This is a genomic window from Azospirillum sp. UENF 211521, from assembly GCF_058780535.1.
Window position 1 is genome coordinate 2461564 of record NZ_JBSNCF010000001.1, and the last position, 55346, is coordinate 2516909.

General features: G+C 68.2%; 52 protein-coding genes, 2 tRNA genes and 2 pseudogenes (1 of these 56 running past the window's edge). 25 read left to right on the forward strand and 31 right to left on the reverse strand.

Annotated elements, in window-relative coordinates; all coding sequences use genetic code 11:
- Positions 1-43: 43 nt before the first annotated feature.
- Positions 44-457, forward strand: coding sequence for a hypothetical protein (locus ACWPN5_RS11605; protein WP_114856885.1), 414 nt, complete (start codon positions 44-46; stop codon positions 455-457).
- Here ACWPN5_RS11605 and ACWPN5_RS11610 read toward each other — a convergent pair.
- Both ACWPN5_RS11610 and ACWPN5_RS11615 read right to left on the reverse strand, forming a co-directional pair.
- Positions 429-968: an isoprenylcysteine carboxyl methyltransferase family protein gene (locus ACWPN5_RS11610; RefSeq protein ID WP_200477650.1), complete on the reverse strand. Its 540-nt coding sequence runs from the start codon at positions 966-968 to the stop codon at positions 429-431. The two genes, ACWPN5_RS11605 and ACWPN5_RS11610, sit on opposite strands and share 29 nt — an antisense overlap.
- An 11-nt stretch (positions 969-979) precedes the next feature.
- The gene (locus ACWPN5_RS11615) at positions 980-2029 is read right to left on the reverse strand and encodes a type III polyketide synthase (protein WP_200477651.1); all 1050 of its coding nucleotides are present in this window, start codon (positions 2027-2029) and stop codon (positions 980-982) included.
- 166 nt (positions 2030-2195) lie between these two features.
- Between ACWPN5_RS11615 and ACWPN5_RS11620 the strand changes: the two genes are divergently transcribed.
- Positions 2196-2921, forward strand: coding sequence for a DUF502 domain-containing protein (locus tag ACWPN5_RS11620; protein ID WP_145686651.1), 726 nt, complete (start codon positions 2196-2198; stop codon positions 2919-2921).
- A gap of 14 nt (positions 2922-2935) precedes the next feature.
- Here ACWPN5_RS11620 and ACWPN5_RS11625 read toward each other — a convergent pair whose 3' ends face one another.
- From ACWPN5_RS11625 to cobU, 6 genes and pseudogenes are all read right to left on the reverse strand, one after another.
- Entirely contained in the window at positions 2936-3595 is a 660-nt protein-coding gene (locus ACWPN5_RS11625; protein ID WP_492295449.1) for a hypothetical protein, read from the reverse strand.
- Complete coding sequence (locus tag ACWPN5_RS11630) at positions 3582-3926, reverse strand: hypothetical protein (protein WP_492295450.1); 345 nt, start codon at positions 3924-3926, stop codon at positions 3582-3584. The genes ACWPN5_RS11625 and ACWPN5_RS11630 overlap by 14 nt, the downstream gene beginning before the upstream one ends.
- A gap of 452 nt (positions 3927-4378) precedes the next feature.
- A pseudogene (recG, locus tag ACWPN5_RS11635) lies at positions 4379-6461 on the reverse strand (ATP-dependent DNA helicase RecG).
- 375 nt (positions 6462-6836) lie between these two features.
- A complete protein-coding gene (locus ACWPN5_RS11640) occupies positions 6837-8312 on the reverse strand; it encodes a cobyric acid synthase (RefSeq protein ID WP_492295451.1) in 1476 nt (491 codons plus the stop codon).
- A gap of 3 nt (positions 8313-8315) precedes the next feature.
- Complete coding sequence (gene cobO / locus ACWPN5_RS11645; RefSeq protein WP_145686661.1) at positions 8316-8942, reverse strand: cob(I)yrinic acid a,c-diamide adenosyltransferase; 627 nt, start codon at positions 8940-8942, stop codon at positions 8316-8318.
- Positions 8939-9463, reverse strand: coding sequence for a bifunctional adenosylcobinamide kinase/adenosylcobinamide-phosphate guanylyltransferase (gene cobU, locus ACWPN5_RS11650; protein WP_492295452.1), 525 nt, complete (start codon positions 9461-9463; stop codon positions 8939-8941). Before cobU ends, cobO begins: the two co-directional genes overlap by 4 nt.
- Positions 9464-9622: 159 nt before the next feature.
- Here cobU and ACWPN5_RS11655 point away from each other — a divergent pair, with 159 nt between their 5' ends.
- The 3 genes from ACWPN5_RS11655 to ACWPN5_RS11665 all read left to right on the forward strand — a co-directional run bounded on the left by ACWPN5_RS11655 (position 9623) and on the right by ACWPN5_RS11665 (position 11447).
- Complete coding sequence (locus tag ACWPN5_RS11655) at positions 9623-10618, forward strand: extracellular catalytic domain type 1 short-chain-length polyhydroxyalkanoate depolymerase (protein ID WP_492295453.1); 996 nt, start codon at positions 9623-9625, stop codon at positions 10616-10618.
- Between the two features lie 86 nt (positions 10619-10704).
- Complete coding sequence (locus tag ACWPN5_RS11660) at positions 10705-10989, forward strand: hypothetical protein (protein ID WP_492295454.1); 285 nt, start codon at positions 10705-10707, stop codon at positions 10987-10989.
- 65 nt (positions 10990-11054) lie between these two features.
- Positions 11055-11447 carry a hypothetical protein gene (locus tag ACWPN5_RS11665; RefSeq protein ID WP_145676687.1) on the forward strand — a complete coding sequence of 131 codons (393 nt, stop codon included), beginning with the start codon at positions 11055-11057 and terminating at the stop codon, positions 11445-11447.
- Between the two features lie 31 nt (positions 11448-11478).
- Here the strand turns inward: ACWPN5_RS11665 and ACWPN5_RS11670 are convergent, their stop codons facing one another.
- Positions 11479-11937 carry a hypothetical protein gene (locus ACWPN5_RS11670; RefSeq protein WP_145686668.1) on the reverse strand — a complete coding sequence of 153 codons (459 nt, stop codon included), beginning with the start codon at positions 11935-11937 and terminating at the stop codon, positions 11479-11481.
- A 163-nt stretch (positions 11938-12100) separates the two neighbouring features.
- Between ACWPN5_RS11670 and ACWPN5_RS11675 the strand changes: the two are divergent.
- Both ACWPN5_RS11675 and arfB read left to right on the forward strand, forming a co-directional pair.
- Positions 12101-12499, forward strand: a pseudogene (locus ACWPN5_RS11675) (DsbA family oxidoreductase); the annotation flags it as partial.
- Positions 12500-12754: 255 nt separating this feature from the next.
- Positions 12755-13174 (forward strand): alternative ribosome rescue aminoacyl-tRNA hydrolase ArfB, encoded by a 420-nt coding sequence (arfB, locus tag ACWPN5_RS11680; protein WP_014240675.1) that lies wholly within the window; start codon positions 12755-12757, stop codon positions 13172-13174.
- Between the two features lie 6 nt (positions 13175-13180).
- Here the strand turns inward: arfB and ACWPN5_RS11685 are convergent, their stop codons facing one another.
- Positions 13181-13624 (reverse strand): PRC-barrel domain-containing protein, encoded by a 444-nt coding sequence (locus ACWPN5_RS11685; protein ID WP_079285195.1) that lies wholly within the window; start codon positions 13622-13624, stop codon positions 13181-13183.
- A gap of 157 nt (positions 13625-13781) precedes the next feature.
- Here ACWPN5_RS11685 and ACWPN5_RS11690 point away from each other — a divergent pair, with 157 nt between their 5' ends.
- Complete coding sequence (locus tag ACWPN5_RS11690) at positions 13782-15650, forward strand: AI-2E family transporter (protein ID WP_492295455.1); 1869 nt, start codon at positions 13782-13784, stop codon at positions 15648-15650.
- Here ACWPN5_RS11690 and ACWPN5_RS11695 read toward each other — a convergent pair.
- The 4 genes from ACWPN5_RS11695 to ACWPN5_RS11710 form a co-directional block, all read right to left on the reverse strand.
- Complete coding sequence (locus ACWPN5_RS11695) at positions 15647-16579, reverse strand: ACT domain-containing protein (RefSeq protein WP_492295456.1); 933 nt, start codon at positions 16577-16579, stop codon at positions 15647-15649. The two genes, ACWPN5_RS11690 and ACWPN5_RS11695, sit on opposite strands and share 4 nt — an antisense overlap.
- 37 nt (positions 16580-16616) lie before the next feature.
- Positions 16617-20243 carry a transcription-repair coupling factor gene (gene mfd, locus ACWPN5_RS11700; protein ID WP_492295457.1) on the reverse strand — a complete coding sequence of 1209 codons (3627 nt, stop codon included), beginning with the start codon at positions 20241-20243 and terminating at the stop codon, positions 16617-16619.
- 10 nt (positions 20244-20253) lie between these two features.
- A complete protein-coding gene (locus ACWPN5_RS11705) occupies positions 20254-20556 on the reverse strand; it encodes an FAD assembly factor SdhE (RefSeq protein WP_038530795.1) in 303 nt (100 codons plus the stop codon).
- A gap of 132 nt (positions 20557-20688) precedes the next feature.
- A complete protein-coding gene (locus ACWPN5_RS11710) occupies positions 20689-21480 on the reverse strand; it encodes a crotonase/enoyl-CoA hydratase family protein (protein WP_145686706.1) in 792 nt (263 codons plus the stop codon).
- A 199-nt stretch (positions 21481-21679) separates the two neighbouring features.
- On the opposite strand from ACWPN5_RS11710, the gene ACWPN5_RS11715 reads away from it, so the two are divergent.
- The 3 genes from ACWPN5_RS11715 to ACWPN5_RS11725 all read left to right on the forward strand — a co-directional run bounded on the left by ACWPN5_RS11715 (position 21680) and on the right by ACWPN5_RS11725 (position 24182).
- Positions 21680-22276: a hypothetical protein gene (locus ACWPN5_RS11715; RefSeq protein WP_145686714.1), complete on the forward strand. Its 597-nt coding sequence runs from the start codon at positions 21680-21682 to the stop codon at positions 22274-22276.
- 175 nt (positions 22277-22451) lie between these two features.
- Positions 22452-23750, forward strand: coding sequence for an ergothioneine biosynthesis protein EgtB (egtB, locus tag ACWPN5_RS11720; RefSeq protein ID WP_492295458.1), 1299 nt, complete (start codon positions 22452-22454; stop codon positions 23748-23750).
- Between the two features lie 99 nt (positions 23751-23849).
- Positions 23850-24182: a (2Fe-2S) ferredoxin domain-containing protein gene (locus ACWPN5_RS11725; protein WP_145686719.1), complete on the forward strand. Its 333-nt coding sequence runs from the start codon at positions 23850-23852 to the stop codon at positions 24180-24182.
- 89 nt (positions 24183-24271) lie between these two features.
- Here the strand turns inward: ACWPN5_RS11725 and ACWPN5_RS11730 are convergent, their stop codons facing one another.
- Positions 24272-25435 (reverse strand): nicotinate phosphoribosyltransferase, encoded by a 1164-nt coding sequence (locus ACWPN5_RS11730; RefSeq protein ID WP_492295459.1) that lies wholly within the window; start codon positions 25433-25435, stop codon positions 24272-24274.
- A gap of 363 nt (positions 25436-25798) precedes the next feature.
- On the opposite strand from ACWPN5_RS11730, the gene ACWPN5_RS11735 reads away from it, so the two are divergent.
- The 3 genes from ACWPN5_RS11735 to ACWPN5_RS11745 all read left to right on the forward strand — a co-directional run bounded on the left by ACWPN5_RS11735 (position 25799) and on the right by ACWPN5_RS11745 (position 28844).
- On the forward strand, positions 25799-26296 hold the full coding sequence (locus ACWPN5_RS11735) for a flagellar basal body-associated FliL family protein (protein WP_145686721.1): 498 nt from the start codon (positions 25799-25801) through the stop codon (positions 26294-26296).
- Between the two features lie 129 nt (positions 26297-26425).
- A complete protein-coding gene (gene gor, locus ACWPN5_RS11740) occupies positions 26426-27778 on the forward strand; it encodes a glutathione-disulfide reductase (RefSeq protein WP_492295460.1) in 1353 nt (450 codons plus the stop codon).
- 169 nt (positions 27779-27947) lie between these two features.
- A complete protein-coding gene (locus tag ACWPN5_RS11745; protein WP_145699941.1) occupies positions 27948-28844 on the forward strand; it encodes a manganese catalase family protein in 897 nt (298 codons plus the stop codon).
- A 54-nt stretch (positions 28845-28898) separates the two neighbouring features.
- Here the strand turns inward: ACWPN5_RS11745 and ACWPN5_RS11750 are convergent, their stop codons facing one another.
- On the reverse strand, positions 28899-30248 hold the full coding sequence (locus ACWPN5_RS11750) for an AmpG family muropeptide MFS transporter (RefSeq protein WP_492295461.1): 1350 nt from the start codon (positions 30246-30248) through the stop codon (positions 28899-28901).
- 216 nt (positions 30249-30464) lie between these two features.
- On the opposite strand from ACWPN5_RS11750, the gene ACWPN5_RS11755 reads away from it, so the two are divergent.
- Complete coding sequence (locus ACWPN5_RS11755) at positions 30465-31850, forward strand: class II 3-deoxy-7-phosphoheptulonate synthase (RefSeq protein WP_014240660.1); 1386 nt, start codon at positions 30465-30467, stop codon at positions 31848-31850.
- Positions 31851-31974: 124 nt separating this feature from the next.
- On the opposite strand, the gene ACWPN5_RS11760 is transcribed toward ACWPN5_RS11755, so the two are convergent.
- The 6 genes from ACWPN5_RS11760 to ACWPN5_RS11785 form a co-directional block, all read right to left on the reverse strand.
- On the reverse strand, positions 31975-32382 hold the full coding sequence (locus ACWPN5_RS11760; RefSeq protein WP_247888354.1) for a flagellar basal body-associated FliL family protein: 408 nt from the start codon (positions 32380-32382) through the stop codon (positions 31975-31977).
- Between the two features lie 186 nt (positions 32383-32568).
- Positions 32569-34062 (reverse strand): NADP-dependent succinate-semialdehyde dehydrogenase, encoded by a 1494-nt coding sequence (gene gabD, locus ACWPN5_RS11765; protein ID WP_247889131.1) that lies wholly within the window; start codon positions 34060-34062, stop codon positions 32569-32571.
- 127 nt (positions 34063-34189) lie between these two features.
- Positions 34190-35080 (reverse strand): pantoate--beta-alanine ligase, encoded by an 891-nt coding sequence (gene panC / locus ACWPN5_RS11770; RefSeq protein ID WP_492295462.1) that lies wholly within the window; start codon positions 35078-35080, stop codon positions 34190-34192.
- Positions 35081-35231: 151 nt separating this feature from the next.
- On the reverse strand, positions 35232-35396 hold the full coding sequence (locus ACWPN5_RS11775) for a hypothetical protein (RefSeq protein WP_014240656.1): 165 nt from the start codon (positions 35394-35396) through the stop codon (positions 35232-35234).
- Between the two features lie 233 nt (positions 35397-35629).
- Positions 35630-35704 (reverse strand) — tRNA-Val (locus ACWPN5_RS11780).
- Positions 35705-35836: 132 nt separating this feature from the next.
- Positions 35837-35911, reverse strand: a tRNA-Val gene (locus ACWPN5_RS11785).
- A gap of 165 nt (positions 35912-36076) precedes the next feature.
- Here ACWPN5_RS11785 and ACWPN5_RS11790 point away from each other — a divergent pair.
- Positions 36077-36964, forward strand: a complete 888-nt coding sequence (locus tag ACWPN5_RS11790; RefSeq protein ID WP_145686732.1) for a DUF3108 domain-containing protein — start codon at positions 36077-36079, stop codon at positions 36962-36964.
- Positions 36965-36968: 4 nt separating this feature from the next.
- Here ACWPN5_RS11790 and ACWPN5_RS11795 read toward each other — a convergent pair whose 3' ends face one another.
- Positions 36969-37247: a hypothetical protein gene (locus tag ACWPN5_RS11795; RefSeq protein WP_145686734.1), complete on the reverse strand. Its 279-nt coding sequence runs from the start codon at positions 37245-37247 to the stop codon at positions 36969-36971.
- Positions 37248-37393: 146 nt separating this feature from the next.
- Complete coding sequence (gene gph / locus ACWPN5_RS11800) at positions 37394-38089, reverse strand: phosphoglycolate phosphatase (RefSeq protein WP_492295463.1); 696 nt, start codon at positions 38087-38089, stop codon at positions 37394-37396.
- 304 nt (positions 38090-38393) lie between these two features.
- Between gph and glmU the strand changes: the two genes are divergently transcribed.
- A complete protein-coding gene (gene glmU, locus ACWPN5_RS11805) occupies positions 38394-39749 on the forward strand; it encodes a bifunctional UDP-N-acetylglucosamine diphosphorylase/glucosamine-1-phosphate N-acetyltransferase GlmU (protein ID WP_145686736.1) in 1356 nt (451 codons plus the stop codon).
- 57 nt (positions 39750-39806) lie between these two features.
- Positions 39807-41633: a glutamine--fructose-6-phosphate transaminase (isomerizing) gene (gene glmS, locus ACWPN5_RS11810; protein ID WP_145686738.1), complete on the forward strand. Its 1827-nt coding sequence runs from the start codon at positions 39807-39809 to the stop codon at positions 41631-41633.
- Positions 41634-41720: 87 nt separating this feature from the next.
- Here the strand turns inward: glmS and mepK are convergent, their stop codons facing one another.
- Positions 41721-42248, reverse strand: coding sequence for a peptidoglycan L,D-endopeptidase MepK (gene mepK / locus ACWPN5_RS11815; RefSeq protein WP_247888730.1), 528 nt, complete (start codon positions 42246-42248; stop codon positions 41721-41723).
- Between the two features lie 467 nt (positions 42249-42715).
- Here mepK and ACWPN5_RS11820 point away from each other — a divergent pair, with 467 nt between their 5' ends.
- From ACWPN5_RS11820 to ACWPN5_RS11835, 4 genes are all read left to right on the forward strand, one after another.
- Complete coding sequence (locus ACWPN5_RS11820; RefSeq protein ID WP_145686740.1) at positions 42716-44023, forward strand: pentapeptide repeat-containing protein; 1308 nt, start codon at positions 42716-42718, stop codon at positions 44021-44023.
- An 87-nt stretch (positions 44024-44110) separates the two neighbouring features.
- A complete protein-coding gene (locus ACWPN5_RS11825) occupies positions 44111-44419 on the forward strand; it encodes a rubredoxin (protein ID WP_145686742.1) in 309 nt (102 codons plus the stop codon).
- A 50-nt stretch (positions 44420-44469) separates the two neighbouring features.
- Positions 44470-44925 (forward strand): Lrp/AsnC family transcriptional regulator, encoded by a 456-nt coding sequence (locus ACWPN5_RS11830; protein ID WP_145686743.1) that lies wholly within the window; start codon positions 44470-44472, stop codon positions 44923-44925.
- Between the two features lie 22 nt (positions 44926-44947).
- On the forward strand, positions 44948-45571 hold the full coding sequence (locus tag ACWPN5_RS11835; protein WP_492295467.1) for a LysE family translocator: 624 nt from the start codon (positions 44948-44950) through the stop codon (positions 45569-45571).
- 29 nt (positions 45572-45600) lie between these two features.
- On the opposite strand, the gene ACWPN5_RS11840 is transcribed toward ACWPN5_RS11835, so the two are convergent.
- Complete coding sequence (locus tag ACWPN5_RS11840) at positions 45601-45729, reverse strand: hypothetical protein (RefSeq protein WP_282184081.1); 129 nt, start codon at positions 45727-45729, stop codon at positions 45601-45603.
- Positions 45730-46052: 323 nt separating this feature from the next.
- Here ACWPN5_RS11840 and ACWPN5_RS11845 point away from each other — a divergent pair, with 323 nt between their 5' ends.
- The gene (locus ACWPN5_RS11845; RefSeq protein ID WP_307833608.1) at positions 46053-47084 is read left to right on the forward strand and encodes a patatin-like phospholipase family protein; all 1032 of its coding nucleotides are present in this window, start codon (positions 46053-46055) and stop codon (positions 47082-47084) included.
- A gap of 6 nt (positions 47085-47090) precedes the next feature.
- On the opposite strand, the gene ACWPN5_RS11850 is transcribed toward ACWPN5_RS11845, so the two are convergent.
- Positions 47091-48050, reverse strand: a complete 960-nt coding sequence (locus ACWPN5_RS11850) for an SAM-dependent methyltransferase (protein WP_145686749.1) — start codon at positions 48048-48050, stop codon at positions 47091-47093.
- Between the two features lie 9 nt (positions 48051-48059).
- Positions 48060-49022: an alpha/beta hydrolase family protein gene (locus tag ACWPN5_RS11855; protein WP_492295470.1), complete on the reverse strand. Its 963-nt coding sequence runs from the start codon at positions 49020-49022 to the stop codon at positions 48060-48062.
- Between the two features lie 216 nt (positions 49023-49238).
- Here ACWPN5_RS11855 and ACWPN5_RS11860 point away from each other — a divergent pair, with 216 nt between their 5' ends.
- Both ACWPN5_RS11860 and ACWPN5_RS11865 read left to right on the forward strand, forming a co-directional pair.
- Positions 49239-49487 (forward strand): (2Fe-2S)-binding protein, encoded by a 249-nt coding sequence (locus tag ACWPN5_RS11860; protein ID WP_145686754.1) that lies wholly within the window; start codon positions 49239-49241, stop codon positions 49485-49487.
- A 537-nt stretch (positions 49488-50024) separates the two neighbouring features.
- Positions 50025-50345 (forward strand): hypothetical protein, encoded by a 321-nt coding sequence (locus ACWPN5_RS11865; protein WP_492295472.1) that lies wholly within the window; start codon positions 50025-50027, stop codon positions 50343-50345.
- 417 nt (positions 50346-50762) lie between these two features.
- Here the strand turns inward: ACWPN5_RS11865 and ACWPN5_RS11870 are convergent, their stop codons facing one another.
- The 3 genes from ACWPN5_RS11870 to ACWPN5_RS11880 form a co-directional block, all read right to left on the reverse strand.
- Positions 50763-52034: a hypothetical protein gene (locus tag ACWPN5_RS11870; protein WP_492295474.1), complete on the reverse strand. Its 1272-nt coding sequence runs from the start codon at positions 52032-52034 to the stop codon at positions 50763-50765.
- A 1152-nt stretch (positions 52035-53186) separates the two neighbouring features.
- Positions 53187-54950, reverse strand: a complete 1764-nt coding sequence (locus ACWPN5_RS11875; RefSeq protein WP_492295476.1) for a sensor histidine kinase — start codon at positions 54948-54950, stop codon at positions 53187-53189.
- Positions 54951-55081: 131 nt separating this feature from the next.
- A protein-coding gene (locus tag ACWPN5_RS11880) for a response regulator transcription factor (RefSeq protein WP_492295478.1) crosses the window boundary here: on the reverse strand, positions 55082-55346 show its end. The gene runs 338 nt beyond the window's last position; 265 of the gene's 603 nt are visible here — the last part of the coding sequence; its start codon lies beyond the right edge, outside the window — the gene reads right to left on this strand; it ends in the stop codon at positions 55082-55084.

The window sequence follows — 55346 nt, forward strand, 5'->3', positions numbered from 1 at the left end:
GCGGCAGAACGGATGGGACGCGCCCACCGGAATTGAGAGAGCCATGTCGTTCCAACTGCCCTCCGGCCCCGTTCCCCGCAGCCTGATCCCCAACGCCGGCCGCGTGGATTCGCAGCGCCTGCTGTCGGTCGTCGCCATTCCTTTCGCCGCGGCCATCGCCATGGCGACCGCCGTGGCGGCCATGGGCGGCGTGACCGACCCCATCGCCGAGGCAGGCGGGCCGATGTACTTCGTCTTGAACTTCGTGAAGTTCTGCTATCTGGCCGTCTCGATGGCCCATCTCTCCGGCGCCCTGGCGGAGCGCGCCAACGGCGGCCTGCCCGCCGGCCTGTGGCTGGACGAGATGGACCGCGAGGAGCCGGAGCCCCGCGAATCCTTCTGGCACGCCTTCCCCAACCATCTCGACGGGGCGGCCATCGCCGGCTGCGTCACGATGCTGTGCTTCCTGCTGACCTGAGCGTGCGCCGTCCGGACAGCGCGCCATCCTCGACACGGATGCGGTGCAGGGTCAGAGGCACGTTCAGCAGCGTCGCCAGCACCGCGATCCACCACGCCCCGAAGACCAGGGGCAGAACGGCCAATTCCCCCGCCACCACCAAGTAGTTGGGGTGGCGGACCCAGCGGAACGGCCCGCGCCGCACCAGCGGCGCGCCGGGCAGGGTGATGATGCGGGTGGTCCAGAACCGCCCCAGCGTGGCGATCACCCAGACCCGCCCGGCCTGCAGCAGAACGAACAGGGCGAGCAGCCAGCCGTTGATCGGCGCGTCCGCCGGCACGACGGCGAACAGCAGCGCCAGCCAGCCGGCGTGCAGCCCGACGAACAGCGGGTAATGGGCGGCCCCGACCTCCTGCGCGCCTTCGGCCAGCAGCCGGCGCGTGTTGCGTTGGGCGACCACGAGTTCGCCCAGGCGCTGGGCCGCGACGAGCAGCAAAACGACGTGGGGCCAGCCCAGCGGCAGCGTCTCCATTCCCAAAGCTCCTAGAGGTCGATCTGGGCCAGCGCCGCGGTGAAGCCGGGGCCGAGCGCGCTCATCAGATGGGGGCCGCGGGCACCGGAGGCGATGCGCCGCTCCAGCACGAACATCACGCTGGCCGCCGACATGTTGCCGCAGCGGCGCAGCACCGCCCAGGCGTCGTCCAGCCCGGCGGACACCGGGGCGCAAACCTCCTCCAGGGCGTGCAGCACTTTGGCGCCGCCGGGATGGACGATCAGCCCGGCGAGGTCAGCGCGGGCCAGCCGCCGCCGCTCCAGAAATCCGTCGAGCACTGGCTCGAGCCGGCTGCGGATCAGCGCCGGGATGCTCTGGCTGAAGATCACGCCGAGGCCGTCATCCTCGACCCGCCAGCCCATCACGTCCTGCGTTCCCGGCCAGGTGTGCTCCGCCCCATCGACGAGGCGCGGCCCTTCCCCTTCCGCATCGGCGCGCAGCACCGCCGCGGCGGCACCGTCCGCGAACAGGGCGCTGGCGACCACGTTGGTCGGTGTCGCCTCGGCCGAGCGGAAGGCCAGCGTGCAGAGTTCCACCACCAGGAACAGCACCGTCCGCCCCACCATCGCCTGGGCGATCTGCCCGGCGCGGGTCAGCCCCAGCACGCCGCCGGCGCAACCCAACCCGAACAGCGGCAGCCGCACCGTGTCGGGTCGGAAGCCCATGCGCTCCAGCAGCAACGCCTCCAGGCTGGGCGTTGCGATGCCGGTGGTCGAGGCGCAGACGATGGCGTCCACGTCCTGCGGCTTCAGGCCGGCATGGGCCAGCGCCCGCCCCGCCGCCTCTTCCAGCAAGGCCAGGGCACCCTCCCGGAAAGCGGCGGTGCGCTCCGGCCAGCCGCGCGGCTCCATGTACCAGTCGATGGGCATGACAGCGTGGCGGGTTTCGATGCCGGTGTTGGCGAAGACCGGCACCAGCCGTTCGAAGTCGCGCATCCGCGGCCCGAAGACGGCGCGCGCGACGCCGAGCGCCTCGTCCTGGCCGAGACGATGGGGCGGCAGAGCCGTGGCGAGCGAAAGGATGCGGGGGGTATGGGTCATTCTCAGCGATGTGATGCGCGCGTGGGTGGCGGACCAGCCCCCCGGAGGGAGTTCCTTCGCATTCTCCCCGGCAACTCTTTCCCGCCGTCCGATACGTCGTTGTGGATTGAGCAGGAGCCATGTCCTGTATCACTATAGCGGGCGTCGGATTTTCGGGGGTGGGGCGGTGGATCGGAACGAGCAGGACAGCCAGAGCGCGGCGGACGAGAGCACGTCCCACCGGCCCGCCGGCATCGGGCTGACGGGGCGGCTGCGCGCCTATTTCCTGGCGGGCGTTCTGGTGACGGCGCCGATCGCGGTCACGGTCTATCTCGGCTGGTGGCTGCTGGCCTTTATCGACGGGCATGTGCGCCCGCTGATCCCCTCCGCCTACAACCCGGAGAACTACCTGCCCTTCTCGATCCCCGGCATCGGGGTGCTGACGCTGATCATCGTGCTGACCCTGATCGGCGCCTTCGCCGCCGGCTATGTCGGGCGCTTGGTCGTGCGCATCGGCGAGGGCGTGGTGGAGCGCATGCCGGTCGTCCGCTCCGTCTACGGGGCGGTGAAGCAGATCGTCGAGACGGTGCTCGCCAAGAAGTCCAAGGCCTTCCGCGAGGTGGTGCTGGTGGAGTTCCCGCGCCACGGCATGTGGTCGCTGGGCTTCATCACCGGCGGCGCCCATCCGGAGATCCAGAAGATCTCCGAAGAGGAGATGGTCCACGTCTTCATCCCCTGCGCCCCGCCGACCGCCGGCTATCTGGCGATCCTGCCGCGGCGCGAGGTCACCGTTCTCGACATGACGGTGGAAGACGGGCTGAAACTGGTGATGTCCGGCGGCATCGTCACCCCGCCCGACCGCAAGCCCCCGCCGCAGCTTCACAAGCTGGATCGGGAGCGCAAAAGCGCCTGACCGGTGCGTGTCCCTCAGTAGCTCACCCGGATGCCTTCGCGGTATTGGCGGCCGGCTTTCGCGTTTTCAAAGGGATCGCGCCCGCTCTTGACCTGCGCTTCCAACGCCGCCTTGACCTCTTCGCTGATTTGAATCCTCTGGCCCATGGCCGGAGCGTCCGTCCTTCCCTGCGGTGCGGGCAAGGAGATCGACGGAAAGACCGATTCATCGGCGGAGAATTCACGGTCCTGCGCAACCGTATGGGTGGAGGGCTGCCCCGTCCGCTCGGCAATCAGAGACGCCGCGTCCCGCTCTCCGAGGGAGCGAAGGGCCCTGTCGATGGACGACAGATCCACGCCGGCGTCCTTCAACTTGTAGGCCGCATCACCTTCCTTGCGTGTGTACGCCATCCGCGAATCGACGGGCTGCGTCAGGCTGAAGCTCTGGAATGGGTCCAGGACTATACGTTGACCATTGGATTGCGCTCGCAGCAGAACTGGGTTGGTGCTCTGCGCCATCAGCGAGGCTGAAATCTCGCCATACGATTCCGGCCCGCCCTGCCCACGCTGATCCAACAAGGACAGCTTTGCCATAAGCTCTTCCCGCTTCGCACTGGTGGCGCTCAAAGCCTTCCTGAAATCGTCCGGCGTGGTGCCGTCGTTGGAGAAAAGGGCGGCGTTCTCATTGTGAGCCATGCGGAACGTCGCCGAGTAGGCCGTGCGCCGGGAACTCCTTGAGCCGCTGCTTCAGCGCGTTGTGGACGTCCTCGCCGGTCAGCTTGCCGCTGTCGACCAGCGACGACAGCTGCGTCCGTGTTTCGGCGGACAGCGCATTGAACGCCATCAAGGATTCATCACGCAAGGAGGAGGCCAGAGGGCTCAACGACACAGTGTCGGTAAGTCCGGCAGCGCCCGTTGCCACCCCTGCCCCGGTTCCATGCGTCGACGAAACAGCGGGGGGCGGAACCGGAGACGTTGCGCGCTGGGTCGATCCGCTGACGGGAGAGGAGACATCGGAAATGATCATGGTCGCGTTCCTCGACTGCGGAGAACCAAATCACTGCGCCATCCCACACAGCCACGGCCCGAAGCCAATCGGTTCCAGGTTGACCATGCATTTCCAAGCCACCACACAAGGCAGTGGCGAACGAAGATTGGCAGTCAGCGCATTTCTCAATTGCAGAAAACGGAGAATGACGACCAAATCGTAGATCGAGGCAACGATAAAATCAATACAAATATTCAGCTACATTAGATGATTAGATTTCCAATCATTATCGATCTAACTATTTTTAATAACCGCAAAAAGCATAACACAAAAATAATAGAGCATTACTCACACAGAAAGACACACGATCACCATTTCTGTTTAGAAACATGAGCCGCAAATACAGTCGATCAATATGAAATAGTAAAAAAACTTCGTAACGCCAAAAAATTGGCTAATTCTGATTGAATATGTACTCCTTTAAGGATCGCTCACCCCGACCGCAACGTCTTGGCCGCCGCGTCCCGTTCGAACAGGTACAGCAACGTTCGCAGCGCCTGACCGCGCTCGCCGGCCAGATCGGGATCGCGATCCACGATCAGCTTCGCGTCGTCGCGGGCCGCCGCCAGCAGGTCGCCGTGCACCGCCAGATCGGCCATGCGGAACTCCGGCAGGCCTGACTGGCGGGTGCCCAGCACCTCGCCGGCGCCGCGCAGCCGCAAATCCTCCTCGGCGATGACGAAGCCGTCCTCGGTGTCGCGCATCGTCTTCAGCCGGGCGCGCGCCGTCTCGGTCAGTTGCGGGTCGAACATCAGCAGGCAGGAGGACGGCTTTTCGCCGCGCCCCACCCGGCCGCGGAGCTGGTGAAGCTGGGCGAGGCCGAAGCGCTCGGCGTGCTCGATCACCATGACGGTGGCCTCGGGCACGTTCACGCCGACCTCGATGACCGTGGTGGCAACCAGGACGTCCAGGTTTCCGGCCTGGAAGGCGGCCATCACCGCGTCCTTGTCCGGCCCGCGCATCTTGCCGTGGACCAGCCCCACCCGGTCGCCGAAGGTGGCGCGCAGGAAGGCGTGGCGCTCCGTCGCGGCGGCGAGGTCGGTCTGTTCCGATTCGTCGACCAGCGGGCAGACCCAATAGACCCGCGCGCCCTCCTGCACCTTGCGGTGGATGCCGTGCACCACCTCCTCCAGCCGATCGAGCGCGATGGTCACGGTCTGGATCGGTTTGCGCCCCGCCGGCTTCTCGGTCAGGCGCGACACGTCCATGTCGCCGTAGGCGGTCAGGGTCAGCGTGCGCGGGATCGGCGTCGCCGTCATCACCAGCACGTCCACCGCCCGCCCCTTGGCGGAAAGCTGGAGCCGCTGGTGGACGCCAAAGCGGTGCTGCTCGTCGATCACCGCCAGGGCGAGCTCCTTGAAGGCGACGTCCTCCTGGAACAGCGCGTGGGTGCCGACCAGCAGCGGCAGTTCGCCCGAGGCCAGCCGGTCCAGCACCGCCTGCCGCGCCTTGCCCTTGTCGCGCCCGGTCAGCAGGGCGAGGTCCACCCCCGCCGCCTTGCACAGCGGGGCGAGGCTTTCGGCGTGCTGGCGGGCCAGGATCTCGGTCGGCGCCATCAGGGCGGCCTGATGACCGGCCTCCACCGCGTTCAGCATCGCCATCAGCGCGACCACCGTCTTGCCGCTGCCGACGTCGCCCTGGAGCAGGCGCAGCATCCGCCGCTCCGCCGCCATGTCCTCGTAGATCTCCGCAAGCGATGTGGCCTGGGAGTTGGTCAGCGAGAAGGGCAGCGCTGCGGCCACCTTGGCGCGCAGCCGCCCGTCGCCCTGGATGACGCGGCCCGACAGGCGGCGTTGCTGGATGCGGACCAGCGTCAGGGCGAGTTGGTTCGACAGCAGCTCGTCATAGGCCAGCCTGCGGCGGATCGGGTTGGTCGGGGCGAGGTCCGCCTCGTCCTCCGGCGTGTGGGCGCGGCGGATCGAACTCGTGCCACGTCGGCCAGCCGTTGCGGGAACGCCACGCGGCGTCCTGCCATTCCGGCAGCTCCGGCACGTCGGTCAGCATGGCGCGCACGGCCTTGCGCAGCGTCTTGGCCGGAAGCCCGGCGGTCATCGGATAGACCGGCTCCACCGCCTCGATCTCGTCCTTCGATTCCAGCGGCACCACGGCGTCGGGGTGGGTGATCTGCGGCGTGTCGTGGAACCACTCCACCTTGCCGGACACCACCACCGTCTTGCCGACCGGCATCTGCCGTTCCAGCCAATCGCCCTTCACATGGAAGTAGATCAGCTCCAGCACGCCCGTCTCGTCGGTGCAGCGGACCTTGTAGGGGTGGCGGGAATTGTGCGGAGCGGCGTGCGAATCGATGCGCACCGTCATGGTGGCGATCCGCCCGTTCGGCGCCTCGGCGATCTTCGGGGCGTAGCGACGGTCGATGACGCCGCAAGGCAGGTGCCACAGCAGGTCCACGACCTGCGGACCGGCCAGCTTTTCGACGAGCTTGCCCAGCCGGGGACCGAGGCCGGGTAGCGCCGTCACCGGGCGGAACAGGGGGAAGAGAACGACGGGACGCACGGGAATGGAGTCTCGGCAGCGGGGACACGGGGGCCTGTGGCACCCATTCAAGCCCGCCGAGGGGGCTCCGCGTCAAGCGCGGCGGTTTGCCGAGGATGGCTGGGAGGGGAAAAGAAGACGGCGGTGTGCAAGGGGTTTGGGGGGAAGCCTGGGCGGGGGACGCCGATCCAAGGCAAAAACCCGATGCACACCGCCGCAAGAAACGATCCGAGGGTATGCGGGAACATTCCGGATCGTGTGTGGCCGGCGGCGGGAACCGCCGGTGGATGACTCGCCAGTAATCAAACGTCGTCAATGACTGTAGTTCTAGCGCCCTCCGCCTGACCCCAGCGTTGCGGGATCATGAAATCGGTTTCATGAAACGCCCGCCTTCCATCACCGCGCCGCGGCCAGCAGAGCATCGATGCCCACATGCTCCTCCAGCCGTACGGCGATGCGGTCGAGCGCCTGTTCGACCGTCGCGGCGTAGGATTGGCCGGACGTCTCGCCGCCCAGCCCCGCCAGGAAGGCGGCGCGGAAGCCGTCCGCTCCGAACAGGCCATGCAGGTAGCAGCCCATCACCCGCCGGTCGGCGGACACGGCCCCGTCCGTCCGCCCGTTTGCCAGGGTCAGCATCGGGCGGGAGCGGTCCGCCCCCTCCGTGCGGCCCATGTGCATCTCGTAGCCGGCGACCGCGGCCCCGGTGGCGGTCTCCACCCCGCTCGCCTCCTCCAGCACCTTCGGCCCCTTCAGCACGGTGTCGACCTCCAGCAGGCCCAGCCCCTCGGCCTCGCCTGGCGGTCCCTCGATGCCGTCCGGGTCGGCGATTCGCCGGCCGAGCATCTGGTAGCCGCCGCAAATGCCCAGCACCCGACCGCCGCGCCGGCGATGAGCGGCGAGATCGACGTCCCAACCCTGGGCGCGCAGCACCGCCAGATCGGCGATGGTCGCCTTGCTGCCCGGCAGGATGACCAGATCGGCATCACCCGGCAGCGGCTGGCCGCGCGGCACCATGGACAAGGCGACGTCCTGCTCCTGGGCCAGCGGGTCGAAATCGTCGAAGTTGGCGATGCGCGACAGCATCGGCACGGCGACGCGCAGCCGCCCCCCGGCGCGGGTCTTCCAGGTGTCCAGCGCCACCGCGTCCTCCGCCGGCAGCAGGGCGGCGTCGGCCAGCCAGGGCACCACGCCGAAGCTTGGCCAGCCCGTGCGCTCGGCGATGACCGACAGGCCGCCGTCGAACAGCCGCAAGTCGCCGCGGAACTTGTTGATGAGGAAGCCGGCGACCAGCGCCCGCTCCTCCGGCGGGATCAGGGCGTGGGTGCCGACGAGGCTGGCGATCACCCCGCCGCGGTCGATGTCACCGACCAGCACCACCGGCACGCCCGCCGCGGTGGCGAATCCCATGTTGGCGATGTCGCCGGCCCGCAGATTGACCTCGGCCGGGCTGCCCGCCCCCTCGACCACCACCACGTCGGCCTCGGCCTTCAGCCGCTCGAAGCTGTCGAGCACGGTGGGGAGGAGCTGCCCCTTGCGCGACTGGTAGTCGCCGGCCCGCGCCGTGCCCGCCACGACGCCGCGCACCACCACCTGGGAGCCGACGTCCGACTGCGGCTTCAGCAGCACCGGGTTCATGTGGACCGACGGCGCCACCCCGCAGGCCCGCGCCTGGAGCGCCTGGGCGCGCCCGATCTCGCCGCCGTCGGCGGTGACGGCGGCGTTGTTGGACATGTTCTGCGGCTTGAAGGGCCGCACGGTCAGGCCGCGGCGCACCAGCGCCCGGCACAGCCCGGCCACCAGCAGCGACTTGCCGACGTCGGACCCGGTGCCCTGAAGCATGATCGCGCGCGGGGGCGTCTTCGCTGCGGCCATGGCTCAGAACTCGATGCCCGGCTGGGCCTTGATGCCCGCCTGGAAGGGGTGCTTGACCAGCGTCATCTCGGTCACGAGATCGGCGGCCTCGATCAGCTCCGGCTTGGCGGTGCGGCCGGTGACCAGCACATGCAACCCCTCGCGCCGCCCGGTCAGCACCGGCAGCACCTCCTCGACCGGCAGGTAGCCCATGCGCAGGACGATGTTCAGCTCGTCGAGCACGACGAGGCTGTATTGGGGGTCGGCCATGAGTTCCTGCGCCTTGGCCCAGGCGGCCTTGGCGGCGGCGATGTCGCGCTCGCGGTCCTGGGTCTCCCAGGTGAAGCCCTCACCCATCGTGAAAAAGTCCACGAGGTCGTCGAATCGCTCCAACGCCACCGTCTCGCCGGTGGACCAGGCGCCCTTGACGAACTGCACCACCCCAACCCGCATGCCATGCCCGGCGGCGCGCAGGATCAGGCCGAAGGCGGCGGTGGACTTGCCCTTGCCGTTGCCGGTGTTGACCATCAGCAGGCCCTTCTCCTGGGTCTTGCTGGCCACCACCCGGTCGTGCAGCGCCTTGCGCCGCTTCATCTTTTCGGCGTGGCGCGCGTTCTGATCGTCAAGCTTCTGGTCGGCATCTTCGGTCATGGCGTCTCTCCCTTCAGCAGCAGCGGCAGCCCGGCGGCAACGAAGGCCACCCGATGGGCCACGGCGGCGATGTCCTGATGCAGCCGCCCCGCATGGTCGCGGAAGCGGCGGGCCAGCGCGTTGTCCGGCACGATGCCCAGCCCCACCTCGTTGGAAACCAATACCACCCGCCCCTCGACTGCGGCCAAAGCGGCCAACAGCTCGGCGGAGCGGGCGGGCACGTTGGCCTCGGCCATCATCAGGTTGGACAGCCACAGCGTCAGGCAATCGACCAGCACACCCGTTCCGACACCGGCGTGGCGGCGCAGCGCGCCGGGCAGGTCGAGCGGCTCTTCCACCGTCGTCCAGCCGGGGCCGCGGTCGTCCTGGTGACGGGCGACCCGGTCGGCCATCTCGGCGTCCCAGATCTGGGCGGTGGCAATGTAGACCCGCGGGCCGGGCGACGCGGTCACCAGTCCCTCGGCGTAGCGGCTCTTGCCGGAGCGGGCGCCGCCCAGGACCAGGGTGATGTCGGTGCTCATGACGGTCGGGCCACCTTGACGCCTGTGGGGGGCTTTGCGGAACCGGATGGTTAGCGCAGTTGGAGCCCCGGCGCAAACCGCCATGCCGGTTGTCCTCCGCCACCTCCGTCCCGTACCATCCGCCGCCGTCCTTCCCAAATCACCCCGGAGCCGCCGACCGTGACCGACACCAACCGGCCCCGCCCGGCCCTGGCCCGCGCCGCCGCGTTCCTCCGCCGCCTGACCGGAAAGCTGGTCCGCCGCGGCGCGCCCGTTCCCCCGCCCCCGCCGAAACCGGGGTCCCTGGCGGAACCGATGGACTCCGGGGTCTTCACCGGCGACTCCGGCTCGCTCGCCTACCGGCTGTTCGTGCCGAAGGGAGCCGCGACGGCACCGCGTCCGCTGCTGGTCATGCTGCACGGCTGCACCCAGTCGCCGGAGGACTTCGCCGTCGGGACCCGCATGAACCGGCTGGCCGCAGAGGCCGGCTGCCTCGTCCTCTATCCGGCGCAGACTCCCGCGGCGAACGACAAGAAGTGCTGGAACTGGTTCAACCCCGACCACCAGCGCCGCGAGCGCGGCGAACCGGCGCTGATCGCCGGAGCGACCCGGCAGGTCGTGGCGGAACAAGGGGCCGACCCGCAGCGCGTCTACGTCGCCGGAATTTCGGCGGGCGGCTCCGCCGCGATGGTCCTGGCGACCACCTATCCCGACCTGTTCGCCGCGGTGGGTGTCCATTCCGGCTTGCCCTACGGCTCGGCGACCGGCGTTCCGTCCGCCCTGTTGGCGATGAAGGCCGGCTCCTCGCCCGGCCAGCGCCCGGCGGCCGGGGCGCCGGTGGTTCCGGCCATCGTCTTCCATGGCGACGCGGACAAGGTCGTGCACCCGCGCAACGCCGATCATGTGATGGCCCAGGCCACCGCCAACGCGGAGGGGCTGACCGCGACGACCGCGGACGGACAGGTCCCCGGCGGGCGCGGCTTTACCCGCACCATCCACAAGGACCCCGACGGAGCGACGTTGTTCGAGCAGTGGACCGTCCACGGCAGCGGCCACGCCTGGTCCGGCGGCAGCCCGGACGGCAGCTACACCGACCCGCAGGGGCCGGACGCCGCGCGGGAGACGCTGCGCTTCCTCCTGTCCCACCGGCACGCGGACCCCGCAACAAGCGCGTGAGTCCGCGGTTACCACTTTTGCACAGCCGAATTCGCAGTGCCCGTGCCATAAGCTCTGTCAGCACCCACCAGCCCATCGATCCGGCCATGCGCGTCCCCGCTCTCCGCCCCGCTGCCCTCGGCGCCCTCGGCGCCCTCGCGCTGTGCCTGTCGGCGCCGCCGACGGTCCAGGCCGCCAACGTCTCCGCCGGGCAGGCCGAGGCGAAGGAGGCCGCGAAATCGCTGGGCAACTGCACGCCCGCCAAGGTGGAGGTGATGAGCTACGTCACCGGCCGCTCCGGTCAGACGGTGTTCAAGGTGGGCTGCACCGAGGACAAGGACACCTTCGTGCTGGTGCAGTGCCGGTCGCGAATCTGCACGCTGCTGCGTTGATTCACGGCTTTTTAATGAGGTTCGCCTGGAATCGGACTCGAACACGGGACGGGGTGCAAGGGGTGATGAGGCTCGCTCAGTCAATCGCGCTGCTGGCGCTGGCGGCCCTTCCGCTCGGCGCCTGCAGCGGCCCGATGATGGTCGCCAGCGCCGGCGCCGATCTCGTCTCCATCACCAGCACCAAGAAGACGCTCGGCGACCATCTGGTGTCCGCGGCGACCGGGCGCGACTGCTCCTCGGTGTCCTTCTCCGAGTCCGGGGTTTATTGTCCGGAGAAGGTCTACGTCGACCGCTCCCGCCTCTATTGCTATAAGACGCTGGCCGACGTGGATTGCCACCACATCCCCGACCCGCACCGCAACGGCCACACCGCCCTGGCGAGCCCGCCGCCGGACATCCGGCCGGAACCGCGCCAGCCGGGCTGGATCGAGCGGATGATGACCGCGGCGGAGCAGTAAGCCCGGCGGAGCCCCCCCCCCGCGTCGGTCCTCAGCGCATCTTCTTCGCCACGAAGGCCTTGGCGAGGGTCATCATCGCCTTTTCATGGGTGACGCCGCCCTGCCCGCCCTTGCCGGCGGGAACCACCATGGTGGCCGACTTGACCGGAGCGGGCGCGCCGGCGCGGCCACGCGGCGCCGGTGCGTCCTCTCCGGGATCGCGGCCAAGACGGCTCAGCACGTCGGCCAGCGCCTCCTTGCTCAGCGCCGAATCCGCGGAACCACGCGACCGGCCCGGCTGCGCGGGCGCGGACCGGCTGGGCGCCGACGGGCGGACGCCGCGCTCGATCGCCGCGGCGGCGATGGCCTTCAGAAAAGGCTGCGAAATGCCCAGCAGAAGCTGCGGGTCCTCGGCCGCCCAGGCCATCAGAAGCTTCTGCGCGGTCGCCCGGCTCCCCTTGGCCGCCACCAGCGCGTCGCGCACCTTGCCGTCCACATAGGAATTCGCCATTGCCACACGCCTCCGACCGCCGCGGACGCTCATCCGCGGAACCCCGCGACTCTCCGGCGGCAAGGGTTAACAAAGGGTTGCAAAGGCGGTTGCCCGAACGCGGCGGGATGCCCCATGGGCAGGGCGGTTGCGCGGCGGGGCGGGAATGGGGGATAGTGGTCCCATGCTGATCGAAACCTACGCCGACCTGATCTGCCCCTGGTGCTACATCGGCAAGCGGCGGCTTGCCCGCGCGCTGGCCGACCGGCCGCGCGTCCAGGTGGAGTTGCGCTGGCAGCCCTTCCAGCTCAACCCGGACATGGCGCCGGGCGGCATGGAGCGCAGCGCCTATCTGGCGGCCAAGTTCGGCGGCACCGAGCGGGCGCGGCAGATCCATCTGGTTGTCGAGGAAACGGCGGAACGCGACGGCCTGCCCTTGCGGCTGGACCGAATCCGGCGCACGCCCAACAGCTTCGACGGGCACCGGCTGATCCGCATCGCTGCCCGCCACGGGCTGGGCGACCGCATGGCCGACGCGCTGTTCCACGCCTATTTCGTGGACGGGCTGGACATCGGCGACCGCGACACGCTGGCCGCGACCGCCGCCGGCCTGGGCTTCGATTTCGACGAGATCAAGACTTCTGCTGACCGGCGATGCCGAGACCTCGGCGGTCTTCAACGCCGACGCCACGGCGCGGCAACTCGGCCTGCAGGCGGTGCCCTGCTACATCTTCAACCGGCGCTACGCGCTGTCCGGCGCGCAGGAGCCCGCCAGCTTCCTCCCGCTTCTCGACCTCGGCGTCGAGGAGCAGGAAGGCGTGACGGCGGCGGCCGACTGATGATCCGGGTCACCCCGCGCATCAGCCTGGACGAGAGCGAGCTTCAGGAAAGCTTCATCCGCGCCTCCGGCCCCGGCGGCCAGCACGTCAACAAAACCGACAGCGCGGTCCAGTTGCGCTTCGACGTGGCGGCTTCGCCGAACATCCCGGACGACGTGAAGGCCCGGCTGGTCCGGCTGGCCGGCTCGCGCATGACCGCGGCGGGCGTGCTGATCATCGTCGGCGACACCTACCGCAGCCAGCTGCGCAACCGCGAGGATGTGCGCGAGCGGCTGATCGACCTGATCCGCGACGCGACGGTGGTGCCCAAGAGCCGACGCCCGACCAAGCCGACCCTCGGCTCCAAGAAGCGTCGCCTGGAGGCCAAGGGTCAGCGGTCGGACATCAAGCGTCTGCGCTCCGGCAAGCCGGAGGATTGAGTCCGCTCAGTGAGCGGTCTTCTGCCGGTTCAGCGAGACCATGTTCCCGCCATACTGGAATTCCGGCAGGTTGGCGAACTGATCCTTGGTGAGCTGGGTCGCCACGAGGGCGTCCTGCTGCTGGTTGTAGCGGACGTTGTCGATGTCCAGCGCCACGTTCCGCCCGCCGATGCCCATGATTCCGCCGGTGGAGACCACGAGCTGGCTCGGCCGGTTGCTGCGGTTGAACAGGACATCCTCGACCTGCCCCACCTTCTGCCCGTCATAGGCGACGACGGACTTGCCCAGCATGGCCTGCGGCTCGATCCGCGAGGCGGTCTGGAGCGACTGTTCGGACATCGGACGGGATGCCTGTTCGCTTCCCCCACCGAACCAGCTCGACGTCTCGGCGCATCCCCCCAAGGCCAGAAGCGCGACCGCCGACAGGACCGGAACAGCAACCTTACGCATAGCCCCCTCCTTCTGACGAGATAACCACGCGGGTTTAAACAGGCCGTCGACCGCAATCGTCACGGTGTCTTGCGGCGATCGCACCCGACGCACCGGAACGCGCCGCGTCCGGCCGCGTTCTGCACTCTCTCAACTCTCCGCCGAGGCACCACCAATCATGGCCGAAGACACCGCCCGCCGGTTGCAGGCCCGCCCCATTCCGGTGCCGAAGGCCGCCCCGCCCGCCTCCACCCAGACGACGCTTCTGGTCATCGCGCTGGTGGTGGCGACGCTGTATCTGGGAAGCGACATCCTGGTCCCCATCGCGCTGGCGGTGCTGCTGACCTTCGTCCTGGCGCCCATCGTCAGCCGGCTGGAGCGGCTGCGTCTGGGCCGGGTGCCGTCGGTGCTGGCGGTGGTGGTTCTGGTCTTCGCAGGCATCGCCGGCTTCGGCATGGTGGTCGGCGGGCAGATCGCCGACCTCGCCAACAACCTGCCCAGCTATCAGAAGAATGTGCATGACAAGCTGGACTCGCTGCGCTCCCGCGCCGCGTCGGCGGGCAGCGGCGGGGTGGTGCAGCAGGCGACCGAAGCCTTCCGCGACCTGAAGCAGGGTCTGGAGCAGGTGACCGGCGAGACCGCGCCCGCCGCGCAGTCCAACGCCCTGCCCGCCCCCGGCGCCGCGCGGGAACCGGTGCCGGTGCGGATCGAGCAGGACGGCTCCGACGCGCTGACCATCATCAGCGACGTGCTGGGGCCGGCGATGGCCCCGGTCGCCACGGCGGGCATGGTGCTGGTCTTCACCATCTTCATGCTGCTGCAGCGCGAGGACCTGCGCGACCGGCTGATCCGGCTGGCCGGGTCCGGCGACCTCAGCCGCACGACGGAGGCGATGAACGACGCGGGCGAACGGGTCAGCCGCTATCTGCTGATGCAGTGCGTGGTCAATGTCACCTATGGCCTGCCCATCGGGGTCGGGCTGTGGCTGATCGGCGTGCCGAACCCGCTGCTCTGGGGCCTGCTGTCGACGGTGCTGCGCTTCATCCCCTTCCTGGGGCCGGCCATCGCCGCGGCCTTCCCGATCCTGCTGTCCTTCGCGGTCGATGGGGGATGGACCCTGCCGCTGCTCTGCATCGCCCTGTTCGTGGCGGTGGAGCTGTTCTCCAACAACGTGGTGGAACCCTGGCTCTACGGCTCGGCCACCGGCCTGTCGTCGCTGGCGATCATCGTGGCGGCGGTGTTCTGGACCACACTGTGGGGACCGGTCGGGCTGCTGCTGGCGACGCCGCTGACCGTCTGCCTCGTCGTGCTGGGGCGGCACGTTCCGCAGCTTCACTTCCTGGAGGTGATGCTGGGCGACCGCCCGGTGCTGCCCGAAGAGGCCAAGCTGTACCAGCGCCTGCTCGCCCGCGATCCCATCGAAGCCATGGAGATCGCCGAGGAGAAGATGAGCAAGGGCGGATTGGTGGAGGCCGGGCACGGGCTGCTCATCCCCACCCTGTCGCTGGCCGAGCAGGACCGCCAGCGCAACCGCCTGAACCCGGAAGGACGGCAGGCGGTGGCCGAGGGCATGGTGGCGCTGCTGGACGAGATGATGGAAGCCTCCCCGCCCGCCGCGGAAGACACGCCGCTGGTCCTGTGCATCGGCGCCCGCAACGACCTGGACGAGGCGGCGGCGGCTCTGCTCGGCCATATGCTGCGCCCGCGCGGTCTGCGCGCCGATGTGCTCCCCTGCGAGAAGGTCTCGGTCCGCTCCATCGCCGCGCTGGCCCCGACCGGCGTCTCGGCGGTGGCGCTGTCCTACCTGAACCCGTCGGCCCTGTCGCACGCCCGCCGGCTGGTGCGCCGCCTGCGGCTGCATTTCGGCCCCGACGTGCCGATCCTGCTCTGCCTGTGGAGCGCCCACCCCGAAGCCGACGCGCCGGAGCAAGCCACCACCCAGACCTCGGCCGACCGCGTCGCCACCAGCCTGACCGGCGCCGTCACCCAGTTGGAGGAATTGGGCGTGCTCGCCGCCGTCGAGGCGGAGAAAGCTCCCCAGGCTTAACCGGGCAGGACGGTGCAGACGCGTTTCAGCGCGTCGGCCGCGCGTTCCACGTCCTCGTCGCGCACCAGCACGTAGTCGGTTTCGTAGGTGGACATGGCGAAGATCGGCACGCGGGCCTGGGCCAGCGGCACGGCGATGCGCGCCAGCACCCCGAACAAGGAGAAGTCCAGCGGCCCCTCCACCTTGAAGGCGCGCCAGCCGCACTCCGCCGTCACGCCCTCCGGTACGCGGGACTCGCGGCAGAGGATGGACAGTTCCTCCCCCGTGCGGGTGGCGCTGACCAGCGGATCGGTCCAGTCGAGCCACGTCGGCATCCCGTCCCCCGGCGCCAGCCGCGCCACCGCCAGCCGGTCCGGCAGAACCGACAGGGCGAGCGGCTTGGTCTCCGGCAGCAGGGCGGCGTCCAGCGTGGCGCGGTCCACCTCGAAGGGCTTGAGGATGCGCTTCGCCCTGGCCGCCAGCGACGGGATGCGCGAGCGCATGGCGCGGCCTAGCATGTCCGCCGCGACCGGGCGAAGCTCCGGATCGTCCGCCGCCAGATCGACCATGGCCTGAAGCGCGGCGCTCTGCACGATCCGGCTGGCCCGGTTCTCGAACCAGCCCTCCAGAAGCGCGACCACCCGTTCCCGCTGCTCCACGCTCAGGCTCAGGCGCGGCAGGATCGCCGCCAGATGCCAGCGCACCTCGGCCTGCTCGATCGCCGCCGCCTCGGTCAGCAGACGTTCGGCGAAGGCGTCCAGCGGGCGGGCGTCGCCGCGCGACACCCGGTCCAAGGCGTCGGCGGCGCGCATCCGCACCCCGGCGTCGCCGTCGAACAGGCAGGCCACCAGTTCCGGCAGGCGGGCGGGGTCGGCGGCCACCGCCTCCGCCACCGTCGGAATGTTGCCGAAGGCCCGCCGGTCGCCGCCGAGCGCCAGGGCCTTCGCCAAGCCCCTGTCCTTGGGGCCCCCATCCTTTTTCATCGCCTCAGCGCCGCCCGAAGGGACGCGAGGGGATGTTCCGCCCGAACTTCGACCCGGCCTTCAGCGCGCTGGGGCGCGGCGGCGGCGGGGGTGGCGGCGGTGGAGGCGCCTCGCCCTTCGGCACGGCGCCGCCACCGGCCATCTGGGCGAGATCGCTCATCAGCCGGTTGACGCCGCGCACCCGCTGGGCCTCGTCGGCCCATTCGCGGGTGTAGACCAGCTTGTGGTCGGGCCGCAGCTTCATCAGGCTGATCTGCTGGCTGATGTAGGTCAGCAGCTTGGCCGGCTCGGCGTAGCTGTTGTTGCGGAAGGTCAGAACGGCGCCCTTCGGCCCGGCGTCCACCCGCTCCACCCCCGCCTGACGGCAGAGCTGCTTGATGGTCACCACGTCGAGCAGGTTCTCCACCTCGCCCGGCAGCTTGCCGAAGCGGTCGATCAGCTCCGCCGCGAAGCCGTCGATCTCCGCCCGGTCCACCAGATCGGCGATGCGGCGGTAGAGCGACAGGCGCACCGTCAGGTCGGGGACATACTCCTCCGGGATCAGCACCGGGGTGCCCAGGTTGATCTGCGGGGTCCAGGGCTGGTCCTCCGCCCCGCTCGGCACCTGCCCGTCCATGTTGGCGCGGGCGTTGGCGACGGCCTCCTCCAGCATGTGCTGGTACAGCTCGACGCCGACCTCCTTGACGTGGCCCGACTGCTCCTCGCCCAGCAGGTTGCCGGCGCCGCGGATGTCCATGTCGTGGCTGGCCAGCTGGAAGCCGGCGCCCAGGCTGTCCAGCGTCTCGATGACGTGCAGCCGCTGCTGCGCCGTGCCGGTCAGCGGCTTGTTCGGCGCGTAGGTGAGGTAGGCGTAGCCACGCACCTTCGACCGGCCGACGCGCCCGCGTATCTGGTAGAGCTGCGCCAGGCCGAACATGTCCGCGCGGTGCACGATCAGCGTGTTGGCGTTGGGGATGTCGATGCCGCTCTCGATGATGTTGGTGGCGAGCAGCACCTCGAACTTGCCCTCGTCGAAGGCGGTCATCACCTCTTCCAGCTCGCTGGCCGGCATCTGGCCGTGGGCGGTGACGATCTTGACCTCGGGCACCAGCTCGCGCACCCGCTCGGCGACCTTGGGCAGGTCCTCCACGCGCGGGCAGACGTAGAAGGTCTGGCCGCCCCGGTAATGCTCGCGCAGGATGGCCTCGCGCACCACCACCGGGTCGTAGGGCAGCACGAAGGTGCGCACCGCCAGACGGTCCACCGGCGGGGTGGCGATCAGCGACAGCTCGCGCACGCCGGACAGCGCCATCTGGAGCGTGCGCGGGATCGGCGTGGCGGTCAGCGTCAGGACATGCACGTCGGCGCGCAGCTCCTTCAGCCGCTCCTTCTGCTTCACGCCGAAATGCTGCTCCTCGTCGACGATGACCATGCCGAGCTGCTTGAACTGCACGCCCTTGCCGAGCAGCGCGTGGGTGCCGATGACGATGTCGGCGGTGCCCTCCGTCAGCTCCTGCTTGACCTTGGTCTGCTCCTTGGGCGTCACCATGCGGGAGAGCTGGACGATGCGCAGCGGCAGCCCCGCAAACCGCGTCGTGAAGGTCTTGAAATGCTGGCGCGCCAGCAGCGTGGTCGGCACCACCACGGCGACCTGCTGGCCGCTCATGGCGACGAGGAAGGCGGCGCGCAACGCCACCTCCGTCTTGCCGAAGCCGACGTCGCCGCAGACCAGCCTGTCCATCGGACGGCCCGAGCCGAGATCGGTGAAGACCTCCTCGATGGCCTTCAGCTGGTCGTCGGTCTCCGGGTAGGGGAAGCGGGCGGCGAACTCCTGATAGACGCCCTCCGGCGTGTAGACCGGGTCGGCTTTCTTCAGCATGCGCTCGGCGGCGATCTTCAGCAGCGCCTCGGCCATGTCCTTCAGGCGCTTCTTGACGCGGGCCTTGCGGCCCTGCCAGCCGGCCCCGCCCAGCTTGTCGAGCTGCGCGTGCGCGTCCTCCGACCCGTAGCGGGTCAGCACCTCGATGTTCTCGACGGGGACGTAGAGCTTGTCGCCGCCCTCGTAGATCAGCCGCAGGCAGTCGTGGGGGGCGCCGGACACCTCCAGCGTCTCCAGCCCGTCGTAGCGCCCGATGCCGTGGTCCATGTGCACCACGAGGTCGCCCGAGGCCAGCGCCGTGTATTCGGCGATGAAGTTGGCGGCCTTGCGCTTCTTCTTCGCCGCCGGGCGGACGAGGCGATCGCCGAGGATGTCCTGCTCGGTGATGACGGCCATGTCGGCGGAGGTGAAGCCGTGCTCCATCCCCAGCACGATCATGCCGATGATGTTGCGGTCGAAGCGGCGGACGTCCTCGATGCTCTCCGCCGGCTCCAGCCCCGGAATGCCGTGGTCGCCCAGCACCGTCATCAGGCGGTCGCGGGAGCCCGCGGAATAGCCGGCCACCAGCACGCGCCGCCCGTCGGCCCGCAGGGCGCGGATGTGGTCCTTCACCGCCTCGAAGACGTTGACGTCGGGCCGCGCCCGCTCCTCGGCGAAGTCGTGGCCGCGCCGCCCGCCGGCGTCCAGCGTGCCCTTGATGCCCGGCGGCGTGCCGAAAGGCTGGAGCTGCGCCACGGCGTGGGCGGCGAACAGGTCGTCCCAGGCCTGGGCGTCGAGGAACATCATGCCGACCGGCACCGGCTTGTAGACCGGCGAGCCCGTCCGCTTCTCGATGACGATCATGCTCTCGCGGGAGGCGTGGAAGTCCACCACCTGGGCGATGCGCGAATCGCGCGCCTCGGTCGCCTGATGGTCCAGCGACAGGATGGCCTTGGGCATGTAGGCCAGCAGCGATTCCATCGTCTCGTGGAACAGCGGCAGCCAGTGCTCCATGCCGCCGTACTTGCGCCCGGCGCTGATCGCCTCGTAGAGCGGGTCGTCGTCGGTGACGGCGCCGAACAGCTCCCGGTAGCCGGAGCGGAAGCGGGCGATGCCGGCCTCGTCCAGGAAGACCTCCGACATCGGCTTCAGGTCGACGCCGTCGCGCTTGTCGGTGGTGCGCTGCGACATGGGATCGAAGCTGCGCACCGCCTCCAGCTCGTCGCCGAACAGGTCCAGGCGCAGCGGCTCGTCGGTGCCCGGCGGGAACAGGTCGACGATGCCGCCGCGCACGGCGAACTCGCCCGGCTCGCGCACCGTCTGGGCGCGGGTGTAGCCGTTGCCGGCCAGATAGCGCTGCAGCTTCTCCAGATCGATCCGGTCGCGCAGCTTCGCCGAGAACACCGCGTCGCGGAAGGCGGCGCGGGGCGGCACCTTCTGCACCATGGCGTTGACCGTGGTCAGCACGACCAGCGGCGCCGCATCCGCCTTGCGCGCCAGCAGGCGGGTCAGCGTGTCGATGCGCTTCGCCACGATGCCGCCGTTGGGCGACACGCGGTCGTAGGGCAGGCAGTCCCAGGCCGGGAAGACCTGCACCTCCAGCGACGGCGCGAAGAAGGCCAGCGCCTCCGCCAGCTGGGCGGCGCGGGTGTCGTCGAGCGCGACGTGGAGGAGTCCGGCGCTCCCCGCCCGCTTGGCGAGGTCGGCGAGGACGCGGGCGTCATGGCCGGCGGGGGCGCCGCCGACCAGAAGGCGGCCGGAGCGTCCCGGCTGCAACTGTTCGAAGCTGGGCAAGGATCGGGCCTCAGGACCCCTGACGGGGCGTGTAGCGGAACTTGGTCAACAGCTGCATGACGTCGGTGTCGTGCTCGGCGGGCAGCGGCTCGCGCCCGGCGTACCAGTTGTAGAGGTCGGGGTCGCTGAGTTCGAGCAGCGCCTCGTAGCGGTCGAGCTGCGCGTGGTCGAAGTCCGGGACATGGGCGTCGGCGAAGCTGCCGATCAGCAGGTCCATCTCGCGCATGCCGCGGTGCCACGACCGGAAGCGCAGCCGCTTGCGCCGGTTTTCCAAGGATTCGCCGCTCTCGGACAGGGTGTTCTCGTCGCTCATGCCATCCACGCCAAAAAGCCCCGGCCCCGGAAGATAGGGGGCGGAGCGGTCCACATCCACCCCCGCATCCTGCACGGCGGCACGCCCCCGCGCAAACCGAAATGCCGGACGGTCCCCCGGAGCGAGCGTGATTCAGCGCGACAGCCACGCCTCCAGCCCGTCGCGCAGGTCGGCCCCCGGCGCCAGCCGGGCGAAGCGCTCCGTCTCCACCGCCAGCCCTTCGCCGATGGTCATGTTCAGGCCGCGGGTCACCGCCCCCAGGATGCCGGAAACCGCGGCCGGGGAATGCCGGACGATCCGCCCGGCCAGTTCGAAGGCCACCGGCAGCAGCGCGTCGTGGGGCACAACCTGATTGACCAGCCCCACCGCCAGCGCCGTCGCCGGCGGGAAGGCGTCGCCGGTCAGCAGCCATTCCAGCGCCCGCTTGCGCCCGGCGTTCCGGGGAAGCCGCTGCGTCCCGCCGAAGGTCGGCATCATGCCGAGCTTGATCTCCGCCTTGGAGAAGCTCGCCTTCTCGCTGGCGACGGCGAGGTGCGCCGCCTCCAGGATCTCGCAGCCGCCGCCGTAGCAGATGCCATTGACCGCGGCGATGACGGGCTTGGGGAAGGACTCAATCCGCGCGCACAGCGTCTGACCGGGCCGGAAGGCGCGCACCGCGGCTTCCGGTCCCCGTCGGACGGCCGGAGTGAACTCCGCGATGTCCGCCCCGGCGGAGAAGGCGCGCTCCCCGGCGCCGGTGACGATGATGGCCCGCACCGCCGGGTCGGCCTCCAGCGCGTCCAGCGTGTCGAGCATGGCGCCGGCCAGAGCCGTGCTGATGGCGTTCAGCTTGGCCGGGCGGTTCAGGGTGAGGGTGGCAATTCCTCCGGCGATGACGCACAGGATGGGAGTGGCGGGGTCGGCGTGTTTGGTCGTCAGGGGCATGACGCGGTCCTTTTATCCTGCGTTTGCGATGCCCCACTGTCGAGCCCGAGCCACTCCCCTGACAAACGAGTACGCCGCGCGTTCAGGTGAGCAACGCTCATCTGAAACGGAGCCTCCGCCGCAGGCCAAAGCGTCACCTTGACAGAATCGCGACAGTTGGTACACTGAACAGTCCCAGCCACTTTCGGTGGAGGTCGCCATGACCGACGGATCGATCGGACGCCCGGAACCCCTGGTCCGTTCGGCCGGCGTGGTGGATCGCACCGGCAGCGCGACCGACCGCCGGAAACGGCGGCAGAATCGGCAGGACCTGCAACAGCAGGAGCGCGAGCAGCAGGAACGCCGCGACCAGGACGAGGCCAACCACAAGCGGCGGCGCCTCTACGACCTGCTGTTCGACGAGATCGATGAACTGGACACGCTGAACGCCGGGCAGCGGGCGCGCATCAAGCAAAATCTGCGCGCGCAACTCGCCAACCGCCGCCCGCCGCCGCACCTCGCCCCCAACCTCGCCCAGCCGCCGCCGGCGGATCAGGACATCGAACGCATCGCGGCGGCGCTCCTTGAGAAAGCCCTCGCGGCCCAGTCGGTCGACCATGACCACATCGTCGACATGGCGGCGCCGACTCACCCGGCGCTTCCGCCCGGACAGACGGCGGAGAATGTGGCGCTCGCCAACCAGCTCCGCGATTGCCTGGAACAGCGGACGACGACATCGCGGCGCGTCGCCGTGTATCTGCGCCTGCTCCTGACGCTCGAAGGCGCCTTCCGTCCGCATCTGGTGGTGGACGCCTGACCCCAAGCCCACCGCGGGTGCGATGCGCGAATTCGGAGAAAGCCCCCCTCCGATGCGCCACCCAGGATGGTTGGACCATGCGGCACAATGGACCTGTTGTTTCTCCGGCGGAGTCCGGGCGCGTTCCCGCGCCGTTCCCGCCGCGGAAAACCCGCTCCCGCAGGGAGGTTCCCCCGTGCCCGACACCCATCTCGCCACGCACGCCCAGCCGTCCGGCGACGCCCTTCGCCAAGCGCTCTCCACCCGTTTCCAGAAGATCCGCGCCCGCACCGCCGAACTCGCCGCCCCTCTGTCGCCCGAGGACCTGATGGTCCAGTCGGTGGCCGACGGCGCCCCGGCCAAATGGCACCTCGCCCACACGACGTGGCTGTTCGAAACCACCGTCCTGGTGCCCTGCAATCCCGGTTATCGCCCCTTCGACCCGGCCTTCCTCACCCTGTTCGCCGCGCGCGACGACCGCTTCGGCAGCCACCAGCTTCCCTCCCCCACCCTGCGCCTGCTCTCCCGGCCCAACGCGGCGGAGGTGATGCGCTACCGCGACCATGTGAACGCCGCGGTGCTGCACCTTCTGAACCAAGCCGACGAAGCGGAGTTGCCGGAGATCGCCGACCGGGTGATCGTCGGCATCACGCACGAGCGGCGCCACCAGGAACGGCTGCTGACCCACATCAAGCACGCCTTCTGGAGCAACCCGCTGCGCCCTGCCTACGACCAGCCGCCGCAGAGCGTACCGGCCCCGCCACAGCCCGAACGCTGGATCGAGCATGAGGGCGGCCTCGTCGAGATCGGGAGGACGGAGGCCGGAGCCGGGTTCGACCATGAGGGGCCACGCCACCGCGTCCATCTGGAGCCCTTCCGCCTCGCCGCCCTGCCGGTGTCCTGCGGCGCCTTCCGCGACTTCATCGAGGACGGCGGCTACGCCAAGCGCTCGCTCTGGCTTGCCGATGGCTGGGAGGCGGTGCAGACCGAGGGTTGGCAGGCTCCGCTCTATTGGGAATGGCGCGACGGCGCGTGGCAGATCTTCACCCTCTACGGCATGCGCGCGCTCGATCCCGCCGAGCCGGTCTGCCATGTCAGCTGGTTCGAGGCGGACGCCTTCGCCCGCTGGGCCGGCAAGCGCCTGCCCGAGGAGGCCGAGTGGGAGGCCGTGGCATCGCGCTGCGACAGCATGGGCAACCTGCTGGGCACCGGCCACCGTCACCCGCGCCCCAGCACCTGCCACGGCGACGGCCCCTGGCAATTGTTCGGCGACGTGTGGGAATGGACGCGCAGCCCCTTCGCTCCCTACCCCGGCTACCGCCTGCCGGACGGGGTGGACGAGGCCGTCCATGGCCGTTTCATGATCAACCGCATGGTGTTGCGGGGCGGCAGCTGCGTCACCCCCTTTGACCACGCCAACCCGACGACCCGGCATTACCTGCGGCCGGAATCCCGCCTCTCCTTCACCGGCCTGCGGCTGTCAGAGGATGCCTGATGAATAGCACAGCCGAGACATTGGAATCGTTTTAAACGGTGGCGCTGCAGCGCAGCAAGCTCTATAACCATAATTAAATTATGGCCTATGGAGCCTTCGATGTCTCTCGACCTGCCTCAGGTGTTCCGCCACCACGTCTTTTGTTGCGCCCAGCAGCGCCCGCCCGGCCACCCGCGCGGGAGCTGCGCGGCGAAGAACGCCCACCCGCTGTGGGAGCAACTCGGCCAGCGCATCCAGGCCAAGGGGCTGCTGGACGTCGGCATGGCCTGGACCGGTTGTCTCGGCTTCTGCTCCGCCGGGCCGCTGATGGTGGTCTATCCGGAGGGGCTGTGGTACCGCCCGGAAACGCCCGCCGACATCGACGAGATCGTCGACTCGCACCTCGTCAACAACACGCCGGTCGAACGGCTGGTGATGGTGCTGTCCCGCTGAACACAGGCGCTGAACGCAAAAGCCCCTCCGCGGCGCGGCCAGCGGAGGGGCGTTCTTCTTGCGGACCGTCAGTGTGCGGAACGACGATGCTACTTGCGGAACAGGAACTCGCGGCCGACCTTCACGCGCTTCTCGCCGTCATATTCGATGATGTCGGCGGTGGCGTAGGTCTCGGTCCAGCGCTCGGGCAGATAGCTGCCGGTGCCGATGATGTCGACGGGGGCGTTGGCCTCCGCCATCAGGCGGCACTTCGCCGGGCCGAAGCCGGAGCTGGCGACGATCTTCACCGCCGGGAAACCGGCTTCGTCCAGCTTCTCGCGCATGAAATGGATCGCCGCCGCCGACACGCCGGTGCCGATCAGGTAGCGGAGCTGCGTCTCGTCGCGGTAGCCGCGGATGGAATGCGGCGCGTGCCGCTCCAGCACCGCGTAGGAGCCCGGCGGGTCCAGCCCCTCCAGGAAGCGCCCGCCCGGCGTGTCGAGCCGCACCGCCAGCTTGCCCTGCGCGGCGAGGCCGGGGAAGCGGCGGCAGACCTCCAGCGCGTCGGTCACTTCGCGCCCGAAGTAATCGACCAGGACGGTCAGCGGCAATTCGGGGAAGGTCTCGTGGAACATCTCCGCCGCCCGCACGGTCGATCCGGCGTAGCCGATCAGCGCGTGCGGCATCGTGCCCATACCCTTCTTCTGGCCGAAGAAATGGGCGGTGGCGTCGGTCGCGTTGCCGATGAAGCCCTTGGCGCCAACCTTGCGCTTCGCCCGGTCCGACCCGACCGAGGCGGCGTAGGCCATCATCTCCTCCATCTCCGTGCCGGCGCAGTGGCGCGCCTCCATGGCGAGGAAGGCGGTCTTCGGCAGGTCGGCACACATGGTGAAGGCGTTGTAGGCGCCGACGCAGGCGGGGCCGAGCTTCTGCAGGATGATCGTCTCGGTGTCGACCAGATGGTAGAAGGAGCCGGTGATGTAGAGGATCGGCTCGCCCGCACCGACCCACTTTCCTTCCGGATAGTTCAGGACGATGTCGAGCTCGAACCCGCGCTCCCGCGCCACCGCCTCCAGCCATTCGATGGCGAGTCGCGGCGCGCAGACCACCGGGCGGCGCATGAAGATGGCGTAGGTGACCTTCTTGTCACCGAATTTCCCAACCGCCTCCTTGGTCCGCTTGAAATAGGTATCGGTCCATTCGGTGATGGCCGACGCGGGCGGATGACTGGCGGGCGCGTGACTGGCCGGCGGCTGGTTCCTGGTCTCGTCCATGGCGATGTCCTTGTCTTCCCGCTCTTGCCCTTCGCGACGGTCACGTCCGGAGGCCGCCCCCACCGCGGGAACGGCGATCCGATAGAGAAACCAGCATTATACGCCCCGGCCCTCCGGTGGAAGAGGCTTCATCCGCGACAGCCCACCGCCGCAAGCAACAGTGATTTACCAAAAATACGCTACGAAATCCGACGCATTTCAAACACAAAGAAGATGAGAAGAGATATGCAGTTCCTGACTGTAATGCGCTCTCGCCAAAAAGTATAAAATACCTGCATTTGACGATTTCCTTTTACCCATCCACCATGCACCCAAGAACAGGCGCCGCTCCCCTTCGGTGCCCGAAAAAGCGACGAGGTCGGCATGAGCCGGACAATCCGCCAGAACGCGCCGAACATTAAGGCGGCTCCCTCGACGCTCGATCGTCTCGGCCGCCGGGTGGTGGTCGGGCTTCTCTGCACCATGGCCGGGCTGGCCGCCGCCGGCACCGGCGGCGCCTTCCTGCTGAAGCCCGGTACGGCGCAGGCCGGGCGCGTGGTGGGGGACACGCTGCGCACCGCCGCCAACTACGCACGGCTGCCGGCGATGATCTTCACGCTGAGCGACGGCGACCGCCTGCGCGAACTGCGGGTCCGTGTGGTGCTCGACATGGAGCCGACGGCCCCGGTCAAGACGGTTGAGAGCTACGGGCCGCGCATCGCCAGCGCCATGACCAACGTGATGCTGGAAACCGACCCCGGCGAACTGCGCGGGCGCAACGGCGCCTTCTACATCAAGGATGCGGTGATGCGCACCGCCGCGAAGGAACTCGGCGCGATGAAGATCCGGCAGGTGCTGGTCCAGGAACTCGTCATGCGCTGACGGAAATCCAGCCCGCCGCCCCGCTCCATCGCCTCGCCCAAGGCTCGACAGGCGTTCCGGAATGGGGAACACTCCTGTCCCGTTCGGATCGTGGGCCGCTATGGCTCTTGGGATTGCAAGGAGACGGCCGTGGCCGAGTTCGATTTCGACCTGTTCACCATCGGTGCCGGCTCCGGCGGCGTCGCGGCCAGCCGGCGGGCCGCGGCCATGGGGGCCAAGGTCGCCATCTGCGAAGGCAGCCGGGTCGGCGGCACCTGCGTCATCCGCGGCTGCGTGCCGAAGAAGCTGCTGGTCTACGCCGCCCAGTTCCGCGACGCCTTCGAGGATTCCGGCGCCTATGGCTGGTCCACCACCATGCCGGCCTTCGACTGGGCAACGCTGATCGGACGCAAGGACGCCGAGATCGACCGGCTGAACGGCATCTACATCAAGATGCTGGAGAACTCCGGGGTCACCCTGCACACCGGCTTCGGGCGGCTGGTCGACCGCCACACGGTGGAGGTGGCGAACAAGCGCTACACCGCGAAGAACATCCTGGTCGCCACCGGCGGCTGGCCGGCGTTGCCCAAGATTCCGGGGATCGAACACGCCGTCACCTCCAACGAAGCGTTGCAGCTCGGCACCCTGCCCCACTCCGTCATCATCCTGGGCGGCGGTTACATCGCCGTCGAGTTCGCCGGGATCTTCCGGGGCCTGGGCGCCGAGGTCACGATCATGATCCGCGGCGAGGAGCTGCTGAACGGCTTCGACGACGACATCCGCGTCGCGCTGGCCCAGGAGATGCGCAAGCGCGGCATCACCATCCTCACCCGCACCCAGCCGGTAAAGGTCGAGGAAGGCCCCGGCGGCTTCACCGTCACCGACCAGCTGGGGCGGGAGCATTCCGCCGGCCTCGTCATGGCGGCAACCGGGCGCCGTCCGAACACGCGCGACCTCGGGCTGGAGGCCGCCGGCGTGGCGCTGGACGAGGCCGGGGCGATCCGGGTGGACGAGTATTCGCGCACCAGCGTGGACAACATCTTTGCCGTCGGCGACGTCACCGACCGCATGGCCCTGACCCCCGTCGCCATCGCCGAGGGGCGGGCCTTCGTCGAGACGCTGTTCAACGACAACCCGACCAGCATCAGCTACGCCAACATCCCGACCGCCGTCTTCTCCATCCCGCCGCTCGGCACCGTCGGCCTGACCGAGGCGGAGGCGCGGGCGAAATTCGCGACGGTGGACATCTACAAGGCCGGCTTCCGCCCGATGAAGCACACCATGTCGGGCCGCGACGAGCGCGTCCTGATGAAGCTGGTCGTGGACGGGGAGAGCCAGCGCGTGCTCGGCTGCCACATGATGGGCATGGACGCGCCGGAGATCGTCCAGGGGCTGGGCATCGCCCTGAACTGCGGCGCCACAAAGAGAGATTTCGACCGCACCATCGCCCTGCATCCCTCTACTGCGGAGGAGTTCGTCCTGATGCGCGAGAAGGTGTCCTGACGATCGGACATAAAACCAAAGGTCAGGCGCCTGTTTTCCTGGAACGCTTCTAAGAAGCCTGTGTTGAGGGCACACGACGATGGCGGCGGCACTCACGGCGGCGGTCAAGCACCCCCGCCGAAGCCGCCGCCTCCGATCCTTCATCAAGGCTCCCGGAGGGCTCCTACGCATGTTCATGCACAACAAGAACCTGATGTACACCGTCCGCGTCGCTGAACCGGACCCGAAGCTGGCCAGCCTGATGCTGGAACAGTTCGGCGGACCCCAGGGTGAGTTGGCGGCGGCCTTGCGCTACTTCACGCAGGGCCTGTCCGACGAGGACCCGGGCCGCAAGGACATGCTGATCGACATCGCGACCGAGGAACTGAGCCATCTGGAGATCATCGGCAGCATCGTCGCCATGCTGACCAAGGGCGTGAAGGGCAAGCTGGCCGAAGGCGCCGAGGAGGTCACCGACCTCTACGCCGACATCGCCAAGGGCAACGGCAGCCACACGCTGGCCCTGCTCTACGGCGGCGGCCCGGCCCTGACCAACTCCGCGGGGCAGCTCTGGACCGGCGGCTACATCGACAGCATCGGCGAGCCGACCGCCGACCTGCGCTCCAACATCGCCGCGGAATCGCGGGCCAAGATCATCTATGAGCGCCTCATCAACATCACCCCGGACCCGGGCGTGAAGGACGCGCTGACCTTCCTGATGACCCGCGAGGTGGCGCACCAGAAGATGTTCGAGAAGGCGCTCTATTCCATCGAGAACAACTTCCCGCCGGGCAAGCTGCCGGGCAACCCCGAATACACCGACAAGTACTACAACATGAGCCAGGGCGACGGAGACATGCGCGGCCCGTGGAACCAGGGCGAGCAGTGGGAGTTCGTGAACATCACTCCCGACCAGGCCCCGGTCAGCGGCGGCGACGGCAACCCCTCGGTCCGGCTGGCGGCGGAAGAGATGAAGGCCGTCAACGAGGCCGCCAAGCGCACCATGTCGCGAACCGACGTGAACCCGGTGACGGGCGCCGACCTCGGCGCCGGCCCCGGCTCCGGCAAGATGACCCCGGTGAAGTAAGGTCCATATTCCCCTCCCCCGCCCAGCGGGGGAGGGTCAGGGTGGGGGCAAGTGTTACGTTCCTGCCTTCACCACCGCCTCGTCCGGCCTTGGCCGGGTCATCAGCCACAGCAGGACCAGCAGCCCCGGCACCGCCCCGCCGGTCGACAGCAGGAAGAAGCTGCTCCAGTCCATCCGCTCGGCCAGCCAGCCGGACGAGGCGCCGAACAGGTCGCCTCCCAGCTTGTAGAAGCTGCTGAGCAGCGCGTATTGCGTGGCCGTGTAGGCGGTGTTGCACAGGCTCGACAGATAGGCGACGAAGGCCGCCGTCGCGATGCCGCCGCAGACATTCTCCAGCGCCACCGTCACCGCCAGCGCCGACACGTCGTGCCCGACCTGCGCCAGCATGACATAGCCGAGGTTGGACAGCATCTGCATCAGCCCGCCGACCAGAAGCCCGCGCAGCACGCCGATGCGCCCGACCAGCACGCCGCCGATCAGCCCGCCGATGATCGTCGCCCACAGGCCGAACAGCTTGGTGACGTTGGCGATCTCCGTCTTCTCGAAGCCGAGATCGACGTAGAAGGGCGCCGACATCACCCCCGCCAGCACGTCCCCCAGCTTGTAGCAGGCGATGAACAGCAGGACCGCCGCCCAGGCCGGGCGGGCCATGAACTCCACGAAGGGCGCCACGACGGCGCCGTAAATCCAGGCCAGCAGGTCCGCCTTCCAGCCCGTCAGGTGCGGGCGGGCGGCCAGCCAATCGGCCACATGCTGCTCCCGCGCCTTGGACTCCGCGGTGTCCGCGACCTTCGGCTCGCGGTTCAGCAGGATCGTCACCATGCCGACCGCGACCAGCCCGGCCATGACGTAATAGGCGATGTGCCAGCCGAAGAACTCCGCGAGGTACAAGGCCCCAGCCCCCGCCGCCAGCATGCCGAAGCGGTAGCCGAGCACGAGGATGGCCGCACCGGCGGCCTGCTGGTGCTCCTCCAGAACCTCGACGCGGTAGGCGTCGACCACGATGTCCTGGCTGGCCGAGAAGAAGGCCACCACCACGGCCAGCATGGCGGTCCACCACAGGTCGGTGACCGGGTTGGTGCTGCCCAGCCCGATCAGGGCCGCCATCAGCCCGGCCTGGGCCACCAGGGCCCAGCCGCGCCGCCGCCCGAACAGCCGCGTCATCACCGGCAGGCGCAGCCGGTCGATCAGCGGCGCCCAGACGAACTTCAGCGCGTAGGGCATGGTGACCAGCGCGAACAGGCCGATGGCCGTCTTGCTGACGCCGCCCTCGCGCAGCCAGATCGACAGGGTGGACCCGGTCAGCGCCAGCGGCAGCCCTTCGGAAAAGCCGAGGAACAGAATGGCCAGAACGCGCCGGTCAAGATAGACGGAGGCCGCCTGACCCCAGGAGGATGGTTTCACCCGTTGACCCTTCCGCACACCTGCGTAACCGTCTGTATAGGCTCCCGCCGGACGCCCCGGCCAGCACGCTTTTTCGGGCGCGGCGCCGCATCATCCATTGCGGAAGTTGCGGTCGAAACTATGGAAAAATTTCCCGGCGACCGCTATACAGAGTACCCCTCTGGCCGTCATCCGGCCGTCGAGAGGAACCCTTAGCACAAGGAAAGAGCGGGCGTCATGGTTGAGCGTTGGTCCCCCGACAGCTGGAGGTCGAAGCCGGCGAAGCAGCTTCCGACCTATCCGGACCCGTCCAAGGTCGAAGCGGTCGAGCAGCGCCTGTCCTCCTATCCCCCGTTGGTCTTTGCGGGCGAGGCGCGCCGGCTGAAGGACAGCCTCGCCGCCGCCGCCGCCGGCAACGCCTTCCTGCTGCAGGGCGGCGACTGCGCGGAGAGCTTCGCGGAGTTCCACCCGAACAACATCCGCGACACCTTCCGCGTCCTGCTGCAGATGGCCGTCGTGCTGACCTTCGGCGCCGCCATCCCGGTGGTCAAGGTGGGCCGCATGGCCGGGCAGTTCGCCAAGCCGCGCTCCGCCGACACCGAAGTGCTGGAGGGGATCGAGCTTCCGTCCTACCGCGGCGACATCATCAACGGCTTCGACTTCACGCCGGACGCCCGCGTTCCCGACCCGGAGCGCATGATGCAGGCCTACACCCAGGCCGCCGCCACGCTGAACCTGCTGCGCGCCTTCTCCCAGGGCGGCTACGCCGACCTGCACAAGGTGCACCAGTGGACGCTGGGCTTCGTCGAGCGCTCCCCCGCCGGTGAGCAGTTCCGCGAGATCGCCAACCGGCTGGACGAGACGCTGGGCTTCATGGCGGCCTGCGGCATCACCGCCCAGACCACCCCGCAGATCCGCGAGACCGAGTTCTTCACCAGCCACGAGGCGCTGCTGCTGCCGTTCGAGCAGGCGATGACCCGCGTCGACAGCACCACCGGCGACTGGTACGACGTGTCGGCCCACATGCTGTGGATCGGAGACCGCACCCGCCAGCTGGACGGCGCGCATGTCGAGTTCCTGCGCGGCGTGAAGAACCCGATCGGCCTGAAGTGTGGCCCGACGACCGATCCGGACGAGCTGATCCGCCTGATCGACCTGCTGAACCCGACCAACGAGCCGGGCCGCCTGACCCTGATCGTCCGCATGGGCGCCGACAAGGTGGCGGAGAAATTCCCGCCCCTGCTGCGCAAGGTGCAGCGCGAGGGCCGCGTCGTCGTCTGGTCCAGCGACCCGATGCACGGCAACACCGTCAAGTCCTCCAGCGGCTACAAGACCCGCCCGGTGGAGAAGGTGCTGTCGGAGGCGCGCGACTTCTTCGCGGTGCACGAGGCCGAGGGCACCCACGCCGGCGGCGTCCATTTCGAGCTGACCGGCCAGGACGTGACGGAGTGCACGGGCGGCGCCCAGGCGATCACCGACCACAAGCTGGCGCTGCGCTACCACACCGCCTGCGACCCGCGGCTGAACGCCAGCCAGGCGCTGGAGCTGGCCTTCCTGCTGGCCGAGGAGCTGAAGCGCGCCCGTCTGAAGCGCGACGCCGACCGCCGGGCGGCGGCGGAGTAAGGCGTTCTCCTAGGGGCGTTTCGCCCCCTCCCCGACCCTCCCCCGCTTCGCGGGAGAGGGGGCAGTCTTCCCTCTCCCGCGAAGCGGGGGAGGGAGGGGGGGGCAAGCGGAGCCAGCGGCCCTCTTACCGCACCACCATCCGCTCCAGCAGCACCTCGCGCACCCGGATGGCCTGCGCCTCGCGCTTCATCACGCTCGCCACGGTGCTCTTGATCAGGTTGGCGCCCTCGGCCCCGTTCAACTGGCCGGGCTCGATCTGGCGCAGCCGGTCGGCCATCTGATCGGCGATGCGGGGGACGTAGGGCGTCGCCGGGTTTGGATCCGCGGTGGGTTCGATCTCCAGCAGCACGCGGATGTCCACTTGGCGCGCGTCGCCACCGCCCAGGGTGAAGGTCATCGTCGGAAGGGAGGCGTAGGTCTTCTGCGCCTTGCGGTCGCCACCGGCGCTGCGAGCGCCGGATTTGGCGGCGACCACCGTCCAGGTGCCCAGGGCGGCGAGCAGCACCAGGAACACCGCGATGAGGACGGGCATCAACGACACCGGGTCCCCATCGGAGCGCCGCAGCAGGAAGCGCACCGGGCCGCCTTTCCCCCATCATTCCCCTGGATGGGGCATGGGCATATTTAACGATGATTTATCCTAGATAAAAAAACGGGGCCGGTCAAAGCGACTTGCGCGACCGGCCCCGCTTTTTCACTTGAAATCAGCGCCCGATTTTCAGCCGCCGATGCCGCCCATGCACAAATACTTGATTTCCAAGTAATCCTCGATGCCGTACTTGGAACCCTCGCGGCCGATGCCGCTTTCCTTCATGCCGCCGAAGGGGGCGACCTCGGTGGAGATGATGCCCTCGTTGATGCCGACGATGCCGTATTCCAGCGCCTCCGCCACCCGCCAGACGCGCCCGATGTCGCGGCTGTAGAAGTAGGCGGCCAGCCCGAACTCGGTGGCGTTGGCCATGCGCACGGCCTCCTCCTCCGTCTCGAAGCGGAACAGCGGGGCGACCGGGCCGAAGGTCTCCTCGCGCGCCACCTTCATCGCCGGGGTCACGTCGGCGAGGATGGTCGGCTCGAAGAAGCTGCCGCCCAGCGCGTGCCGCTTGCCGCCCAGCACCACGCGGGCGCCCTTCTCCGTGGCGTCGCGGATGTGCTCCTCGACCTTCTCCACCGCCGCCATGTCGATCAGCGGCCCCTGCTGCGCCCCGTCCGTGGTCAGGCCGGGGCCGACCTTCAGCGCCTTCACCGCCTCGGCCAGCTTGGCCGCGAAGGCATCGTAGACCCCGGACTGCACCAGAAGCCGGTTCGCGCAGACGCAGGTCTGGCCGGTGTTGCGGTACTTGGACGCGATGGCGCCCTTCACCGCCTCGTCGAGGTCGGCGTCGTTGAAGACCAGGAAGGGCGCGTTGCCGCCCAGCTCCAGCGAGATCTTCTTCACCGTGCCGGCGCATTGGGCCATCAGCTCCTTGCCGATCTCGGTGGAGCCGGTGAAGGTCAACTTGCGCACCGTCGGGTTGCCGGTCATCTCGCCGCCGATGGCGCGGGCGGAGCCGGTGACGACGCTGAGGATGCCCGCCGGAATGCCCGCCCGCTCCGCCAGAACCGCCATGGCGAGCGCGGTCAGCGGGGTGGCGGTCGCCGGCTTGATAACCATCGGGCAGCCGGCGGCCAGCGCCGGACCGGCCTTGCGGGTGATCATCGCCGCCGGGAAGTTCCACGGCGTGATGGCGGCGGTGACGCCGATCGGCTCCTTGGTCACGACGATGCGGCGGCCCGGCAGATGCTGCGGGATGGTGTCGCCGTAGACGCGCTTGCCCTCCTCGGCGAACCATTCGATGAAGGACGCGGCGTAGGCCACCTCGCCCCGCGCCTCGGCGAGCGGCTTGCCCTGCTCCGCCGTCATGATGCGGGCCAGATCCTCCTGGTTCGCCATCATCAGGTCGAACCACGTCCGCAGGGTCTTCGCGCGCTCCTTGGCGGTCAGCGCCCGCCAGGCCGGCCAGGCGCGCTCGGCGGCGTCGATGGCCCGGCGCGTCTCGTCCGCGCCCATCATCGGCACGCTGCCCAGAACGCTGCCGTCGGCGGGGTTGGTCACCTCCACGGTCTTGCCGCTGTCGGCGTCGATCCACCGGCCATCGACGAAGCCCTGGAATCGCAGCAGCTCGGCGTCCTTCAACCCAAGACGGCGGGCGGTGTCCACGGAATCATACGGCATGGTGCCTTCCTTCCCTTGGTTCTTGCGCGCAACAGCGCGGTCGCCAGAGAGTATAGGACACCACACCCCCTCTGCGATCCTTCGCGTGGCGGGGCAGGCGTGCGGACCGGGGATGGAACGCCGGCGGCTACGCCGGAAGGACCGGGACGTTGTCGATCAGGCGGGCCTTGCCCATCCAGGCGGCGGCCAGCAGGCGCGCCGGACGCTCCACACGGGTCACCGGCGCCAGCGTGTCGGCGTCGCGCAGCTCGACATAGTCGATGGAGCCGAATCCGGCGGCGGTGATGCGCGCCCGCACCGCCTCCAGCACCGAGGCGGCCTCCGCGCCACCGGCCAACGCCGCGGCGGCCTCAAGGAGCGCACGGTTCAGCTCCGGTGCGCGGGCGCGCTCGTCGGCGGACAGGTAGGCGTTGCGCGAGGACATGGCGAGCCCGTCGGCCTCGCGCACCGTCGGCAGCCCCTCCACCCGCACCGGGATGTCGAGATCGCGGGCGAAGCGGCGGATGACCATGAGCTGTTGGTAGTCCTTCTCGCCGAACACCGCCACGTCGGGCTGGGCCTGCAGGAACAGCTTCGTCACCACCAGGGCGACGCCGCCGAACATCTGCGGCCGGAAGGTGCCGCACAGCCCCTCCGCCGGGCCGCCGACCGAGATGGCCGTGGCGAAGCCCTCCGGATACATGGCGCGCACCGTGGGGGCGTAGAGCAGATGGCAGCCCGCCGAGGCGAGCTTGCCCGAATCCCCGGCCTCGTCCCGCGGGTAGCGGTCGAAGTCCTCGTGCGGGGCGAACTGGGTGGGGTTGACGAAGACGCTGGCGACCACCTGGTCGGCCAGTTCCCGCGCGCGGCGCACCAGGGCGAGATGGCCGTCGTGCAGCGCGCCCATGGTCGGCACCAGGGCCACCGTCTTGCCGTCGCGGTGCCAGGCGGACACCTGGGCGCGGAGATCGTCGACGCTGCGGACGACCGGCAGGGGCTGTTCCGACTCCGGCAGGCGGGCGGCGGCGAGGGAGGTCATGGCGGGTGCTCCACAGGCGTCATAAACGGCGCTGGGATAAACCGCCGGATCGGCGCTGTCCAGTCATGGAATTAACCGGGCGAGCCCGAATTTGAAATTTTTCCATCCTGCGGGCGGGTCGGACCGCGCGGTCTCCCGCCCGCGGACTGGGTCAACGCATCAGCGTGACGACGACCAGATAGGTCAGGTTCACCCAGGCGCCGAGCGTGGCCAGGAGGACCAGGGTGGCCGGAGACAGCACCACCGAACCGAGGATCACGACAAGCGCCACGACCAGCAGGCCGAGGGCGAGAAGGGTCACGCGCGTATCTTCCATGTCACTGCTTCCAGATGATTGAGCAAATCGGATGTTGGAAGCGATAGACGAAAACCCCACGCGCTGTAGCTGATCTGAATCAACTGCGGCGGCGTTCGTCTCAAAAAGACACGCGCGGCTGCGCCGGGATTTTTGTGCAGTGAAACTCCGAGCACCGAATCGCGCCATTGGCGCGACGGTTCATTGCTGGAGCGTTTTCTGATGATGTTTTTGAGAGGAGGCGGCGTTTGGGATGGTGGGCGCAGTAGGGATTGAACCTACGACCCCACCCGTGTGAAGGGTGTGCTCTCCCGCTGAGCTATGCGCCCATCCCAAAGAAACAACCGCTGACGCACCACGGAGACGACAACGCGGAGCCCGACGGACCCCGATCTTGACCGGCCCATATGGTTGAGGGGATGGTACCATCCGCAAAGCCCAGGAACCACCGGACTTTGGGATGGTGGGCGCAGTAGGGATTGAACCTACGACCCCACCCGTGTGAAGGGTGTGCTCTCCCGCTGAGCTATGCGCCCATCCCAGTAAAACCGCGTCGGCATCAGGCTCGTTTCGCTGTCGCGTCGTTGCCACCGCTGCGGTGAGGCGGGTTTCTAAAGGCCCCGCCCCCTCCTGTCAAGCACCTGTTTCACACCAATATCAAAGAAGCCCTTCCGCCCGGAGCCCCCGATGAGCCAATGGACATGACGCACCGGACCGCGCTTCCCGTCAAGCTTCCCGCCAAGCGTCCCTCGGCCGCCCTCGTCGCCGGTCTCGTCGCCGGATTGGGCGCGGCGGTCACCGGGTTGCTCCCCCTGCCCGCCCTGGCGCAGCGCTGGCAGTTGGATTACCGCGTCCATGTCGGCGGCGTGGCCGTGCTCGACGCGCGGGCCGAACTGACCCTGACCGAGGGCCGCTACAGCGTTCAGGTCAACGCCGCGACGGACGGCTTTCTGGGGCGCCTGTTTCCCTGGGAAACGCAATCCTTGAGCGTCGGCACGGTGCGGTCCGACGGCGTCTCGCCGATCCGCCACACCCAATCCGGCGTCCTGCGCGGCTCCCCGCGGACGGTCACCCTCGATTACGGCCCGGATGGAAGCGTCCGCTCCCAGGTCTCCCCGCCGCCGGCGGAGGAGGACCGCGACCCTGTCCCCGAGAACCTCACGCGGCAGACCCGCGACCCGCTGAGTGGCGTCCTTGAGATGCTGATGGCGGGGCTGCACGGTGAGGGATGCCAGCGCACGGTGCCCATTTATGACGGGCGGAGGCGCTACGACATGATCTTCACGGACCGGGGAATGACCATGATCGGGGCGTCGCGCCATTCGGTGTTCACCGGCGCGGCACGGCAATGCCGGGTGTCGCACAATCCGATCGCCGGCTACGAGCGCACGCCACGCCAAGCCTTCTGGCAGCGCGGCGGAGGGCGGGAGGAACGCCCGCCCGTCGATTTGTGGATCGCTCCGGTGGAAGGGGCCGGCCCGCCCCTGCCCGTCCGGCTGGAGACCGACAGCGGATTCGGCGGGGTGGTCATCCACCTCACCGCCGCCCACAAGACCGACCAGACGGCGGAGCGCCCTGCCCCGCCTTAACGGATCAGGCGCGCCCGACGCCGCCGCTGCCGACGGTAGGGTGGTAGAGCAGGTCGGCCATCGGCCGCTCGGCCAGCGCCTGCTCGCACAGGCGGTTGAACTCGGCCATCTTGCGCTGGAGGTCGCTGTGGTGCGCCATCATCCGGTCGAAGTCGGCGGTGGCCGAGTCGATCTGGCTGTTGGCCGGGGTGCGGGCGGCGTTGTGGCCTTCGATGGACAGAGCGTCGGCGGAGAGGGTGTTGCCGGTCTGGGTCTTACCGGGGAAGGCAAGGATCTGGGCCATCGGGTGTCTCCTTCGCTCACCACCATTCGATGCACCCATCCAACTACATTTACCTTTCGTTAGCCACCGTTAATCCCTCGTTAACCATGACAAGAAGGAGACCTACGGCAAAGCCTTCGCTGCCCCCGCGAAGCCGGCCATCCCCTTCAGCGGCCCAGGCGCCGCAGGGCGTCCGGCAGGTCGGCGATGCGGTCGAGCAGCAGGTCGGCGCCCAGCTCCTGCACGGGCATGCGGGGATAACCGTAGGTCATCGCCACCACCGGCACCCCGGCGGCACGGGCGGCGGTCACGTCGTTGCGGTTGTCGCCCACCATCGCGGCGCGGCCCCCGCCCAGCGCCTCGACCACCCAGGACAGGTGGCGCCCGTCGGGCTTCTTCACCGGCAGCGTGTCGCCGCCGGCCAGCGCGCCGAACAGGGGCGACAAGCCCAGCGCGTCCAGCAGCTTCCGGGTGATCCGCTCCGGCTTGTTGGTGCACAGCCCCAGCTTCACGCCGCCCTCGGCCAGCGCCGCCAGGGTTTCCGGGACGCCGGGATAGAGCACCGGAGACTCGTCGTCCTGGAAGTAGTCGTCGAGGTAATCGGCCAGGGCCATCCGCAGCGTCTCCTCGGCCAGGGCGTCGCCCGTCGCCGCGAAGGCCTGCCGGACGAGCGCGGCCGAGCCGTCGCCCACCATGCCGCGCACCTGGGCCTCGCTGAGGGCCGGGCGGTCGAAGCGGGACAGGGTGCGGTTGAGGACTCGGGTCATGTCCCGCGCGCTGTCGATCAGCGTGCCGTCCAGGTCGAAGACGACCGCGGAAAAGGGAATGGCGACGGGCGCGGCAGCGGGCATGGCAGCGGGCATGGCGGATATCCCAGGGTGTTCGAAGACGGGCGAATACCTCCTTCGATAGCACGCCCCTCCCCCGGCGGCGACCCCCAGTTCCCGCGCCCCACCCCCGGCATAGGCCCTTCGGCGCCGACGGCGCGGGATGCGTACACCCTCGGGCCGCGATTTGTGTATGTCAGATTGACACAAAAGTTGACTTGGGGTCCCGGCGCCGGATGTGGCACTCAATGCTTGAGGACTGACTGTTTGCCCGGATTTTGATGCGCTCGCTTTTCCACCCGTCCGCCATAACCCGTTTCCAATACTGCAGGGATATCCGATGACTCCGCAACGCCCGCTCGCCTGCGTCATTCTCGCCGCCGGCAAAGGCACCCGCATGAAGTCGGACCTGCCGAAGGTCCTGCACCGCGTGGCCGGCCAGCCGATGGTCGGCCACGTCCTGTCCGCGGTGCGGGCGCTCGACCCCGACCATGTCGTCGTCGTGGTCGGCCCCGGCATGGACAATGTGGCCGACGCCGTCGCCCCCTACCCCACCGCCGTGCAGCACGAGCAGCGCGGCACCGCCGACGCCGTGCGCGCCGCCTTCGGCCTGCTGGAAGGCTTCGACGGCGACGTCGTGGTGCTCTACGGCGACACCCCGCTGGTCACGCCGGACACGCTGCGCGCCATGGTCGCCGCGCGGCGCCAGCCGAGCGACCCGGCGGTGGTCGTGCTGGGCATGCGCCCCGACGATCCCGGCGCCTACGGCCGCCTGATCCTGAACGCCCGCGGCGGGCTGGAGAAGATCGTCGAGTATCTCGACGCCTCGGAGGAGGAGCGGCAGGTCACCCTCTGCAACGCCGGCCTGATGGCCTTCGACGGCGCGCGGATGTTCGACCTGATCAGCCGCATCGGCAACAGCAATGCCAAGAGCGAATACTACCTCACCGACGTGGTCCAGATCGCCCGCAGCAACGGCATGGCCTGCGCGGTGGTAGAGGCCGCCCCGGCGGAGGTCGTCGGCGTCAATTCCCGCGCCGAACTGTCGGAGGTGGAGAAGCTGATCCAGCGCCGCCTGCGCAAGGCCGCCATGGACAACGGCGCCACCCTGACCGATCCGGACAGCGTCACCTTCTGCGTGGACACCCGCCTCGGCCGCGACGTGATCGTCGGCCCGCATGTGGTGTTCGGCCCCGGTGTGGTCGTCGCCGACCGGGTCGAGATCAAGGCCTTCAGCCATCTGGAGCAGGTGCGCGTGGACAGCGGCGCCCAGGTCGGCCCCTACGCCCGCCTGCGCCCGGGGGCGGAGATCGGCCCCGACGCCCACATCGGCAACTTCGTCGAGATCAAGAACGCGAAGATCGAGGCCGGCGCCAAGGTCAACCACCTGACCTACATCGGCGACGCGCGGGTGGGGGCGAAGGCCAACATCGGCGCCGGGACCATCACCTGCAATTACGACGGCTACGCCAAGAGCCACACCGACATCGGCGCCGGGGCCTTCATCGGCTCCAACACCGCGCTGGTGGCCCCGGTCACGGTGGGCGACGGCGCGATCGTCGGGGCGGGCAGCGTGGTCACCACCGACGTGGAGGGCGACGCGCTGGTCGTGGCGCGTGGGCGCCAGCAGGCTTACACCGGCTGGGCCAAGCGTTTCCGCGAACGGAAGCAAAACGAGAAAGCGAAAAAGGCGTAAGATTGCCCCGGTTGACCGTTCACCCGGCCCCGGCCATCATTCAGGAGTTGCAGGTTCATGTGTGGCATCATCGGCATCATCGGCACGCATGACGCGGCCCCCCGTCTCGTCGAGGGTCTCCGCCGCCTCGAATACCGCGGTTACGACAGCGCCGGCGTCGCCACGCTGGTCAAGGGCGGCATCGAGCGCCGCCGCGCCGAGGGCAAGCTGCTCAACCTCGACGCCAAGCTGCGCGAGGCGCCGCTGCCGGGCGTGATCGGCATCGGCCACACCCGCTGGGCCACCCACGGCGGCCCGACCGAGAACAACGCCCATCCGCACGCCACCCACCGTGTGGCCGTGGTGCACAACGGCATCATCGAGAATTACCAGGAGCTGAAGGCGGAGCTGATCGAGCACGGCTACGTCTTCGAAAGCGCCACCGACACCGAGGTGATCGCTCACCTCGTCACCTATTATATGGAGAAGGAGGGGCTGGGCCCGGTCGAGGCCGCCGCCGCCTCCTTCAAGCGCTTCACCGGCGCCTTCTCGCTGGTGCTGCTGTTCTCCGGCCAGGAGGACATGCTGATCGGCGCCCGCCACGGCACGCCGCTGGCCGTCGGCTACGGCGAGGGGGAGATGTATTTCGCCTCCGACGCCTTCGCCCTGGCGCCGCTGACCAACCGCATCTGCTATCTGGAGGACGGCGACTGGGTCGAGCTGACCCGCACCGCCGCCGTGATCCACGACGCCAACGACGCGGTGGTGGAGCGTCCGGTCAAGACCACCGCCCTGTCCGGCGCGCTGATCGGCAAGGACGGCTACCGGCACTACATGCTCAAGGAGATCTACGAGCAGCCGCAGGTCATCGGCGACACGCTGAACGCCTATATCAACCCGGAAACCGGCCGCGTCACCCTGCCGGAGACCAGCTTCGACATCGCCAAGGCGACGAAGCTGACCATCGTCGCCTGCGGCACCGCCTATTACGCCGGCGTGGTGGCGAAATACTGGTTCGAGACGCTGGCCCGTCTGCCGGTCGAGGTCGACATCGCCTCGGAGTTCCGCTACCGCGAGGCGCCGATGCCCGAGGGCGGCGTGGCGCTGTTCATCAGCCAGTCGGGCGAGACGCTGGATACGCTGGAGGCGCTGCGCTACTGCAAGCGCCAGGGCCAGAAGATCCTGTCCATCGTCAACGTGCCGGAAAGCACCATCGCGCGCGAGTCCGACGCGGTGCTCTACACCATGGCCGGCCCGGAGATCGGCGTCGCCTCGACCAAGGCCTTCACGACCCAGCTGACCACGCTGGCCTGTCTGGCGGTCACGGTCGGCCACGACCGCGGCGTCATCCCGGCCGAGCGGATGCAGCAGATCGCCCAGGCCCTGCGCGAGGTGCCGGCCCGCGCCGCCGACGTGCTGGCCCACGACGAACGCCTGCACGAGCTGGCGCAGGAGGTCGCGGAGGCCCGCGACGTTCTGTATCTGGGCCGTGGAGCGATGTACCCGCTGGCTCTGGAAGGTGCGCTGAAACTCAAGGAAATCAGCTACATCCACGCCGAAGGTTACGCGGCGGGTGAACTGAAGCACGGTCCCATCGCGTTGATAGACGAGAGCGTGCCGGTCATCGTCCTGGTGCCGTCGGACAACCTGTTCGAAAAGACCGTGTCCAACGTCCAGGAAGTCTGCGCGCGGTCCGGCAAGGTGCTGCTGATCGCCGACAAGAAGGGGATCGACAAGCTGTCCGACAAGGTCCGCTGGTCGCTGGAGCTTCCGGCCTGCGACCCGCTGGTCGCCCCGCTGCTCTACGCCATCCCGGTCCAGCTGCTGGCCTATCACGTCGCCGTGCTGAAGGGCACCGACGTCGACCAGCCGCGCAACCTCGCCAAGTCGGTCACCGTCGAGTAAGGCGGTCCCGTCGACCACGGTTCAGCGACAGAAAAAGCCCCCGTCCAAGCGGCGGGGGCTTTTTTTCGTCTCCTCACGGAAGGCCGGTCAGGAGGCCCACTGCCGCTTCGGGCCGACGTCGACATGGACGAAATTGCTGTCCGGGTAATAGCCCACCCCGCCGCCGCGCAGGCTGAGCGCCGCGCGTTGCAGGGTGCGCAGCGGCAGGCCGGGCACCCGCAGGTCGATGGCCTTGCCCTGCATGTGGAAGCTGTTCTGGGCGACGCCGCTGCCGTCCTGCTCGCGCAGCCAGGCGTTGGATTCTGGGGAACGGTAGCCGGAGATGATGTGCACCGGCGTCTTGCCCCCGACCTTGCGAGTCAGCGCGTGCAGCAAGTCGAGAAGCTTGGGGTCGATGGGATGCACCGCACCGGTGCGGTGATCGCGGAGCAGATGGTTGATCTCCCGCAGGCCGTCGCGCTGGTAGCGGCCCTTGGACCAGTATTCAGCCCGCACCCGCTCGCCGGTGTGGAGGTTGAGCAGGACCAATTGCCGCGGCGGGGCGCGCAAAGCCGCCTCCGACACCTCCGGTGCCATCACCATCCCGGCGGCGGCCGTCGCCAGACCGATGCGCAACAGTTCCCTCCGGCCGAGCTTGGCTGCTGGGGTCGGTTGGAATTTGGCCTCGGTCATCATGCCTCCATGGGGTCCCGAACGGAGCGGCGCATGGACCGCCCCCTTTTTGTCCGATGCCTTTTGGCGGCAGAGCCCCCGCTTCTGTCAAGAAACCAATGGTTAACGTCTTTAAAACGCCCAGATTTCCTGGACTTATGGGATGGCCGTGCGCGGGTTGGAACGGTGGCGCGTCGCGTTACAAGAGTGAAACACGATGGCCCGTCCTCCGATTCGCCTCCCCGATTCGCTTCCGGATCGCCGGTGCCGGAGCCATGCCCCCGACGGCTCACGGAACCGGTCGTGACAAGGGCAGGGTAAAAAACGGCAACCATAAGAGGTACTGCCGTGACCTTTACCGTTTAGTCTTCGGTAAGGAATCTACCCCCATAGTTTGGATAGCGAAAACAACCCCCGTTCGATTGCTGCCCGTGCCCCCCGTCGCCACAGCCCCCGCGCCGGCACCCTCCTATCTTCGGCCCGACCAGTTGGCCGAAGTGCTGGACCGGCACGCCCGCTGGATCAAGGGCCAGCCGGGCGGCGCGCGCGCCAACCTGGCGCTGGCCGATCTGGAGGGCGCGGATCTGTCGCAGCGCGACCTGCGCGGCGCCCGGCTGGTCGGGGCGAAGCTGGCGCGCAGCCGGCTCAGCGGCACCAACCTCGCCGGTGCCGACCTCTTCGGCGTGGACCTGCGCGACGCCGACATCACCCGCGCCAACCTGATGCAGACGGATTTGCGCGGCGCGCGGCTGCGCTCCGCCGACTTTTCCAACGCCAATCTGCGCGACGCCGACCTGCGCGCCGGCACGCTGGAACCGGGTGGCTGCGCCCGCCGCGGCACCGGTCCGGATGTCCAGGACGCCGAAGCCACCCGGCAGACCCACCGGACCGCCCTGGCCCGTCTTCAGGGCGGCGCCACGGCGGAGGGCGGCATTCCGACCGACCTGACCGGCGCCGTGCTGGCCGGGGCCAACCTGACCGAAGCCGATCTGTGCGGAGCGGTGCTGCAGAACGCCGACCTCTCCGGCGCGGTGCTGACCGACGCCAACCTGTCCGGGGCGCGGCTGAACGGGGCCAACCTGACCGGCGCCCTGCTGGACGGCTGCACCTTCGACAACGCCGATCTGGTCGGCACGCGGATGGTCGATTGCGATCTTTCGCAGGCCAAGCTTGGCGCCGCCTGCCTGACCCGCCCGATCGACAGCATGGGGTCGGAAATCCAGCGGGCGATTTTCGACCATGAGCGCTGGATCGACAGCGTCGGCCAGCGCGGCGAACGCGCCGACCTGGATGGCACGGACCTCAGCCGCGCCGATCTGCGCGGCGTCAATCTCAGCGCGGCCTCGTTGCGCGGCGCCAACCTGTCCGACGCGGCGCTGACCGGCGCCCGGCTGATGATGGCCGACCTGTCCGGCGCCAATCTGGAGCACGCGAACCTCATGGGCGCCGACCTGTCCGGCGCCAACCTCAGCTTCGCCCGGCTGACCGGGGCCGACCTGACGCGGGTCAACCTCGGGCCGGCGGAGATCAAGGACCCCAGCGGACGGCCCACCGGCCGCTCCTGGGCCGCCAACCTGATGGGCGCCGACCTGCGGCAGGCGATGCTCACCGATTCCCGCATGGTCCAGGCCAACCTGACCGACGCCGACCTGGAGAACGCCGACCTGGACGGGGCGGATCTGGCCGGCGCGAAGCTGCAGCGCGCCCATCTCAAGGGCAAGGCGCCGCGGCGGCGCTGACCCGCTTCCCTTCGCTCCACCACCGTCATCATCCCGCAAAGGATCGCGGGGCATAGTGCGGCACCTCGATCCGCCGGACGGTCCGCCATGCCCGCCACCCCTCCCCACCCCCCGCTCCTTCTCCTTCAGCGGCGTGGCGCCTTGCGCCTGATCGCCGCCGTCATTCCGGCCGTCATCCTGGCCCTGTTCGCCCGCCCCGCGCGGGCCGAGGACCCGCGCCTGTCCGACGTCTGGCGGTGCGGCGGCGGCGATTGCCCCGGCTACGAGTACCACCCCCGCGTCGGCGACCCGGAGCATGGCGCGCCGGCCGGCACCGCCTTCCAGGACCTGCCGGCCGACTGGTTTTGCCCGCGCTGCGGCGCCGGCAAGCCGGATTTCCGCCGGATGGGCGACTGACCCGCACATAGCTCTTGCCATACCGAGCATAATCAGAAAATATTGCGGCTATGGACGATACAGACCGCAAAATCATCGCGCACATCCAACGGGATGGACGCGCTTCCTACGCCGACATCGGGACGGCGGCCGGACTGTCGGTGTCCGCCGTGAACGAGCGGCTGAAGAAGCTGCAGGCCAACGGCGTGATCCAGGGCTGGGGGGCGCGGCTGTCGCCCAAGGCCGCCGGGTTGGACGTGCTGGCCTTCGTCGACGTGCTGCTCGACCGTCCCGAGCATGACGCGCCCTTCCGAGACGCCATGCGCGCCACGGCGGCGGTTCAGGAGTGCCACCACGTCACCGGGGACTGGTCCTATCTGCTCAAGGTGCGCGTGGCCGACACGGAGGCGCTGGAACGCTTCCTCTCCGACCGGCTGAAGGCGCTCCCCGGCGTCGTGCGCTCCCACACCGTGATCGCGCTCTCCTCGGTCAAGGAGACGCCGGTCCTTCCCATCGAATCAGATTGACGCCTTTGTTGGAGCATTCGCCATGGACGCGCTGCCCGCCCTGCTGAAGGGCCTGATCATCGGATTCAGCATCGCCGCCCCGGTCGGGCCGATCGGGCTTCTGTGCATCCGGCGCACCCTGGCCGACGGGCCGGCGCACGGCTTCGTCAGCGGGCTGGGCGCCGCCAGCGCGGACGCGGTCTATGGCGCCATCGCCGGCTTCGGGGTGGCCCTGGTCACCGACGCGCTGCTCGGCGCGCAGGTCGCGCTGAAGCTGGTCGGCGGGCTGATGCTGCTGTGGCTGGGCTGGAGCACCCTGCGCGCCCGTCCGGCGGAGCGCGCCGCGGACGCCCGCGGCGGCGGCGGTCTGGCCGGGGCCTACGCCTCCACCTTCGCGCTGACGCTCGCCAATCCGGCGACGATCCTCAGCTTCGCCGCGGTGTTCGGCGGGCTGGGGGTGTCGGCGGGGGATGGAAGCAGCACCGGTGTCGCCGCCCTGCTCGTCGCGGGCGTCTTCCTCGGTTCGGCGATGTGGTGGTTGGGGCTCAGCGCCTCGGTCGGGGCGTTCCGGCGCCGGGTCACGCCCGCCGCCATGCTATGGGTCAACCGCGTTTCGGGCGCGGTGCTGGGAGCGTTCGGGATCGCGGCCCTCGCCTCTCTGCTGTGAGGCGAAATGCGCCGGTCACCCGAGGCAATTCAGAACAGAATGGTCACAGGGCCACCCAGCGCGACCGCGGCGACGATCAGGATGGCCACCGCCGTCAGCTTCTCCGCCGCCGACCAGCGCTGCCAATCCTTCTTGAAACTCTTGAATTCCTGGGCCATGGCAACCTCCGCCATCCCTGACTGTCCGTGTTGAGAGCGACATTGGACGCTTCCAGTTGATGTTTGGTTAACGTCACCCGGAAACTCTTTCATCCATCGCAATGCCACAGGTAATCGGAAGAAAAACTGATGCAAGTCAAATAGAGGGCAAAAGCGGGTACAATTTTCGGCATCCCCCATGCGGAGGCCCCCGGGCGCGTTCCGCGTCCTCCGGATGGAAGGGTTTCCACCGACGGTCCGATGCCCCAAATCCCTTTGGACACCCATCGACGCGTCGGCGCCGGACAAGCCTGACCGAGCCCACAAGACACGAGGTGCTGGCGGTGAGCGGACTGAAGATCGGACTGGCCCTGGGCAGCGGGGCGGCGCGCGGCTGGGCCCACATCGGCGTCCTGCGCGCGCTGGAGGAGATCGGGGTCGAGCCCGACGTGATCTGCGGGACCTCCATCGGTGCCGTGGTCGGCGCGGCCTACCTGACGGACCAGCTGGACGAGCTGCAGGCCTGGGCCCAGAGCATGGGCTGGCTCGGCATGCTCGGCATCATCGACCTCACCTTCCGCCGCGGCGGGCTGCTGGCCGCCGACCGCACCTTCGACCGCTTCCGCAACCACCGGACCGAGGTCACCATCGATCAGCTGCGCAAGCCCTTCGCCGCGGTCGCCACCGACCTCAGCACCGGGCGGGAAATCTGGCTGCGCGACGGGCCGATGCTCAGCGCGGTGCAGGCGTCGGCCGCCATGCCCGGCCTGTTCCCGGCGGTGCGGCGCGACGACCATTGGCTGGTGGACGGCGCGCTGGTCAACCCGGTGCCGGTGTCGCTCTGCCGCGCGCTGGGCGCGGACGTGGTGATCGCGGTCAACCTGAACAGCGAGCTGTCGCCGCTGAGCCGCCCCTCCGGTCGCGGCGCCGCCAAGCTGCGCAAGGCCGCGGAGGCGAAGCCGGCCCAGATGCAGGCGGCCCAGATGCAGCAGGCCCAGGCCCTTCAGGAAGAGGCGATGGCCCCGGCGGGGGACGCGACCTCGCCGGTCTTCTCCACCCTGACCTCGCAGATCGCCTCCTGGATGGGCCGGCGGCCGGCGGCGCGCACACGCTTCCTCGCCGACCAGCTGACGCGCGCCCCGGCCTCCGACGTCCCGCCCAACGTGATGGACGTGATGGCCGGGTCCATCGACATCATGCAGGACCGCATCACCCGCTCCCGCCTCGCCGGCGAGCCGCCTGACGTGCTGATCGCACCGCGGCTCGCCCACATCGGCATCCTGGAGTTCGACCGCGCGGAGGAGGTGGTGGAGATCGGCTACGGCGCCGCCTCGATTCTCAAGCCGGCGCTGGAACTGGCCCTGCGCCGGGCGTAGCCGCGCTCAGACGGGAGCCGCCGGCCACATCCAGGTCAGCTCGTGCTTGTTGTGGTGCAGGTGCAGCACCCGCCCGCCGGGGATCGCGGCGAAGGCGCGGGCCGTCTCGTGGTCGGTTTCGGCCTGGAACTTCAGCGTGCAGATGAAGCGCTTGGCCAGCCCACTCTCCATCCACTGGTTCACCAGCCGCAGCAGGCGCGTGGGGTAGCAGATCACGTCGCAGCACAGCCAATCCACCGGCCCGACATCCTGCGGCTTCAGGCCGAAGGCGCTCTCCTGGCGGAACTCGATGCGCGGCAGGGCGGCGATGGCCGGGTCGAGCGGCGCCTTGTCGACGCTGACCACGCTGGCGCCCAGCTCGTGCAGCACCCAGCTCCAGCCGCCGGGGCAGGCGCCGAGGTCGATGCAGCGGTCGCCGGGCCCCGGCTGCTCGCCGAACAGGGTCAACGCCTCCCACAGCTTCAGATAGGCGCGGTTGGGCGGCACCGTGCGGTTCTCGACGAAGGCGACCTCGCCGTGGCGGTAGGGGCTGGAGCAGCGCGCCGCCGCGACGATGGTGTTCTCATCCAGCAGCGTCCAGGAGCCCAGCGGCGCCGTCGGCAGCGGCGACGGGAAGACCACCGGCTTGGCCGAGACGTGCGGCAGGTTCTCCTGGATCAGGCTGGCCCGCCGGTGATGACGCAGCGTCCAGAGCGCCCAGTTGCGCTGGATCGAACGCAGGGCCCGCGCGCCTTCCTTGATCGACGCGAACTCGATCCGCACCGGGTCGTGCCAGATGTTCTGCGCCCAGGCGGCCGGACGGGCCGGCCCGTCGGCGAAGACCAGCCGGTCCTCCACCGCCGCCACGTCGCCCAGTTCGGCCACGAGGTCCGGAACGAAGCCCTCGGGCGCCAGATAGATGGTCTGCCCCAGGGGCGCGTGCGCCGGGGTCGCGCGGGCGGACGCGGTGTCGGATGAGTCGCTCATGCCGAGGGGCTAGCGCCCCTGGCGCCCGATTGCAAGAGCGCGGTCGAAGAAATCGGCGATCTCCGTGTTGAGACGCTCATGGAAGGCCGCGCGGTCGAAGCCCGGCGGGTCCTGGGCGGGTGGCCCGACCTCCGCGGCGATGGCGGCCGGCACCGGCATCAGGAAGGCGAAGTGTCCGGCGTCGCCCACCACCTCATACTCCGGCGGCGTCGGCAGACGGTCGCGCACCCCCTCGACCTGGGAGGCGGCGATCTGCTCGTCCCGCTCCGCCCGGTAGAGGCGCATGGGGATCGTCACCCCGGCGAGGCCGTCCTTGGAGAAGGGAACGCCGACCGGCGCCGCCAGGACGGCGGCACGGATGCGCGGGTCGCGCGCCTCGACGCGGCCCGGCGTCTCCTCGTTCCCAAGATGGCAGAAGCGCTCGCCGTCCGGCGGGGTCCGGCAATGATCGGCGATGCGCCCCAACTCCGCCACGCCGCCGGCGGCCACCAGAACCGTGTACCCGCCGGCCGAGAAGCCGAAGGCGCCGACGCGATCGCCATCGATGCGCCCGGCCAGATCCGGGTCCGCCAGAACATGGTCGAGCGCGGCGGACAGCTGGGCCGGACGGTTCCGCCACATCCGCTCCGTGCCGGCGTCCCGGTCGCCGTCGAAGGCGTTGCCGCGGTGATGGACCGCCGCGACCACGTAGCCGCGCCGGGCCAGCGCCATGGCGGTGTCGGCGTGCCCGAAGGCGCTTCCCCCGGACCCATGGGACAGCATCACCAGCGGGTGGCGCCCTTCGGTCAGCGGCCCGCCCTCCGCCACCCGGAAAGCGAAGGGGCCACGACGCACCGGCGTTTCCGGTGCGTCCGTCGGGTACCAGACCACCGCGCGGGCGATCCCGCCATCCGCCGGGTCGGTGAAGGCCAGCGCGCGCATGCCCACCTCCGCCGCGGCAGCCCCGGCCCAAAGGACGGCCACCCCAGCCATCAGCATCCACCCCATTCGCCGCACCGCATCCTCCCGCCGCTTGAAGAAAAGCGTCGACGACGGAGGTAGCCGCATCCCCCGTTCGATCGAGCTGTGACATTCCGCCGCAATCCGCTCAAATTTGGCCGTCATGATTCAGATCAATTGACAATCATTCTCAGTCGCAGCACATTGGCTCCAGCACGACCGCACAACACGCACCGCTGCCGGGGGCCCATGTACGTCTGCATCTGCCACGCGCTGAACGACAAGCAGGTCACCAAGGCGCTTGAGAACGGCGCCCGCACCCCGGCCTCCGTCTTCCGGCATTACGAGCGTCAGGTCCAGTGCGGCAAATGCGTGCCGATGATGCGGGACATGGTGCAAAGCCACTGCGCGAACCAGTGCCCGTCCTGCCCCGGCCAAGCCGCCCTGCCGGAACCGGCCAACGCCGAAAGCTTCCCCTACGGCATCGCGGCGGAGTGACGGGCTCCCAAGTCCGCCAAGTCCCTTCACCAAAACGTGGCAGTTGCGCCCGGTCGGACGACAGCAGCGACGGGCGCATGACGACCGTTGAGCCGCTTTTTAATCCAGGGAGATCCGGGTTATTTTGAAACGGAATGGCCTTTTTGCGTCAAGTTCTTCCGCTTGATAGAAATAGGACTCTTCCTTTCGGCTGCGACAAATCGCCATAGACTTATACCCCTGGCCCGCTTGACGGGGCGGGACCGATCGTGCAGAAAGAGCCCAGCCGGATTCAAGAAATCCGAAGCATTCGGAGCGGCACGGAACGCTCCCGATTGGGCAGGACGCACAAAAAATCAAGTCCTCTGGAACTGGAATTGCTTTTCATGCGTCTATGAAAAGCAACCGGATGGATTTCTTATTCTGGCGCCGTGGCCGTGCATTTGTGCAATGCACAGTCTTTTGAAATCGAGCGTCCAGCGCGCGGCGCCACGCTGGAACACTGGCCGGGCATCCGGCCGAAGGGTCCGCTGAGCGATCCGAAGGGAGGAGCACGAGATGAGCCGCCGCAACCGGCACGCCCATGACGCAAAATGCCGTACCCTGCTTCAGGCGACCGCCGACCGGCTGGACCGGCTGCGGTCGCAGGTGGAGCGGTTCGGCCTTGAGGGGTATCAGGGCATGAGCCGGGACGAGTTGGAGCGCACGCTGGACGCCCTGCGCGGCCAGCACAACCGTCTGTCCGCCCGCGTCGAGGCGGCGCGCATCGCCACGGACGACGCCTGGGCCTTCGCCCGGGCGATCGCCGACCAGGCGGCGGCGGAATTGGCCGACGGTCTCGACAGCATGGAAGCCCGTCTAAAGCGCGTGGCGGCCTGACCGCGCCCGCCGCGCTCGACCGGCCGTCCTCTTTGCAACTCATCCGATGACAGTCGGTCCGCAAACGGCTTTTCCGACCATCCGCAAGATGCGCTTGCCACGCGACATGACCAAGCGCTGGATGCATGTCGCGCCCCGGCAGCGTGGGCGTGAGCGCCGGTTCTGGGATTGCGGGCGGAAGCAAGGGCAACAGCCGACGCCCTATCGCGTCGCTCAGCATGGCTCCCGTCGCGCCCCTGGGCCGAACAGCGATCGGATCAGCCCCATGGGAGCCCTTTTGGCGCCAGGACCCAGATACGATGGCAATCTCTGTGATCGCCTTCGCAGGCCCTGCCGCCTTCCGCCCAGCCAAGAAACAGGGACGTTGCTGTTCAACAATAAGAACCATTATGATTGGTTGGTACGATCTAACGTATTTTATCTAATATAATATCTCCTAAGCGAAAGACCAATAGCCTTTTGTCGCGCCGCTTCTGTTGCAGCCTTGAGAATTGGAATTTGTTTTCTGACAGATGCTGAATTCGCCATAATGTCCTCAACTCTTTGCTTTGCTTCGATGGAAAAAGAAAGGGCTTCTTGCGCTTGAATGTCGGCATCGACAGTTTTCTGATTTGCAGCTGATAGATAATTAAGTATGCTTTTTGCCTTTTTATTTATCTCATTTATATCGCTCATGGGCGTTGCCCCCAGTTTCGGAATCTCCCCTTCCGCGTATTTTACGTCGTTCTCAGCAGAAGTTTTTGTTGTCATGGCCTGATGCAACTTGTCATTTGCTTTTTTCCGCGCGTTCGAAGAGTATTGAATATCCTCTTCAATCGCAGCCATGACATACAGTGATTTCTCGTAATCACGAAAGTTCCGTTTCCAGTTGGCCAGCCAGCCATCGGGAAGGGTCGCCTGCGTAAGTCGCTCGCTCGCTCTCGCCGCCGCGGTGTCGCGGGGGTTTGCGTTGGAAACAATGAGTTTCAGGGATGAAAGACGCTTGGTGTAGCAGTCGATAGTATCAGCACAGATTCTCGATAGCGAGTCCCACATCTTTGCGTAGGATATAGCCTCCGCTTGGAACTCGTAAATGCGCCGCTTTGGCTCGCTGTGTGCTGCTGCGCAACGTCTGTATTCAGAGCGAACCAGATAATCAAGGTATGCGTCGGATAACGAAGATGGGGCGTTACTGACCCTCATTGCCCCTCGGGTGTCACACAGATCCACGCGAGCGTCTCGCACTAAAGTGGAGCCGCTGGCTGTTTTTGGGTCACTTTGCTCGCACTGACTTTGCCAAACATCCGGCAAGATACTGCTGATGGACTCCGTTACCTGAAACACCGTTCCTTGGGCAACGCAACCCAAGTTTGAAATCGCTCTATCAATCTCAACGCCCATTCTTTCGATGGCCTTATCGACGCTCTTTTCAATTTCTGGTAGCGCTTGCTGCAAGCCAAGGATCGCTTCCCTTCGCGCCGCCTCTGGAAGGGCATTGATCATGCCAGCGAGGCGATCCAGCGTCGCATTGTCGATGCCGTGCTTGACCTTGATCGATCCATCAGAGAAATCGATGAACGCGGCCGCCGGGAATGCGGTCACCCACACGGACATCGTCACAACCGTCGCCAGAGTTTTTAAGGCGCCTCCCATAGCACCCTCCACGATCGCATGCCACAAGGCACTATGATGGTTGCTGTAGGACGCCACAATTTCCCGTATGGGTTATCTTCTTTTGGCGAAATTGCGAGTTGCCCGCGCCCCACTTCCAGCAAATCCCAACCGACCTCCAAGAAAATTTTCGATAGACACTCCAATAATTGTATATTGCATCGAGAAAGTATCCCGCATCATTGACATTTTATCGCTTACAGAGCGAAGCTCCATAGCACAGCATGATTATTGAGAGCAGATTTGCCATAAATATTTTTTGTAGTTAATGCGTTTCGTGCATTAGCGCGCAATGATTATTGCCCTCATTCATAAATTGTGCTTCTATGAAACAAATAATGTATTTTTAATGGACCAAAACCGTCGATATCCGCGGCCTCATGGAGGGACCGGTAATGAGATGGCAATGCATACCCGCTTTGATAGCTCTGTACTCATTTCCAACTTATTCAAATTGCATGGATATTAAAATCGAAGGATGGCAAAACGATTGGAATCGGCAGTTCTGTGCGGAAGACACGGCAAAGGTCCCCGCGCTTGGGTTTTCAGCCAGTCCTGACCGTCCCCCTTGCGCCAATGGCCAGGAGGTAAACGCAAGGAATGTTCAAAAGAAAATCGAGGATGCAACGGCTCAGGCGGGGAGCGGCGCGGGAACAGCAATTGGCACAGCCATAGGAGGTCCGGTCGGCTCCGTGGTGGGTGCCGCACTTGGCGCCGTGATCGGCAAGAGCATAGAAAGCGTTGCCAAGCATAACTATAGAGTGGATTACTCTAATTGCGCGAGCTTGTGCGTACAATTACCATCCGACGCGACAAACATTGTGGTGCAAGGATGGTCCGGGCCATTGCCGGGAGATCACCGTCGCCATGAGCATTACAATCTTTGTGACATGACGCATCAAGGAACAGGGACATGGGGACCTGGCCGTTGCGACATCGCTCACAATGGAAATTGGTCAGCAATGTCGCCTTATACTAGCAGCGATCACCCCACTCTGGGTAAGGTGTATTGTTCAACGGGCATGAACTGGAAGCAAAGCAACGAACAAGTTTTCGGCCTGCGGGTCACGTACGACCGTAGCCCGTGAAGGCCGGGCTTGCATAGCCGCCGGTTTCGGAACCAAGTGTCTCTCCCTCTTCTCGACCTTCATTGCGCCGTCATTAATCGCGCCATTGTTCGTCGGACACGACCTAATCGGCCTTGAGCAACACCATGGTCCCTTGCCCGGCTGGCGGGCGGGCTGGCGACCCGCCGGGCAGAATGATGCGCACCACCGTGCCCTCCCCAGGCGCGCTGCGCAGGTCCAGCCGCCCGCCATGAGCCTCGACGAAGCGCTTGGCGAGCGGCAACCCCAGCCCGGTGCCGGAATGGGCCTTGGTCATGTAGCTGTTCACCTGACGGAACGGCTCCAGCGCGATCTGGATGTCGTCCGGCGACATGCCGATTCCGGAATCGGCGACGGTCAGGACCACGCAGCCCCCCTCGTCGCGCACCGCATCCGCGCGCACCCGCCCTCCCGCCGGCGTGAACTTGATGGCGTTGGACAGCAGATTGAGAACGGCCTGCCGCAAACGGATGGCGTCGGCCATCACCGTCAGGCCGGGCTCGACCGCCCCACCCTCCACCCGCACGCCCTTCTGGGCGGACAGCGCCTCCATCAACTCCAGGCATTCCTCCAAAAGCACGGCGACGGACACCGGCTCCGGATAGAGTTCCAGCCGCCCCGCCTCGACCTTCGCCATGTCCAGCACGTCGTTGACCAGCGACAGCAGATGCTGGCCGGATGCGTGGATGCTGGTGATGTAATCCTGGTGCTTCGGCGGGCTGGGACCGAACAGCCCCGACAGCAGCGCCTCGCTGAAACCGATGATCGCGTTGAGCGGGGTGCGCAGTTCGTGGCTCATGTTGGCCAGGAAGTCGGATTTGGCCAGATTGGCCGCTTCCGCATGCTCCTTCTCCGCCTCCAGCCGGCGGCGCTGCTCCGCCAGCATGGCCTCGCGGGCGATGCGGGCCTCGCGTTCGGCGTGGCGGCGGCGGCGGACGTGGCGCGTCACCACCAGCGACAGCACCAGCGTCGCCAGACCGGCGCCCGCCGCACCGGCCAGGATGGTGGTGCGCGTCCGGTTCAACTGGCTGCTGATCTGCTCGAACGGAACGGCCACGATGATCGACCAGCCGGTCTGCTGCGATCGGTGGACGAGGACCAGCGCCTCGTGCCCCTCCCGCGTCGTCGCTGAAAACAGCCCCTGGTTCTGTCCCGTCAGCCGAGGCACCATCAGGTCCCGGACCCTTTGGCCGACATGGCGTTCCGGGTCGTGGGACCGTGCGGCGATGACCATGAATGGGTCGACGACCGACACCGTCCAGGCCGTGGGAATGCCGGACCCGCGCAGCACGGCGTCGAGCCCGTCCAGCCCGACCGCCAGCGACAGCACATGGCGGATCGACGTTCCCTCGGGATCATCCGGATCCAGGACCGGCGCGCGGACGATCAGCGCCGGACGCCCCGGCGGCCCGCCCGGTGGGAGAACACCACCAACGACCGTCCTCCGCGTGGCGGCCACCTGCCGGGTCACGTCGTCCAGGCGCGGCTGCGGCAGGGGCGCGCCCAGCGGGTACTGCGTGTGGAACAGGAAGGACATGTCCTCAACCGTCACCAGCCCCATCGCCAGCCAGCCCGGCTGGCTCCGCACGGCATCCTCCGCCTCCGACTTCAGCAGGGCAACGTCGTTCACCGTTCGGCGGCTCAGTGCCGCGAGAAGCTCAAGAGGACGGGCCTTGCTTTCCAGTTCCCGGTCGATGGCGACCATGACGGACCGCGCCTGCGCCGCCAGTTCCGCCGCCAGCACGTCCTGTTGCCGGAGGTCCAGAATCCAGACCACCACCGCCAGGAACAGCAGCAGCGGGGCGATGGCGGCGAGCCCCAGACCAAGCGTCGACGAGGGCAGTCGCAAGGCACTCTCCGACCGTTGACGGAAACGGAATGGCGTCGGGACTGGAACGGGAAGGCGGCGTGCCTCCCACCCCAATGGGTCGCGCGCATCCGCGCTCCTGTCAAGCCCGCCGGTTGTCCGTCCCCCTGCGCTCAGCCCACCGTCGCGAGAATTCGGGCGAGCTCCACCGCCGTCTTGCCCCCCATCTTCTCGAAGACATGGGCGCGGTGCACCTCGACGGTCCGCATGCTGATCCCCAGCTCGTCGGCGATGACCTTGTTCAGCTTGCCGGCCACCACCAGCCCCATCACCTGCCGTTCGCGCTGGGTCAGGGTCGCCAGCCGGGCGGCCACGCCGGCCTGCCCGGCCTGACGCGCCCGCTCCCCGGCGTCGAAGGCCAGAGCGTCGATCACCCGG

Excerpts from the sequence above, each read along its gene's own strand:
- ACWPN5_RS11825 (WP_145686742.1), top strand. The coding sequence starts at position 44,111 with ATGCCCGCCACCCCTCCCCACCCCCCGCTCCTTCTCCTTCAGCGGCGT.
- ACWPN5_RS11640 (WP_492295451.1), bottom strand. The coding sequence starts at position 8,312 with ATGGCCGCAGCGAAGACGCCCCCGCGCGCGATCATGCTTCAGGGCACC.
- ACWPN5_RS11705 (WP_038530795.1), bottom strand. The coding sequence starts at position 20,556 with ATGAGCGACGAGAACACCCTGTCCGAGAGCGGCGAATCCTTGGAAAAC.
- ACWPN5_RS11725 (WP_145686719.1), top strand. The coding sequence starts at position 23,850 with ATGTCTCTCGACCTGCCTCAGGTGTTCCGCCACCACGTCTTTTGTTGC.
- ACWPN5_RS11855 (WP_492295470.1), bottom strand. The coding sequence starts at position 49,022 with ATGGCTGGGGTGGCCGTCCTTTGGGCCGGGGCTGCCGCGGCGGAGGTG.
- ACWPN5_RS11610 (WP_200477650.1), bottom strand. The coding sequence starts at position 968 with ATGGAGACGCTGCCGCTGGGCTGGCCCCACGTCGTTTTGCTGCTCGTC.
- ACWPN5_RS11670 (WP_145686668.1), bottom strand. The coding sequence starts at position 11,937 with ATGGCGAATTCCTATGTGGACGGCAAGGTGCGCGACGCGCTGGTGGCG.
- ACWPN5_RS11775 (WP_014240656.1), bottom strand. The coding sequence starts at position 35,396 with ATGGAAGATACGCGCGTGACCCTTCTCGCCCTCGGCCTGCTGGTCGTG.
- ACWPN5_RS11665 (WP_145676687.1), top strand. The coding sequence starts at position 11,055 with ATGAGGCTCGCTCAGTCAATCGCGCTGCTGGCGCTGGCGGCCCTTCCG.
- ACWPN5_RS11795 (WP_145686734.1), bottom strand. The coding sequence starts at position 37,247 with ATGGCCCAGATCCTTGCCTTCCCCGGTAAGACCCAGACCGGCAACACC.
- arfB (WP_014240675.1), top strand. The coding sequence starts at position 12,755 with ATGATCCGGGTCACCCCGCGCATCAGCCTGGACGAGAGCGAGCTTCAG.
- ACWPN5_RS11690 (WP_492295455.1), top strand. The coding sequence starts at position 13,782 with ATGGCCGAAGACACCGCCCGCCGGTTGCAGGCCCGCCCCATTCCGGTG.
- ACWPN5_RS11755 (WP_014240660.1), top strand. The coding sequence starts at position 30,465 with ATGGTTGAGCGTTGGTCCCCCGACAGCTGGAGGTCGAAGCCGGCGAAG.
- ACWPN5_RS11840 (WP_282184081.1), bottom strand. The coding sequence starts at position 45,729 with ATGGCCCAGGAATTCAAGAGTTTCAAGAAGGATTGGCAGCGCTGGTCG.
- ACWPN5_RS11730 (WP_492295459.1), bottom strand. The coding sequence starts at position 25,435 with ATGGACGAGACCAGGAACCAGCCGCCGGCCAGTCACGCGCCCGCCAGT.
- panC (WP_492295462.1), bottom strand. The coding sequence starts at position 35,080 with ATGACCTCCCTCGCCGCCGCCCGCCTGCCGGAGTCGGAACAGCCCCTG.
- ACWPN5_RS11790 (WP_145686732.1), top strand. The coding sequence starts at position 36,077 with ATGACGCACCGGACCGCGCTTCCCGTCAAGCTTCCCGCCAAGCGTCCC.
- glmU (WP_145686736.1), top strand. The coding sequence starts at position 38,394 with ATGACTCCGCAACGCCCGCTCGCCTGCGTCATTCTCGCCGCCGGCAAA.
- ACWPN5_RS11615 (WP_200477651.1), bottom strand. The coding sequence starts at position 2,029 with ATGACCCATACCCCCCGCATCCTTTCGCTCGCCACGGCTCTGCCGCCC.
- ACWPN5_RS11625 (WP_492295449.1), bottom strand. The coding sequence starts at position 3,595 with ATGGCTCACAATGAGAACGCCGCCCTTTTCTCCAACGACGGCACCACG.
- glmS (WP_145686738.1), top strand. The coding sequence starts at position 39,807 with ATGTGTGGCATCATCGGCATCATCGGCACGCATGACGCGGCCCCCCGT.
- ACWPN5_RS11760 (WP_247888354.1), bottom strand. The coding sequence starts at position 32,382 with ATGCCCGTCCTCATCGCGGTGTTCCTGGTGCTGCTCGCCGCCCTGGGC.
- ACWPN5_RS11630 (WP_492295450.1), bottom strand. The coding sequence starts at position 3,926 with ATGATCATTTCCGATGTCTCCTCTCCCGTCAGCGGATCGACCCAGCGC.
- cobU (WP_492295452.1), bottom strand. The coding sequence starts at position 9,463 with ATGAGCACCGACATCACCCTGGTCCTGGGCGGCGCCCGCTCCGGCAAG.
- ACWPN5_RS11835 (WP_492295467.1), top strand. The coding sequence starts at position 44,948 with ATGGACGCGCTGCCCGCCCTGCTGAAGGGCCTGATCATCGGATTCAGC.
- ACWPN5_RS11660 (WP_492295454.1), top strand. The coding sequence starts at position 10,705 with ATGCGCGTCCCCGCTCTCCGCCCCGCTGCCCTCGGCGCCCTCGGCGCC.
- ACWPN5_RS11745 (WP_145699941.1), top strand. The coding sequence starts at position 27,948 with ATGTTCATGCACAACAAGAACCTGATGTACACCGTCCGCGTCGCTGAA.
- ACWPN5_RS11715 (WP_145686714.1), top strand. The coding sequence starts at position 21,680 with ATGACCGACGGATCGATCGGACGCCCGGAACCCCTGGTCCGTTCGGCC.
- ACWPN5_RS11685 (WP_079285195.1), bottom strand. The coding sequence starts at position 13,624 with ATGCGTAAGGTTGCTGTTCCGGTCCTGTCGGCGGTCGCGCTTCTGGCC.
- ACWPN5_RS11735 (WP_145686721.1), top strand. The coding sequence starts at position 25,799 with ATGAGCCGGACAATCCGCCAGAACGCGCCGAACATTAAGGCGGCTCCC.
- gabD (WP_247889131.1), bottom strand. The coding sequence starts at position 34,062 with ATGCCGTATGATTCCGTGGACACCGCCCGCCGTCTTGGGTTGAAGGAC.
- ACWPN5_RS11605 (WP_114856885.1), top strand. The coding sequence starts at position 44 with ATGTCGTTCCAACTGCCCTCCGGCCCCGTTCCCCGCAGCCTGATCCCC.
- ACWPN5_RS11865 (WP_492295472.1), top strand. The coding sequence starts at position 50,025 with ATGAGCCGCCGCAACCGGCACGCCCATGACGCAAAATGCCGTACCCTG.
- ACWPN5_RS11830 (WP_145686743.1), top strand. The coding sequence starts at position 44,470 with ATGGACGATACAGACCGCAAAATCATCGCGCACATCCAACGGGATGGA.
- ACWPN5_RS11860 (WP_145686754.1), top strand. The coding sequence starts at position 49,239 with ATGTACGTCTGCATCTGCCACGCGCTGAACGACAAGCAGGTCACCAAG.
- gph (WP_492295463.1), bottom strand. The coding sequence starts at position 38,089 with ATGCCCGCTGCCATGCCCGCTGCCGCGCCCGTCGCCATTCCCTTTTCC.
- ACWPN5_RS11850 (WP_145686749.1), bottom strand. The coding sequence starts at position 48,050 with ATGAGCGACTCATCCGACACCGCGTCCGCCCGCGCGACCCCGGCGCAC.
- cobO (WP_145686661.1), bottom strand. The coding sequence starts at position 8,942 with ATGACCGAAGATGCCGACCAGAAGCTTGACGATCAGAACGCGCGCCAC.
- ACWPN5_RS11710 (WP_145686706.1), bottom strand. The coding sequence starts at position 21,480 with ATGCCCCTGACGACCAAACACGCCGACCCCGCCACTCCCATCCTGTGC.